The sequence below is a fragment of the Kitasatospora sp. NPDC101157 genome (assembly GCF_044768255.1).
GTDB lineage: Bacteria > Actinomycetota > Actinomycetes > Streptomycetales > Streptomycetaceae > Kitasatospora.
Map to the genome: position 1 here is coordinate 93,844 of NZ_JBIWPL010000007.1, position 55,050 is coordinate 148,893.

Consider the following 55,050-nt stretch of genomic DNA (forward strand, 5'->3'; position numbering starts at 1 on the left):
TGACGTCCAGCTCGGCACCTCCACCCAGCGCGCCGTCCCGGCGGGCGCGGTGAGCCCGAACACCACCGACCTGAAGCCGGGTGAGACCAAGACCCTCAAGGTCCAGCTCACCACCCCGGCGACCAGCGGCGACAGCAGCGAGGCCGTCGTGGTCTCCAGCTCGAACGGCAACACCACCAGCGTTCCGGTCGTGCTGCGCAGCCTCGTCCCGGTCAAGGACGGCAAGGGCACCTTCACCGGCACCATCACCGGTGGCAACGGCCGCGGCTCCTCGCCGACGCAGATGTTCGCCTACGGCTTCGACGTCCCGAAGGGCCAGAAGGACCTGCGGGTCGGCGTCACCGTCGCCAAGGACGCGAACCTGTTCATGCAGGGCGCGCTGATCAGCCCGAACGGCACCCCGATCGACATCGAGGGCAACACGCTGTTCGACGCCCAGGGCAACCTCACCGGCACCGCCAACGGCGTCTCGGCCACCACGGTCAACCCGGCCGAGGGCCACTGGCGCTTCGTCCTGAACGTGCTCGGCCCGGTCAGCGGCCAGGAGCTCTCGCAGGACTTCGCCGGCACCATCGCGTTCAACCAGAACCAGGCCACCGCGGCCGGACTGCCGAACGACGCGAAGACCAAGCTGGCGGCCGGCAAGCCGGTCACCGTCAACGTGAACTACACCAACAACACGGTCGCCCCCCAGTCGATCGCGGCCGACGGCCGCCTCGACAAGCGCGTCGACCTGCCGCTGGTGCCGCAGGGTGCCTCGGCCAGCGTCAACCTGCCGCTGAGCCTCACCTCCTCGGTGCCGAGCTTCCTGGTGCCCCCGGGCACCGACCAGCTCAAGGCCGTGGCGGCGTCCTCGACGCCGGCGCAGGTCGAGCTGAGCGCCACCACCGCCTCGCCGGACCTCTTCGGTGACCTGAAGAAGGCCCAGGACGGCTCGACCATCTCGGTCGCCACCTCCAAGGGCAGCGCCGAGCAGCCGGTCGTCCCGGGAGCCTGGGGCACCTTCGTCCAGCAGATCGGCCCGTTCGGCCCCGCCGGCGCGCCGAAGGGCACCTCCACCATCACCGCCACCGCGCACACCCTGGCGTTCGACCCGGCGCTGAGCTCCAGCACCGGTGACCCGTACGCCTCCGGTGTCAACGCCTCGGCCCCGGCCGCCGCCCCGGTGACCGTCGCCCCCGGCGCCACCGGCTCGCTGCAGGTGACCCTCACCCCGACCGGCCCGAAGGGCAGCACGGTCAAGGGTGTGCTCTACCTGGTGTCCGGCCCGACCTTCGTGCCGACCGCCAACAACAGCCTCGGCACCACCGGTTCGGTGCTCGCGGCGATCCCCTACAGCTACACGGTGAACTGACGCTCAATCAGTTCAGCGAAAGCTGAGGCCGAGGCCGTCCCGGAACTCCGGGGCGGCCTCGGCCGCTTCGTACCCCGGGGTTCCGGACCCGCCGCATTGGGCAGGTTCGGATCGAAGCGACCATGTGACGGACCGAACCGGGAGCGGGAGTTGAACGAGGCGATCAAGCACAGCCACGTCGAGGTGAACGGCGTACGGCTGCACCTCGCGGAACAGGGGGAGGGGCCGCTGGTCCTGCTGCTGCACGGCTTCCCGGAGAGCTGGTACTCCTGGCGGCACCAGTTCGCGCCGCTCGCCGCGGCCGGGTACCGGGTGGTCGCCCCCGACCAGCGCGGCTACGCCCGCAGCTCGCAGCCGGAGGACGTGGACAAGTACACCCTGCTGCACCTGGTCGGCGACGTGACCGCGCTGATCGGCGCGCTCGGCGCGGAGCGGGCCGTGGTCGTCGGGCACGACTGGGGTGCGCCGGTCGCCTGGGCCACCGCGGCGCTGCGGCCCGATTTGGTACGCGGCGTCGCCGGGCTGAGCGTGCCGCCGCTGCCGGTCGGCGGGCCGCCGCCGCTGCAGGCCGCCCGGGAGAACTTCGGGGACGGCTTCTACCAGATCTACTTCCAGGAACCGGGCCGCGCCGACGCCGAGTTGGCGGCCGACGTGAAGTCCAGCCTGCGGCGCATCCTGTGCGGAGTCCAGCCGGACGGCGTGCCGCGCCCGTGGATCGTGCCCGAGGGAAAGACCCTGCTGGACACCGTCCCCGAGCCCGAGAAGCTGCCGGACTGGCTCACCGACGAGGACCTCGACGCCTTCACCGCCGACTACGCGTCGCACGGCGGGCGGGCCTTCACCGGCGGTCTCAACTGGTACCGCAACCTGGACCGCAACGCCGAACTGCTGGCCGCCTTCGCCGGTGTGACGGTCGAGGTGCCGGCGCTGTACGTCGCGGGCGAGCAGGACCTGGTCAACGCGATGATCCCGGCGGAGGCCCTGGCGTACCTGCTGGACCGGCTGCCCAGGCTGCACCGGCACGTCCGGCTGCCGGACACCGGGCACTGGACCCAGCAGGAGCGCCCGGCAGAGGTGACCGGGGCACTGCTGGACTTCCTGAAGAGCCTGGACTAGCTACGTCCCCTGCCCGGCCTGGTCGCCGCCCGTGCGGGCGGTGACCAGGCCGGACTCGTAGGCCGCGATGACGGCCTGGGCGCGGTCCCGGACGTCGAGCTTGCCGAAGATGCTGGTGATGTAGTTCTTCACCGTGGACTGGCTGATGTCCAGGGCCAGTGAGATCGCGGCGTTGTCCAGGCCGGTGGCGATCAGCCGCCAGACCTCGACCTCGCGGGGCGTGAGCTCGGCGGTGGCGAGGACGGGCGGCGCCGGCACGGCGGCGGCGACGGGGGCCCGGACGTAGGTCGAGATCAGCCGGGTGAGCAGCCGCGGGGCGACCACCGCCTCCCCGGCGTGCACGGTCCGGATCGCCGCGGCCAGGTCCTCCGGGGAGACGTCCTTGGGCAGGAACCCGTGAGCCCCGGCGCGCAACGCGGCCACCACGTATTCGTCCATGTCGAAGGTGCTCAGGGCCAGCACCCGGCAACCGGGCAGGTCACGGGCCAGCCGCTGGGTCGCGCCGACGCCGTCCAGGACGGGCATCCGGATGTCCATCACCACGACGTCGGGGCGCAGCCGGAGGGCGGCGGCGACGGCCTGCTCCCCGTCCTCGGCCTCGCCGACCACGTCGAGGCCCGGGACGGGGGAGAGGATCAGCGACAGTCCGCGCCGGACCAGCGGCTGGTCGTCCACGATGAGCACCCTGATCGCGGGGCCGGCGCTGCCCGCCGGGCCGGTGCCGCCGGTCATCGGACCGCCTGCCCGTGCTGGACGGCGGCCTCCGCCGATTCGGCGTAGGACAGCGGGAGTTCGGCCCGCACCGCGAAGCCGCCGTCCGGCCGGGGGCCGGTCGTCAGGGTGCCGCCGTGCAGGGCGACGCGCTCGCGCATGCCGAGCAGGCCGTACCCGGCCGGGCCCGCGCCCGGTCCGCGTTCCGGCGGGGGCGCCCCGCCGCCGTCGTCCCGCACCTCGACGGTCACCCGGTCCGGGTGGTAGGCCAGGCGGACGGACGCCCGGGCCGGGCCGGCGTACTTGCGGGCGTTGGTCAGGCCCTCCTGGACGATCCGGAACACGGTCAGGCCGACGGTCGGCGGCAGCGGACGCGGGGGCCCCTCGACGGTGAGCTCGGTGGGCAGCCCGGCCAGGCAGGACTCGTCCACCAGCCCGCCCACCTCGTCCGCCCCGGGCTGGGGCAGCGGCGGGGCGGAGTCCGGTTCGTCGCCGGACCGCAGGACGTTCAGCAGCTGGCGCATCTCGCGCAGCGCCAGCCGTCCGGAGGACTCCAGGGTGACCAGGGCGTCCCGGACCACCTCCCGGTCGTCGAGGTTGGCCCGGGCGCCGCCGGCCATCAGCTGCATGGTGGTGATGTGGTGGGCCACGATGTCGTGCAGCTCCCGGGCGATCCGGCGGCGTTCCTCGGCCACCGCGCGGTCGGCCAGCAGCCGGCGGTTGGCCTCCACCTCGCGCTGCCAGCGGGCCACCGCCAGACCGGCCGTTCCCACCATGACGGCGGCCGCGGGGTCGGCGACGAGCTGCTCCAAGAGCGGGGCGTGGAGGCGGAACTGGCTCAGCGTGGTGCTCACCGCCGTCATCAGCACGGCGGTCGCGGTCACCGGGACGCTGCGGTTCAGCCCCACCGAGTACAGCGCGACGGCCAGCACCGCGCCGAAGTGCGAGCCCATCGGGGAGAGCAGGTCGGTCGCCGCCTGGAGCGCCAGGACGGCGGCCAGCGCCGGCACCGGGTGGCTGCGCCGGGCCAGCAGCGGCAGACCGGAGAGGACGGTCAGCGCGAAGGCCGCCACGGACATGCTGCGGACGTTGGTCAGCGGGCCGAGCAGCAGGTAGCCGAGCAGGTCCAGGGTGCCGGCGCCGATGGCCACCAGGGCGTCCGTACGGGTCCACGGCAGGCGGTCCGTCCAGTCCCCCTGCGGCCCGTCCGCACCCGTGTCCCTCCCGGGGCGCTGACGCCCGTCCATCTGATTCCTCCCGGCCGACCAGCGCTGACGCCCCCATTCTCGCACCGGCCGTCCGGCCCGGGCGTGGTCCCCCGGGCGGAGGAGCAGGGGCCCGGACCAGGAGCACGGTCCCGGTACCGCCGCAGGTGGGGGAGTGCGGGCCCTGCCCCGGATCGTCCGCTGCTCGGACGCTCGGACACCACTTCACCTGATGGTCTGGAGACAGGCGCCGGGAACTCCCGGCGCCGAAGCCGACGTTCGCGTCCATCAGCCGGAGGAATCGTGATCCGCGCACTGACCGGATTCGCCACCAGACACGCGTGGAAGGTCATCGCCCTGTGGGCGGTGCTGGGCATGGGGCTGGCGGTCCTCGGCCCGGCGCTGATGTCCCGGGTGACCCAGTCCCAGAGCGGGGACTTCCTGCCCCGGAGCTACGACTCGGCCGCCGCACTGCGGATCGCCGAGGAGCACTTCGGGGTGAAGCCGGACGCCACCACCGTCACGGTGCTGGTCGCCCGGACCGACGGCAAGGCGCTCGGCGCCGCCGACCAGCAGCGGATCGAGGCCGAGGCCGCGAAGCTCGCCACCCACCGGGTCACGATGCCCCGGCGGGAGGACGAGCCGGAGTTCCTCGTCCCCGACCACTCCCAGACGCCCCGGATCGCCCCCGCGACGGTGGCGCCCGACCGGACCTTCGAACTGCTGTCGGTCGAACTCACCGGCAACGCCTCCGAGGCGGGCGTGCAGGGCGTCTTCCGGGTCTTCCGGGACGACGCCCGAGCACGGTTCGCCGACCTCGGGATGCGCACCGGGTTCACCGGCAGCCTCGCCCAGGTGGCGGACAGCGCCGATGCCAACCGCACCGCCGCGACGATCGGCAGCGCCCTCGTCACGGGACTGATCGTCCTGCTCAACGTGCTGGTGTTCCGCAGCGTCCTCGCCGCGGTGCTGCCGCTGCTCGCGGTCGCCGTGATCGGCGGCGCGGCCACCGGCGCGGTGGCCGGCGCGGCCTCGCTCGCCGGCCTCAAGCTGGACGCCGGCACTCCGGGCCTGATCTCCGTGGTCCTGCTCGGCATCGGCGTCGACTACCTGCTGTTCCTGCTCTTCCGGTTCCGCGAGCAGCTGCGGGCGCGGCCCGAGCAGCCCGCCCGGGAGGCCGCCGCCGAGGTGTCCGGCCGGGTCGGCACCGCGATCACCTCCGCCGCGCTGACCATCGTGGCCGCCTTCGCCACCCTCGGCGTGGCGACCTTCGGCCAGTTCCGCTCGCTCGGCCCGGCGATCGCCGTCGCCGTGCTGGTCATGCTGCTGGGCAGTCTGACCCTGATGCCCGCCCTGCTGGCCGCCTGCGGACGCAAGATCTTCTGGCCGTCGCGCAGCCTGCGGCGCGTGCCGCGACCGGGCCTCGCCGCCCGCCTCGGCGACCTGGTCGCCCGCCGCCCGCTGGCGCTGCTGCTCGCCTCCGTCGCCCTGCTCGGTGCGCTGGCCGCCGGTACGGCCGGGCTCCGGATGAACTACAGCCAGGCCGACGACACCAGGACGCCGGCCACCGCCACCGCCGCGGAGATCTCCCGCGCCCTGCCGGCCGGGGTGTCCGACCCGACGACCGTCTACCTGGTGGCCAAGGACGGCGGCACCCTGGACGCCGGCCGGTTCGACGGCCTCGCCCACGCCCTGACCGGGGTCGAGGGTGTCGGCCAGGTGGGCCGGACCGTCCTCGCCGGCGACCACCGCGCCGCCCGGATCGACCTCTACCTGAACGCCGACCCGCAGAGCCAGCGGGCCCGCGACCTCGCCTCCGGCCCGGTCCGCGCCGCGGTCGCCGCGCACGCCCCGAACGGGACGACCGGCCACGTGGGCGGCACGGCGGCGATCTTCGCCGACGTCTCCACCGCCGTCGACCACGACCTGACCGTGGTCTTCCCGGTCGCCGCCGCCCTGATCGCCCTCATCCTGCTGCTGCTCCTGCGCAGCCTGCTCGCCCCGGTGGCCCTGATGCTCGCGGTCGGGCTCGGGTTCGCCGCCACCCTCGGCGCCGCGACCCTGCTGTTCCAGCACGGCCTGGGCGAGCCCGGCGTCGCCTTCACGCTGCCCCTGGTGCTGTTCCTGTTCGTCGTCGCCCTGGGCACCGACTACAACATCCTGATCACCGACCGCATCCGCGAGGAGATGCACCGGCCCGGTACGGCCCGCGCCGCGGTGGCCCGCGCCGTCCGCCACACCGCCCCGGCCGTCGCCACGGCGGGCCTGGTCCTGGCCGGCTCCTTCGCCAGCCTGGCCACCACGCCGGGCAGCGAGCAGATCGCCTTCTCGCTGACCCTCGGGATCCTGCTCTCCGCCGTGGTCCTCTCCCTCGTCACGGTCCCGGCCGCGGCGGCCCTGCTCGGCCGCTCCCTCTGGTGGCCCCTGCGGCCCGTCCCGGCCGAGGCGCCGTCCGCCGACCGCGCGCCGGTCGCCGCCCCGCGGCCGGCCCCGGACCACCTGGGCGTCGGGTGACGGCTTCCGGCCACGGGGGGACGGGAGGCTTCCCTGGCACGGGACGTCCCAGGGACGGCTCTCCCCTGGTGGGACGGGTGGCGCGCGGTCGAGCATGAGCCGTGTCCGGAAACGGGGACCGTCGCCCACCAGGTCCGGTCCCCCGCCACGGTGGCCCGGACGACCCGAAACTCCCCATGGGGGATCAATCCCCCACCACCCGCTGAGGCCGGTGGCCGCCTGACAGGCCGGGGCGGCGGAGTCGCCGGTCGACCAGAGCGCGGGCTGTTCGGGGTTGAGCCAGAAGACCCGCCGGGCCCGGGCGGCGATCCGGCGCAGGGCGTCCGGGTTGGGGTCGCGGTGGTTGGTGCGGGCGTCGCCGAGGACGAGGACGCAGGTGCGCGGGCCGACGGCGTCCAGGTGGCGGTCGGCGAACTCGCCTAGGGCGGAGCCGTAGTCGCTGTTGCCGTGGTGGCCCGTCACCTTGGCCTCGGCGAGGATCCGCGCGGCGAGGCGGGCCGGGTCGTCCTGGCCGCGCCGCAGCAGGTCGGTGACCTCGGCGGTGCGGTTGACGAACGCGAACACCCGGACCTTGCTGAACTGTTCGCCCATCGCCTGGACCAGCAGCATGGTGAAGTCGGCGAAACCCGACACCGAGCCGGACACGTCGCACAGCAGCACCAGCTCCGGCCGGGCCGGGCGGCGCAGCCGGTACGCCGGGCGCAGCGGGACCCCGCCGGTGGTGAGCGAGCGGCGCAGGGTGCGGCGCAGGTCGATCCGGCCGCGGGCGGCGCGGCGGCGCCGGGCGGCCAGCCGGGTGGCGAGCTTGCGGGCCAGCGGGTGGACGGTGCGGCGCAGTTCGGCGAGCTGCTCGCGGCCGGCGTGGAGGAAGTCGATCCGGTCGGCGGTGGGGGCGACGGCGCGCTCCGCGATCCGTTCGGGGCCGCGCAGTTCGGCGACCCGGCGGCGGGCCTCGCCGGTGACCTGGGCGCGGAAGTCGCGGATGCGGCGGCGGATCTCGTCGGCGAGGACGCGGTCGGAGAGGTCCTCCCCGGTGGGGTCCTCCCGGCCGGGGTTCTCGCGCAGCGCGGCGAGGATCCGGGCGAGCAGGGTCTCGGGGGAGAGGCGGTTCAGCGCCTGGTGGGCGGACCAGCCGTCGGAGCCGGGGGTGCTGCCGGCGCCGTACCGGCCGAAGGCCTCGACGACCTCGCCGGCCAGCCGGGCCTGGGCGGCGAGGTCGTCGGCGGCCAGGGCGGCGGCGAGGCGCTCACGCAGCCGGTCGCGCAGCGGGTCGGGGCGGCCGAAGCGCGGCGGCTCGGGGCCGTCCGGTACGGGCGGCGGCTCGACGCGCAGGGCTTCGGGGGTGCCGACGGCGAGCGGGAAGAACAGGTCGAAGGTGGCGTCGAAGACCGTCCGCTGGCCGTCCGAGCGCAGCAGGGCGGCGGCCAGGCCGGCCCGCATCTGCTCGCGGTCGGCGAGGCCGAGCACGTCGAGCACGGCGGCGGCGTCCACCGTCTCGGCCGGGCCGATCCGCAGGCCGTGCCCGCGCAGGGCGCGGACCAGGGCGGTCAGCCGGGCGGCGGTGTCGGCGGGCCCGGCCGCGGTCACGCGAGGGTGAGCTTCTGGGCGGCCTTGCGGACGTCGTCCTGGTGCTTGAGGATCACCCCGAGGGTGTCCCGGACGACGGTCTCGTCCAGGGAGTCGGCGCCGAGGGCGAGCAGGGTGCGGGCCCAGTCGATGGTCTCGGCGACGGACGGTGCCTTGCGCAGTTCCATGGCGCGCAGCGCGCCGACCACCCGGACCAGCGAGGCGGCCAGGGTGTCGTCCAGGCCGGGAACCTTGAGCCGGACGATCCGCCGCTCCAACTCGGCTTCCGGGTAGTCGAGGTGGAGGAAGAGACAGCGGCGGCGCAGCGCCTCGGAGAGCTCGCGGGTGGCGTTGGAGGTGAGCAGGACGAAGGGACGGCGGCCGGCGGTGATGGTGCCGAGTTCGGGGACGGTCACCTGGAAGTCGCTGAGCACCTCCAGCAGCAGGGCCTCGACCTCGACGTCGGCCTTGTCCATCTCGTCGATCAGCAGCACCGTGGGCTCCTCGCCGCGGATGGCGGTGAGCAGTGGGCGGGCGAGCAGGAACTCCTCGCCGAAGATGTCGCCGCGGGCCCGGTCCCAGCCCTCGTCGCGGCCGGCGGTGATCCGCAGCAGCTGCTTGGCGTGGTTCCACTCGTAGAGGGCGCGGGCCTCGTCGATGCCCTCGTAGCACTGCAGCCGCACCAGCCGGGCGGCGCCCAGTTCGGCGACGGCCTTGGCGAGTTCGGTTTTGCCGACCCCGGCGGGGCCCTCGACCAGCAGGGGCTTGCCGAGCCGGTCGGCGAGGAAGACGGTGGTGGCCACGGCGGTGGAGGCGAGGTAGCCGGTGGCGGCGAGCCGCTCGGCGGTGTCCGCCACCGAGGTGAAGAAGCCCGTCCCGTCGCCGTTCCCGCTGCTGCCGCTGGTCATCCGAAGCGCCCCGTTCCGGTTCGCCGGGCCCGTTCCGTCGGGCCCGCGCGGCGCCACCCTACCGGCCGGTCACGTGCGTGTCGCCGGGTCCGGGTTCCGCACGGTGGAGCGGCGTACGACGGGCTGCTGCCCGCCGTACGCCGCTCGGATGCGGAGCGGTGGTCCCGGGCGTCAGTTGACGTACAGGACCGGGCTGCCGGCGGCCGCGGTGTCGGTGACCGGGCCGTAGGTGGCGCTGAAGTAGCCGGTCGAGAAGCACAGGCCGGGACCGGAGACCAGGTTGGCGGGCTGGTTGGAGAAGCTGATGCTGCTGTCGGTGTTCGAGGTGGAGCCGGTGATGCCGCTGGGGCTCTGGTAGACGCAGTTCACGGTCCCCAGGAGGGTGTTGAGGACGACCGTGATGCCCACCGGGCCGGCGCTGGTGCCGTTGAGCGACACGTTGGAGCCGGAGCCGGAGGTGACCGTGTTGGTGTAGGGCAGGCTGGTGGCGGTGACGCTCTTCACGCTCCGGACGCCGAAGACGTTGGAGGTGCAGGAGCCGAAGGACTGGCTGTTGAGCTGCTCGGTCGCGCTGCCGGGGGCGGCCGGGTTGGACGTCACGGTCGCGGAGAACGAGGAGCTGGCACAGCTCACCCCGCTGGTGCTGCCGGGGCCGTTGGTGAAGGTGGCGGCGGTGCCGGGGGCCAGGTTGGCGACCAGGGTGTCACCGACGGCGATGGCCGGGCCGGACGCGCTGCCCTGGGTCAGGACGGCGGCGGCGGAGGCCTGGGCGGGTGCCACGGCGGCACCGGTGAGGGCGAAGGCGGCGAGGGATGCGGCTGCGAGCGTGCGACGGATGCGCATGAGGGTGCCTCTCTCCGTCCGGGGACGGGTGGGGGAGTCCCGCGTGCGGGTGTGGTGGTGTGCACGACGGGGGAGGTGCATGGCGTACCGGAGCTCCGGCGGACCGCGAGAAGGGGCGGGCCCGGCGCCACGGGCCCGCTCGTGCGGTTCGGCGGTGTTGCGTGCAGTGCAGCGGTGTCGGGTTCGGCCGGTGGTGGCCTGCGCACCAACCGGTTGGAAACCTGGCAGTGTTGTAAACCGGGTGTTGCGTCAATGTCAATACAGGCCAAAGGAGTTGGTGATGGATCCCAAGCCCCTCCGGAGTTCCGACGTGCTCCTCCTGCCGGGTGCCAGGGCCGGCCGTGATCCGGCCAGGTCGATCAAGCCGGGCCCGCGCCGGCAGCCCGCCGGAGTGGTCGCCGCGACCCAGCGCGAACGGCTGCTGGACGGGCTGGTCCGGACGGTGGCCGAACGCGGCTACCAGCACGCGACGGTGAGCGACATCTGCCGGGCGGCCGGGGTGACCAGGCCGGTCTTCTACGAGCTGTTCAGCGGCAAGGAGGACGCCTTCCTGGCCGCGCACCGGTTCGGCACCGGGGTGGTGATCCGGCGGATGGCGGCGGCCTTCGCGGCCGAGTCCGACTGGTGCGCCGGGATCCGGGAGGCGCTCGGAGCGATGCTCCAACTCCTTGCCGGGACACCGTCCTTCGCCACGATGGCGGTGATCGAGATCGAGGCGGTCGGGCCCGCCGGTCGGCGCGAGCGCGATCAACTCCTCACCCGCTTCCGGGCGTTCTTTGCCGAGGTGCCCCAACTCCCGGGCGAAGTAGATGTGCAGGAGATGGTGGACGCGGTGGTGGGCGGTGTGTACAGCGCGATCTACCGCCGGATCGCCTCCGGTCACACTGATCAACTTCCGGAACTGCTACCGGTGTTGAGCATGTTCTGCCTCGCTCCCTTTCTCGGGCCGACCGAGGCGGACCGGCGGCTCGCGTCGAGGATCGGTGAAGATCCTTCGTGCACCCGTATTGACCGGGCAACTACCGAGCAGTAGCTTCCAGTTACTCATCGCGCCCCGACCGGACCACCCCGCCGCCGAGCGGCGGACGGCCCGGCCGGGAAAGCGCGGAACGCTGTCCGCGCCAGGGCAACGTGCCGGTGCCTGCACACCCGTTTCATTCCACAGGGAGCACACATGGCCATGTCCGAGGACGCCGCCGTCGCGGCGGAGACCCCGACGCCGACCGGGACCAGAAGAGGCCGGGTACGGATCAAGCGCACCGCCCTGATGGCCGTACCGGCCGTCGCGGTCGGGGGCATCCTGATGACGCTCACCGCCCAGGGCGTGCTCGCCGCGCAGTTCTCCATCTCCGGCATGCCGTTCACCATCACGGCCGACAAGCTCGACGGCGACGGCTTCGCCCAGTTCGGCTCGCTGGACTCGATGATCCCCGACAGCCCGAACGCGGGGAACACCGGCGGGCAGGTGCTGGTGGCGGTGTCGGCGATCAAGACCGCCCAGATCACCAACCTGTGCCAGAGCGTCGACCTCGGTGGCGTCAACCTGGTCATCCACGCGGGCGACCAGGGCACCCCGGTCTCCGCCTCCGACCTCACCACCGACTCCGACCTGCTGTCCGGCGACGCGGAGTTCAAGAACATCGAGATCGGCGGTGACGCCAGCACCTACACCAAGGCCGGCCCGGTCGGGAAGGGCCAGCCCGGTGTCTTCGGCCAGCAGGCCGACCACGTCCAGCTGACCCACCTCAATCAGCACAACTACGCGAGCACCGCCGTCGGGTTCAAGCTGCCCAACCTGCGGCTGAGCTTCAGCTCCAAGGGCTGCTGAGCATGACGGAGTCCGTACCGGAGCCGGCCGCGACCGGCGAGGGCGCCGTGGCGCGGGCCGAGGCGGTGACGGCCCAGGGGACGGCCGCCACCCCCGCCGCGGCCACCGCCCCCGCCGCGGGCCCCGCCGCAGCTCCCGCTGCGTCCGAAGCGTCCGCTCCGACCGCCGCGCCCGCGAGCCCCGCGGGTCCGGTCAGGCGTGACTGGCGGGGCCGACGACCGTTCTGGGGCGGGCTGCTGGTGACGCTCGGCGGCGCCGAGATCCTGTTCACGCTGTGGGCCCCGCTGCCCGTCCTGCTGCACATCTCACTGGTGGGGCTGGCGGGGTACCTGGTGCCCTCGGTGATGCTGCTGTGCGGTCTGCTGATCCTGTTCAACCCGACGCAGCGGCTGTTCTACTCCATCCTCGCGGTGCTCGCCTCGCTGGCCAGCTGGGTGACGTCCAACCTCGGCGGCTTCCTGATCGGGATGCTGCTCGGGGTGGTCGGCGCCTGCCTGACCTTCGGGTGGCTGCCCGACCAGCCGCTGCGCCGTGGGCGGCAGCGGCGGGAGGACCGGCGCGCGCAGCGCCGGGCGGCGGGGGCCGGGGTCTGACGGCCGCCTGGAGTCATCGGCGACGCCCCGCACAACCGGTGGTGGGAGAGCACCGGTTGGGCGGGGCGTTCCCTTCCGTTCGTCCCTCCGGCCGGCCGGCCGTCCCTCGGGACGCTTCGGGGGCCGCCGGACCGGCGGTCAGATGGTCGAGGCGTCGATCACGAAGCGGTACCGGACATCGCCGTCCAGCACCCGCCGGTACGCCTCGTTGATCTGCTCGGCCCGGATCAGCTCGATCTGCGCGGTGATGCCGTGCTCGGCGCAGAAGTCCAGCATCTCCTGGGTCTCCGGCAGCCCGCCGATCGCCGACCCCGCCAGCGAACGGCGCCCGAGGGCCAGCGGGAACGGGTGCACCGAGACCGGCTTCTCCGGCATGCCGACCTGCACCATGGTGCCGTCGGTGCGCAGCAGGCCGATGTAGGCGGTCAGGTCGAGATCGGCGGAGACCGTGTTGACGATCAGGTCGAAGCTGCCCGCGAGCTCCTCGAAGGTCGCGGGGTCGGAGGTGGCCCGGTAGTGGTCCGCGCCGAGCCGCAGTCCGTCCTCGCGCTTGCGCAGCGACTGGCTGAGCACGGTGACCTCGGCGCCCATCGCGTGGGCGAGCTGCACGCCCATGTGGCCGAGGCCGCCCAGGCCCACGATCGCGACCTTCCGGCCCGGACCGGCGCCCCAGTGGGCCAGCGGCGAGTACAGCGTGATGCCCGCGCACAGCAGCGGCGCGGCGGCGTCCAGCGGCAGCGCGTCGGGGATGCGCAGCGCGTACGCCTCGTCCACCACCAGCTCGGCCGCGTAGCCGCCGTAGGTGGGCCGGCCGTCCTTACCGGTGGCGTTGTAGGTGAAGACCATCCCGCCCTCGCCGGTGCAGTACTGCTGCAGGCCGGCCCGGCAGTTGTCGCACTTCCGGCAGGAGTCGACGAAGCAGCCGACGCCGACCCGGTCGCCGACCTTCCAGCGGGTCACGCCCGGGCCGACCTCCGCGACCACACCGGCGATCTCGTGGCCCGGGACCATCGGGAAGATCCCCGGGCCCCAGTCCTCGCCGACCTGGTGGATGTCGGAGTGGCAGATACCGGAGTACTTGATGTCGATCACGATGTCGTGCTCGCCGACGGCCCGGGTGGTGACGGTGGTCTTCGCCAGCGGGGCCTTCGGCCGCTGGGCCGCGTAGGCGGCGACGGTGCGGGTGGCGGGGGTGGGGGTGGCAGCAGGGGTCGTGCTCTGGGTCGTCTCGTTCGTCATGCCCATCAGACTGCGGCGGGGCGCAGGGCCCAGCCAGATCATTGTTCATCGCACGAAAACGGAACGTACGACCGGGGAACCTACGCACGGCAGTATCACCCTCGCCCGTGCCCCGGCGCCCGCTCCGGCCCGCATACTGCACTCATGGACCAGCGCACCGAACTCAGCGAGTTCCTCCGATCCCGCCGCGCCCGGCTGCGGCCCGAGGACGTGGGCCTGCCGGCCGGCACCACCCGCCGGCGGGTGCCCGGGCTGCGGCGCGAGGAGCTGGCCCAGCTCGCCGGAGTCAGCACGGCCTACTACACCCGGCTCGAACAGGGCCACGGCGAGAACGTCTCCGCCGCCGTGCTGGACGCCATCGCCCGGGTGCTGCGCCTGGGCCCCGCCGAGCGCGACCACCTCGGCCGGCTCACCAAGCCCGCCCGCCGCCGCCCCGGTGGCACCGGTCCGAGCCGCCCCCAGCGGGTGCGGCCGGCGCTGCAGCAACTGCTCGACACCATGGAGAGCGTGCCCGCGTACGTGCTGGGACGGCGGCTGGACATCATCGCCTGGAACCGGCTGGGCGCCGCCCTGCTCGGGGACTTCGCCGCGATGCCGCCGGAGCAGCGCAACATGGCCTGGCACGTCTTCCTCGACCCGGCCGCCCGAGAGCTCTTCGAGGACTGGGAGACCAAGGCCTGCGACGTCGTCGGCCTGCTGCGCCTGGACGCCGGACTCTACCCGGACGACCGGGCCCTCGCCTCGCTGGTCGGCGAACTCTCCGTCAAGAGCGAGGAGTTCCGCAGCCTCTGGGCCACCTACCGGATCCAGGACAAGGGCCACGGCACCAAGCGCCTGCACCACCCGGTGGTCGGGCCGCTCAGCCTCCAGTACGAGACGCTGCGCCCGGCCGGGGACGCCGACCAGGTGCTGGTCGCCTACCATGCCGAGCCCGGTTCGGCGTCCGCCGAATCCCTGCGGCTGCTGGCGAGTTGGGATGCCACCGAACTCCGGGCGTCGGCGGCGAGCCGGGCGTCGACCGCCGACCGGGCCGAGGCCGGCGACCAGGCCGACCGGGTCGACCGGGTCGCCGAGCAGAACCGGTAGCCGGTCCGGTTCGCCGCTCCGGCGTTCCACCGAGGGCCGATGGTCCCGGGTCCCTCCGGGCCCATCGGCCCTTCTCGCCCCCGGCGGGCGGCAGTTGACTGGGCCGGTCATGGACAACAGCAGCAAGGCCGCCGCCGCCACCGCCGAGTACGACCGCCTGATCGCCCGCCACCACGCGATGCGACTGCGGCGCCAACTCCTCACCCCCGACTCGCCGTCGGAGGCCTCCTCCGGTGACGCCTCCCGCGGTCCCGGTTCCGCCGGCCACGAGGGCTACGACGGTGCCGGGGACCAGTACCTGATCCGGCGCGACCTCGACCTGGTCGCCCCGCTCCCGGAGCTGATCGACCACCTCTACACGGTCATGTTCCGCCGCCGCCCGTACCTGCGGGCGCTCTTCCCCGCCTCGATGGAGTTCCAGCAGGCCCATCTGGAACGCGTCTTCCAGCACCTGATCGACCACCTCCACCAGCCCGTCGAACTGGCCCGGATGCTCCGGCGGCTCGGCCGCGACCACCGGAAACTGGGCGTCCGCCCGGTCCACTACGAGGCCTTCGAAGGGGCCCTGTGCGCCGCGATCCGCCACCGGGCCGGCGAGCACTGGACCGGGGACCTGGAGGCCGCCTGGGTGCGGATGCTGCGCTTCGCCGTCGGCGCGATGGTCGCCGGCGCCGACTCCGCGCTCGCCGAACCCCCGTACTGGCACGCCCTGGTGACCGGCCACGAGCGCCGCCGCCCCGACCTCGCCGTTCTGCGGGTGCGCACCGGCGAGCCGTACCCGTACCGGGCCGGGCAGTACGGCACCGTCGAACACCCCGCGCTGCCGCACACCTGGCGGCAGTACTCGATGGGCTGTGCCCCGCGCGGCGACAACGAGGTGGAGTTCCACGTCCGCCGCACCGGTCCCGGCGGCGTCAGCGCGGCCCTGGTCGAGCACACCGCCGTCGGCGACCGGCTGCGCCTCGGCCCGCCGCGCGGCAGCCTGCTGCCGGAGGGCGAGGGCGACCGCGGCGGTGACGGCGGGGGTGGCGGTGTCGGCGACGGCTTCGGCCGCGACCCGGCCCGTGACCTGCTGCTGGTCGCGGGCGGCACCGGTCTCGCCCCGATGAAGGCGATCGTCGAACAGCAGGCCCTCCACCGCCCGCCGGGCCGCCGCGTCCACCTCTTCGTCGGCGCCCGCGACCGGGCCGACCTCTACGACTGGCGCGCGCTCTCCGAACTCGCCCTTCACAAACCCTGGTTGGCGCTCACCCCGGTGACGGCCGGCCGTCTCGCCGACACCGTCGCCGGCGCCGGGGACTGGCGCGAGCACCTGGCGTGCGTCAGCGGGCCGGCCGGGATGGTCGCCTCGGTGCGGACCGAACTGCTGGCGGCCGGGCTCCCGTTGGCGCGGGTGAGGTACGACCAGGTGCTCGCCCGGTAGCCTCCTGGCCCCTTCCTACCGGTAGCAGTAGGAGTCCGAGGAGGCGTCTCCGCCCGCCAGGTGGGTCTGGTGGACGCGCAGCCCCCGGAAGTCGGCGCCGTGCGGGAAGAAGCGCTCGTCGACGCTCAGCCCGCCGTTGACCGGGTCGGCGTCCAGCTTGACCAGCCAGGGGTCGATGCCGTCCGGGTAGAACTGGTCGTCCCAGGCGCCGTAGAGGGAGTTGGTGAGGTAGAGCCGCTTCCCGTCCCGGCTGATCTCCACCATCTGGGGTGCCCCGTTCAGCGGCCGCCCCGGCTCGGCCGGGTGCGGCGTCCGGGCGACGACCCCGCCCAGGCGCACCGAGGAGGCGAGCCGGGGGTGGAACGGGTCCGAGACGTCGTACTGGAGCAACTCGCCGGTGCCCCAGGCCGACACGTACAGCCAACCGTCGTCCACCGACAGGTTGATGTCCGTCACCAGCGGCGGCACCGCCCCGAACGGCCGCAGGGCGGGCGGCAGTTCGTCCGCGGAGGCGGGCTCGGCCGGGATCTCGATCACCTTGCGTGCGGTGAAGGCCGGGCCCTCCCGGTACCAGAGCCACACCGAGGAGGAGAGGTCCTCGACGTTCACCACCACCCCGGCGAAGCCCCACTCCGCCTGCGGGTCGTGTGCCGGGCGCAGCTCCAGCACCATCTGGTACTGGTCCCCGAGGTCGACCCGCTGGAGGTGCCGCCCGGAGTCCAGCTCCCAGAAGTGCAGCGCGTGCCCGTACTTGCGGCCGAGCAGCTGCTCGGGCAGCACGCCGTCCTCGACCATCCACGGGGTGCCCCACTCGCTGGTCACCCCGACGTTCGTCCCGAGGTGCCACCAGACGTCGTAGGCGAAGTGCTGCGGCCCGCGCTCGGTCTCCCAGGGGCGCAGCACATCGAAGGTGGTGTGGTCGAGCAGCGCCACCCCGCCGGGCCCGTCGCCGCCGTCCCCCGCCCCGAGGCAGGACAGGAAGACGCCGTCCGGGCCGCAGTGCAGGGTGTGCGGGCGCGAGTAGCCCGCCCTCGCCGCGAGCTCCTTGGCCTCCACCGTCTTGACCAGCCGGGGCCGGACCGGGTCCGGACGGGTGTCCATCACGTGCAGCCGCGACGACCGCAGCCCGGGCAGCAGCAGGTACCGCCGCTCCGGGTTCTCGTGGCAGGCGTGCGCCAGCGCGCTGGAGCAGGCGTTCCAGCCGAAGTGGTGCAACTCGTCACCGAGGGTGGAGAGTTCGGCGAAGTTGAGCACCTTTCCGTAGCTCACCGACTCCGGGTCGGTGTCGACGGTGAGCAGGGCGTCCGGCCGTTGCGCCGACCGGTCGAACCCGGCCACGTAGGCCAAGGTCTCCGGCGGGGCCGCGATCGCCTCGGAGGCCGACCGGTAGAGCGACGAATCCATCTGTTCTCCCAACTCGCCGTGTCCGTCCGGGCAGCGTTCCACACGACCACCGGCGCACAGCAGGCGCACGGGAAGCGGCCGGCAGGCGCGCGGCTACCCTGGTCAGGGGCACGACAGGCGACGGCGAGCGGCCCCGCGCGGACGTCGCCGCGCAGCCCGTAGCTACCGGCCGGTATGGTCGGGGCGGAACGGGTGGTCACCCGCCGTGGCGGCGGGCGGAGCAGAGGAACGGGTGCGGCGGCAGATGGAGTTTCGGGAAGACATCCTGGGAGCCCCTTACGAGGCGGCGGAGCTGGAGCTGCGGTCGGACGACGAGGGGGCGGTCTGCGCGACCCTCGTGCGGCGGCTGGTGCCGGGCGCCGAGCGGGCCGTGTTGTACATCCACGGGTACAACGACTACTTCTTCCAGACCAATCTGGCCGACCACTACGCCGCGCTCGGCTTCTCCTTCTACGCCCTGGACCTGCGCAAGTACGGGCGCTCGCTGCGGCCGCACCAGTCGCCGAACTTCGTCCGGAGCCTCGCCGAGTACGACGAGGAGATCGACGAGGCGGTGCGGATCATCCGGGAGGTCGACGGCCACCGGCAGCTGCTGCTGAACGGGCACTCCACCGGCGGCCTGGTCGGCGCCCTGTGGGCGGGTCGTCGGGCCGGGCGGGGCGTGGTGGACGGGCTGTTCCTGAACAGCCCGTTCCTGTCGATGCCCGCCGGAGCGGCCGTGCGCACCGCCGGCGGCCCGGTGGTGACGGCGATCGGGCGGCTGAAGCCGACCCGGATCCTGCCCTCCTCGCTCAACCCGCACTACACCCACAGCCTGCACCGGGACCACAAGGGCGAGTGGGACTTCGACCTCCGGCTCAAGCCCGCCGAGGGCTTCCCGCTGTACGCGGGCTGGCTGGCCGCGATCCACCAGGGTCACCGGCAGCTGCGGCTCGGGCTGGGCATCGACGTGCCGGTGCTGCTGATGGCCTCGACCAGGTCGATCTCCACCACCACCTGGCACAAGGGCCTGCACCACGCCGACGCCGTGCTGCGGGCCGACGACATCGCCGCGCAGGGCCCGAAGCTCGGCCGCCACGTCACGGTGGTCCGGATCGAGGGCGGCATGCACGACCTGGTGCTCTCCGGCGAGGCGGCCCGCACCAAGGTGTTCGCCGAGCTGGACCGCTGGCTCGCCGCCTACCTGGACGTCCAGCCGGTCGGGGAGAACGCGTGACGGACGAGCCGGTGCCGGTCGGGCGGACCACCGACCTCGGCTTCGCCAAGCTGATGCCGGACATCGACCGCGACGGCGGCTGGCTGCTCACCCTCGACGGCACCCCGCAGTCCTACGTCGACCTGGCCGACCCGACCCACCTCGAATTCGAGTACACCCGGCGGATCGGCCACCTCGCCGACGCCCTCGCTCCCGCCGGCCGTCCGCTGGACGTGCTGCACCTGGGCGGCGGCGCCTTCACGATGCCGCGCTACCTGGCCGCCACCCGCCCCGGCTCCCGCCAGCGGGTGGTGGACGTGGACGGGCCGCTGCTCGACCTGGTCGCCGAACACCTGCCCTGGCAGGGCCCCGGCGCGGACATCACCGCCACGGTCGGCGACGCCCGGGCCGCACTGGCCGCCACCCCGGCCGACTCGCAGGACCTGGTGATCGCGGACGTCTTCCACGGCTCCCGCACCCCCGCCCACCTCACCTCGGTGGAGTTCCTGCGGCTGGCCGCGGCCGCCCTGCGCCCCGGCGGCTGCTACGCCGCCAACCTGGCGGACGGCCCGCCACTGGCCTTCGCCAAGGCCCAGGCGGCAACGGTGCGGGCGGTGTTCCCGTACGTCCTCCTGGTCGCGGAGGCCCCGGTGCTGCGCGGCCGCCGGTACGGCAACATCCTGCTGGCCGGATCGACGGCGCCGCTCCCGACGGCGGAACTGACCCGCCTGCTGGCGGGCGACATCTTCCCGGCCCGGCTCACCGAGGGCGAGGAGCTGGCCGCCCTGGTCGGCCGGACCGCCCCGGTCACCGACGCCGACGCCACCGACTCCCCGCCCCCGCCGGACGGCGCCTTCAGCGTCGGCTGAGGCGGGCGGCGGCCACCGCTCACCCAGGCCGCGCCGGTTGGGGCCCCGGTTCTACCCGGGAAGCGCTCGTCGAACTCGTCGACGCCCGGCCTGTTTCACCAATTCCTCCCCAGGCGGCCCCTGTTGGGGGACGCACTGTATCGACTTCGGCTGGGGACGGAGGGGCGGGCGCGGGCCGGGGCTCGGGCAGGGGTGGCCGCATGCCGCGCAGCGGGTGGGGTGGGCGGCATGCGGCCGGGAGGGTGGTGCGGGGGTCAGGGGATGATGACCCGGCGTCCGCGGGTGTGGCCCGCCTGGCTGTCGATGTGGGCCGCGGCGGCCTCTGTGAGGGGGTAGGACTTCTCGACCGGGATGTGGAGCTTCCCCCGCGAGATGAGGTCGGCGGCCACGGACAGGGCCGCCGGTACGCTCCCGGCCACGCCGGAGAAGCGGACGCCGAGATCGGGTGCGCCGAGGTCGGCGATGGTGATCACCTTCTGCGGGTCCCCGGTCAGTTCGACGAGTTCGCGGATCACGCCCGAGCCGGCCAGGTCGAGGGCGGCGTCGACCGGGCCGAGGCGCCGCACCCGGTCGACCCAGCCCTCGCCGTACGTCGTGGGGATGGCGCCCAGGCTGCGCAGGTAGTCCTGGTTGGCGGCCCCGGCCGTGCCGATCACCGTGATGCCGCGGTCGCGGGCGATCTGCAGCACCGCTGAACCGACACCGCCGGACGCGCCGCTGACCAGCAGCGTCTGCCCGGGCTGCACGCCGACCTCGCGGATGATGCGCAGGGCGGTCTCCACCACGGAGGGGTACCCGGCGGCCTCTTCGAAGGTCAGGCCCTCGGGCATGCGGGCCCAGGCCGACAGCACGGCGAACTCGGCGTAGGTGTCGGAGCCTTCGCCGAAGACGCGGTCGCCGATCTCGACCCCTTCGACGCCCTCGCCGACCTCGTCCACCACCCCCGCGGCGTCCAGTCCGACCCCGGAGGGCAGGACGGTCGGATGGGCTCCCAGCTTCTGGCCTTCGCGGATCCGCCAGTCGACGGGGTTCACGCCCGCCGCCCGTACGGCGATGCGTATGCGGCCGGGGCCCGCGTGGGGCTTGTCGGCGTCGATGAGGTGCAGAACGTCAGGACCGCCGAACTCGGCGATGTTCACTTTCTTCATGCGACGGACCGTAACACTAACGGTTAGCCTTTTGGAACTGTTTTTGTTCCGTACCTGCTAGGGTCACCCCATGACCGAGCCGCCCGGCCGCCGCGAGCGCAAGAAAGCCGCGACCCGCCAGAAGATCGCCGACACCGCCCTCCGGCTCTTCCTGGACCGCGGGTACGAGGCGGTGGGTATCCGTGACGTGGCCGCCGAGGCCGACGTGGCCGTCACCACCCTCTTCTCCCACTTCGCCTCGAAAGAGGCCCTGGTGTTCGAGCGGGACGACGACTTCGAGCAGCGCCTCACCCGGGCGGTCACCGACCGGGCACCGCACCAGCCGCTGATCCCCGCGCTGCGCCGCGAGATCCAGGCCCTCGTCCGGCACTGCTCCGCGGACGGCGCCGCCCCGATCTGGCGCATGATCGACGAATCGCCCGCCCTGCGGGAGTACGAGGAGTCGATGCGGCTGCGCCACGCGGAGTCGCTGGCGGCGGCCATCGCCGCCGATCCCGAACTGTCGCGGGGCGCGACGGCGAGCCGGGCGATCGCCAGGTTCGTGATCGATGCCTACTCGGTGGCCCGCGAGGCGCCCGATCCGGACGCGGCGGTGGACGAGATCTTCGGGATGATCGAGGCGGCCTGGGCCGCCACCCGCCTCCCCTCCGCAGACGCCACCGGCCCGGCCCGGCCGTAGCGGGGACCCGATCCCCGTGGCTCGGGTCCTGACGGCGCGTCGCGGGGAAGGGGGCCGTGGGACGGGTGTCAGAATCGGCGGGTTCGGGCGGCCGGGTTGTCCACAGAGGAGTCGGTATGAGCGGCGGCGGGGAACGGCCGGAGTTGGAGCAGGTGCCCGAGACGGCGCTGTGGACGCTGTGGTACCGGGCGCTGGAGGCGCGCCGGCCCGACGCGGTGCTCGACGACCCCAAGGCCGTCGAGCTGGTCGACCGGCTCGACTACCCCTTCGCGGAGCGGTTCGGGGCCAGCGGCACCCAGGCCCAGCTCCAGGCCCTGCGGGTGGCCTGCTTCGACCGCGAGGTGTCGGACTTCCTGGCCCGGGAGCCGCGCGGCACGGTGGTCTGCCTCGGGGACGGCCTGGAGACCCAGTACTGGCGGGTCGACAACGGGCGGGCCCACTGGCTGAGCGTGGACCTGCCGGAGATGGTGGCGCTGCGCGAGAAGCTGCTGCCGCCCGGCCCGCGTCAGCGCTACCTGGCCGCCGACGCCACCGACCTGGGGTGGGCCGACGAGGTGGACCATGACCGCGAGGTGCTGCTCTGCGCCCAGGGACTCCTGCTGTACCTGCCGCCGGCCCGGGTGAGGGCCCTGATCGCGGACTGCGCGGAGCGCTTCCCGGGCGGCTCGCTCGTGCTGGACGCCGTGCCGCGCTGGTTCGGCCGGCTCACCGTGACGGGGAGGCTGCGACTCCACGGGTACCGGGTGCCGCCGATGCCGTGGGCGATGGACGCGGACGAGCGGGACAAGCTCCGCACCGCCAGTCCGGCCGTGGTGGGCGTGCGGGACGTCCGGCCGACCGGCGGGCGGGGACCGCTCGGTGTCCTGCTGCCGCTGGCCATGACCGTCCCGCCGCTGGCCACCCGCCGTCTCTCCGTCACCGTCCTGGACTTCGCCGAGCCATCACCACAGCCGTAGAAGTCGTAGAAGCCGTAAAGACGGCATGGGCCGGGGTCGCAAGCGGTTTTGCCCAATCTTGAAGGATCACCGGTCAGGCTGGAACTATTGACGGCGGGGCGCACGTCGTAACCAGCAGTGATCGGCCAGGGGGACGGGCCGCCCGGCACGTTAGGCTGCGCCCTGGGGGAGCGGCCTGGTGCCGCCATCGGACAACCACCGGGACGGGTGTTCGGCTCCAGCGGGAGCCGGGGCCGTCCCGACCTGCCACGGAGGTGCTGGCCTTGCACATCGACGCCTGGATCGAGAGCGTCCCACCGACTGCGGTGTACGCGCTGATCGGCCTGATCATCGGGGTCGAGTCGCTGGGCATCCCGCTGCCCGGTGAGATCGCCCTGGTCACGGCGTCCCTGATGGCCGTCAAGGGCGTGGTGAGCCCGTGGGGGATCGCGGCCTGCGCGATCGCGGGCGCGATCATCGGCGACTCGATCGGGTACTCGATCGGTCGCAAGGGGGGCAAGCCGCTCTTCGAGAAGCTGGGACGGAAGTTCCCCAAGCACTTCGGGCCCTCGCACCTGGCCACCGCCGAGCGCTCGTTCCAGAAGTGGGGCATGTGGGCGGTCTTCTTCGGCCGCTTCATCGCGCTGCTGCGCATCTTCGCCGGTCCGCTGGCGGGCGCGCTCAAGATGCCGTACTGGAAGTTCCTGATCGCCAACGTGCTGGGCGGCGTGATCTGGGCCGGTGGTACGACGCTGCTGGTCTTCAAGGTGGGCAAGGCGATCGAGCCGTGGCTGTCCCGGTTCTCCTGGGCGGGCCTGGCGGCCGCCGTCGTGGTGGGCGCCACCTCGGCCTGGCTGATGAAGCGCCGGGCGGCGAAGACCCACGCCAAGATCGAGGCGGAGGAGGCGGCGAAGGCCGCCGAGGCGCTCAAGGCTCCCGTCGCCGAGTGACGGAACGTCACGGATAGCCGTCCCGGCGTCGTCGGGCCCCCGGAGTAGCATCGGCTGGAACCTGCCGATCTTGCACCACTGGAGGGCCCGATGACGCCGCAGACGACGTGGAACGCCGTGGACGCGTACATCTCCGAGCAGCTGGTCGGGCACGACCCGGCGCTGGAGGCGGCCACGGCCGCCGCCGACGCGGCCGGGCTCCCGCGGATCGCGGTGGCGCCCAACCAGGGCAAGCTGCTGCACCTGCTGGCGCTGACCCAGGGGGCGCGCCGGATCCTGGAGGTCGGCACGCTCGGCGGCTACAGCACGATCTGGCTGGCCCGGGCGCTGCCCGCCGACGGCACGCTGATCTCGCTGGAACTCGACCCCCGGCACGCCGAGGTGGCGCGCGGCAATCTGGCCCGCGCCGGGCTGGGGGAGGTCGCCGAGGTGCGGGTCGGCCGGGCCGCCGACTCGCTGGCGGCGCTGGTCGAGCAGGACGAGCAGCCCTTCGACCTGGTGTTCATCGACGCGGACAAGCCGAGCAACCCCGAGTACTTCCGCCGGGCCCTCCAGCTGACCGGGCCGGGCTCGCTGATCATCATCGACAACGTGGTGCGCGGCGGCGCGATCGCCGATGCCACCAGCACCGACCCGGCGGTCGTCGGCACCCGCACCCTGCACGAGCTGATCGCCGCCGAGCCGAGGGTCACCGGGACGTCCGTCCAGACGGTGGGCAGCAAGGGCTACGACGGGTTCACCCTGGTCCGCGTGCAGGACTGACCCACACAGGAGCGGCATAGCTCAGCCACGGGAAGCGCGCAGGGCTGAGCCACGGGAAGCGCGCAGGGCTGAGCCGCAGAGGCGCGCGGGGCGACAGAAGGAGCGGAGACATCGTGCGGATCGGACTGCTGGGCACCGGCACCTGGGCCGAGCGGGTGCACGCGCCCGTGCTGGCGGAGCACCCCGGGCTGGAGTTCACCGGCGTCTGGGGCCGCCGCCCGGAGGCGGCCGAGGCGCTGGGCGCGGCGCACGGTGTGCCCGGCTACGGCGACCTCGACCGGCTGCTGGCCGAGGTGGACGCGGTCTCCGTCGCGCTGCCGCCGTCCGTCCAGGCGGGGCTCGCGGTGCGGGCCGCCGAGGCGGGCTGTCACCTGCTGCTGGACAAGCCGGTCGCGTTCGCCGTGCCGGACGCCCGGGCGGTGGCCGAGGCGGTGCGCGCGCACGCGGTGGCCTCGGTGGTGTTCTTCACCGTCCGCTTCGGCGGCGACCAGATCCCGTGGATCGAGCGGCAGGCGGAGCTCGGCGGCTGGTTCACCGGCCGCTCGGACTGGCTGGGCTCGGTGTTCGCGCCGGGCAGTACCAGCCCGTACGCGGCCTCGCCGTGGCGCCGCGAGAAGGGCGCGCTGTGGGACGTCGGCCCGCACGCGCTGTCCGTGCTGCTGCCGGTGCTCGGCGACGCGACGCAGATCACCGCGGTGGCCGGGCCGCTGGACACCGTGCACCTGGTGGTCCGGCACGCCGGCGGCGCCTCCAGCACGATGGCGCTCAGCCTGACCGCGCCGCGGGCGGGCGGCGGCGTCGCGATGGAGCTGCGCGGCGAGCACGGGGTGGCGCAGCTGCCCGAGCGGGGCGAGGCCCCGACCGTCGCTCTGCACCGCGCGGTGGACGCCCTGCTGGCCTCGGTCGCCTCGGGCGAACCGCACCCCTGTGGGGCGGACTTCGGTCTGCGGGTGGTGGAGATCCTGGCGGCGGCCGAGCGCTCGCTGGCCGACGGCGGTCCGGTGTCGGTCTGAGACTCCGCACCAAGGATCCGACGGTAGGAGTTGTCCCGGAGTCGTCCAAGAGCCGTCCAACCAGCGGAAATGCGTGACCGAGTGGCGTCGCCTCCGGTTCCGACCGGAACTTGTTGCGTACCTGATCGTCCGTGGATTACTGTGTTCCCCATGAAGATCAGACGCTGATCCACCGCAAGGTCAAATCGGGTTGTTCCACTCGTAAATGCATGCGTAATGGGTGGCGTTGATGTCACTTTGTTCCAGTCGACGGGATGGCGACTTTCCGTCGGTTTTTTGCGCGGTCGAGGGCGTCGACATCAGTTGACCGCCTGAGCCAGGCCTGCGCTTCACAGCACTCCGACCGGACGTGCTGATCAATGACGCCTTGAGCCGTTCTGCCACGGCTCGGGAGTTTCTGCTGCGCGGATTCGATGACGGTTCTCTATTGATCGTCGAATTGCGAGCATTCACCGGGACATACGGTCACGGCCGTCGATGACGAGCCGTTCCGTCAATTCCCGGCGCCCGGTGCTGGGCTTTTCCCTGCAGTGATGAGAAAACACGCACGTACCGGAGGATTCCCATGTCCCTGCTGTCCTTGACGCCCCCGATCGACGTCGTTTCCCGGCCCTTCTGGCACCGGCCCGAACCCCGGGTCGCCATGAAGGAGATCGATCCGGGTTTCGAACTGCTGCGGAAGTCCTTCCCACGGACCTGGGAGGGCCTGCTCACCGTGAAGTCCCTGCTGGACGGGATGGCCGTCCTGGAGACCTTCCCGTTCTCCCGGGAGGGCACCGAAGCGCAGGAGCACCTGGCCCGGCAGGCCGCCCTCGTGCTCGCCGGGGTCGCGGACCAGGAGGAGGACGCCCGGCCGGAGCTGGCGAGCTGTGCCCGCGAGGGCGCGCAGACCCTGGGCGCGTACGCCCGGACCGGCCGGTGGCCGACCTCGCCCATCCGCAGGCCGTCCCCGAGCGAGCCCTGGCTGTACTGCGGGCCGCTCGGCACCTGGGGCCGGCGGGCGACCCGGGTGCCGGTCAGCCTGTTGGTCACGCTGCCGGACCCGGCCCGCCAGGCCTACGTGGACACCGTGGACGCGAACCTGGACACCGTCCGCCGCGTCGTGGCCGACGCCCTGGAGGGGGAGGTCCGGATGGACTGTGCCGCGCTGCCCGCGATGAACGCGGCCCGCCTGGTGCTGGCCGGGGGCGAGACCTCGTTCGGGCACAAGAACTTCGCCCACTTCTTCCCGCTGGAGGTCCCGGACGGAGAGGTCCACGGGGAGGACTTCACCGTCGTCTTCACCAACGTGCACCAGGCCCGGTTCGAGGCCTGCTCCCTCCCGCTGTTCAGCCGTCTCGCCGACCGCCGGCCGGAGAACACGGTGGAACGCCTGCTGGAGGCGTCGCTGGTGTGGTTCCGCTGCCACGACCTGGGGCACTTCTGGCGGCTCGTCGAGTCCTCCGAGCCCGTCGGCCGGACGGGCGACTCACCGCCCTTCGAGAAGATGGCTCTGGAGGAGTCCTACGCCGACAGCCTCGGCCTGCTGTCCGCCGCAGCGCTGCTGCCGGATCCGCTGCCGCTGGAGGAGGCCTACTCCGCCGAGCTGTTGCGCTACCTCTCGCGGGACCCGCAGTCCTTCGGTGACACGGTGGCCGCCGTGATCGAGCTGGGCCGGCTCACCGAGGAGGGCCTCGACGGGGTCACGACCGGCGGCCCCTGGCTGGCCAAGAGCGCCGACGTCCTGGCGGACCACGCCCGGCTGATCCACGACACCCTGTGGGGAGCCGGCCTCCGCGACCCGGGATGCCTGGCGCAGTCCTACGCCGTCGGCCGGGAGGCGGTCGAGCGGTTCGCCCCGGTCTTCGAGCTGGTCCCGACGGACATCGACTACGTGTGGGGGTGAACCCCCGGCCAGTCCGCTGGCCACTTTCGCTCGATCCCTGGCAAACGAATCGGTCGGTGATCTAGCATGTCACCTACGCATCGTTTGCCAGGGCGGGAGACATTGAACGAAGACACGTTTCGGCAGCTCGACGAGGTCGACCTCCAGATCCTCGCCCTCCTCCAGGAGGACGGCCGGGCGACCCAGGCCGCCATCGCCAAGACCGTCGGGCTGACCGGGCCCTCGGTGTACTCCCGGATCCGGCGGATGGAGCGCGACGGAGTCATCCGCGGCTACACCGCGCTCGTCGACCCCCGCGCGCTCCGGCAGGACCTGGTCGCCTACATGCGCGTGGGGACGTACGCCGACGAGGGTGAGCAGGAGCCCTTCGAGACCTTCGTCCGGGACGAGCCCCAGATCCTGGAGTGCCACGACGTCGACGGCGAGGACAGCTACGTCCTGAAGATCCGCACCGCCTCGCCCCAGTCACTGCGTAGCCTGCTGGCCCGCGTCCGGGCCATCCCCGGCGTCAGCCGGACGGTGACCTCCATCGCGCTGGAGACCATCAAGGAACCGACCGCCAGCGCGCACCTCGCCGCCCCCAAGCCGCCCGGGAACAAGGAGGAGGACCCGTCGTGATCCAGGTGCTCTGGCTCGGCCTGATGCTCGGCGCCGGTGCGGCGCTGTCCGTCGGCCCGATCTTCGTGACCATCCTCCAGACCGCCGCGACCCGGGGGTTCGCCCCCGCGCTGCGCGTCATCCTCGGCTCCGCCACCGCCGACCTGATCCTGCTGATACCCGCCCTGGCGTTCGCCTGGATCATCACGGCGGTCGCCCGGGCGTCCTTCTGGGTCGGCATCGCCGGGGCGGTCTGCTTCCTCTGGCTCGCCGCGCTCGCCGCCCGCGACGCACGACGGCTCTGGCGCGGCGAGGCCGTTCCCGCCGTGAGCGAGTCCTGGGCGTTCTGGAAGGGCGTCACCGCCAACCTGGCCAACCCGCTCACCTGGACGTTCTGGCTGGCCACCGGCACGCCCACGATGATGCGGGCCCGGCACCTGGCCGGCTGGCCGGGGCTGCTCCTGTTCACCGTCACCTGGTTCGTCGTCGCCTCGGGGCTGGAGGCCGTCTTCGCCTACGCCGTCGCGCGCTCCGGCCGCCGGCTGGGCGTCCGCAGCCAGAGCCTGGTCACCGGCGTGTCCGCCGCGCTGTTCGTCGGGATCGCGGCGTTCCTGGTCGCCTCCTCCTGACGTCCTTGCGTAGAACGCCTGGTCAGAGCGGCGGCGGCGAGGGCCGGGAGTTCTCCGGCCGGCGGTCGGTGGGCCGGGCCGGCGGGATGACCGGGGCGCGGAAATCGCGCGGACCGGTCCACAGCGCGGGTACGGAGTCGCTGCGCCGGGCGAGCTCGTAGGCCAGCGCCTCGTAGTTGACGCGCCAGCCGTGGAAGTGCCGCCAGGCGTCCTCGACCGGGCGTTCGCGCGGGAAGCCGGCGGCGGTGATCATGGCGACGGCGCCCAGGTACTCGCCGTAGGTGAGGCGGATCGGGGTCTCCGGGTCCGGGTCGGCGTCGAAGTCGACGCGCAGTGAGCGGCCGATGTCGCGCATCGCGGTGAATCCGGCCCGGATCACCAGCCTGGCCTCGGGCGGGGCCGAGCGCGGGCAGAGGGCGAGGTGCAGGGCGGCGGCGTCCATCACCGCTGTCAGGCCGACCACCCAGCTGCGGTTGGGCTGCGGGGAGCGGAAGGACAGCAGCACCGGGTAGTTGGAGTGGCTCTCGCCGATGTCGGCGGCCAGGCGCTCCCAGTCGCGGTAGAGCTGGGGGAGCGCGGTCTCGGTGTCGACGAGGGACTGCCGGGCGAGCAGCTCCGGCCCCCAGGCAGGCTCGCCCGCCCGGGACTGGAGCAGGGTCACCTCGGTCTCGCGCCGCTGGTAGGCGGCGTACAGGGTGGGCAGGTAGGCGATCTGCAGGGCGATCACCAGCGGGCCGCTGGCGGCGGCCATGAAGTCGATCGCGGACAGTTGCAGCCGCTCGCCGCTGGCGTAGCCGAGGGTGAAGAGGCTGGACCCGGCCTCCCGGATGGACACCGACCAGCTGAGCTCGGAGGTGCCGTGGAGCAGCAGGGTGTAGGCGAGCAGCATCCCGCTGAGCCACACCCCGAGCATGCCGAGCAGCACGAGCGGGGCGAGCCAGGTCAGCGCGCGGTCCTGCGCCCGGTAGCTGCCGAACGGCGTGGCCCACAGCCGCAGCACCGTGCGCAGCACCCCCCAGAGCCGGTGCACCAGAGCCGAGTAGAGGCCGCGGGGGACGACCAGGGTGCGCAGGATGCTGCCCACGACGAGCAGGAGCAGCAGCACGCCGAGCAGCGTGTGGATCAACCTCATGGCGCCATTGTGTCGGTTGGTCGCGGCGGGTGGGTTCCCCAGGGTTCCGTACGGGCGGTGTCGGGCTCGTACGGGCCCGGCAGGCGTTCCGAAGGGTCCCGAAGCGTCCCGAAGGCCTTCCAAGGGCGGCCCGAAGGGGTTCCGTTGGGGGTTCCGCATTCCGCTATGAACATGATCACACCGGTTGGGGCCGTCCAATCCACCCGCCTGTCGGCGTCTTGATCAGTGGAGGAGTCCGTCCGACGAGCGAAGCGGAGAGCGGCCTGTGAGTGCACACCAGGACGGGGATGTCGAGGAGCGGAAGGCCGGGCGCCGCCGGTGGCGGGCGCCGCGGTGGATCGACTACCCGCGCGGCGGGCGGCGCGGGGTCCGACGCTGGCTCCCGTCCTGGCGGCAGCTGCTCGTGGTGGTGGGAATCCCGGCGATGGCGCTGACGGGGCTGGCGGCCTGGTTCTTCGCGACCACCGAGGTCCCGGACGACCTGAACGCCTTCGCCACCCAGCAGAACAACGTCTACTACTGGGCGGACGGCACCGAGATGGCCCGGATCGGCGAGACCAACCGGCAGGAGGTGCCGCTCGACCAGGTGCCGGAGCCGGTGCAGTGGGCCGTGCTGTCCGCCGAGAACGAGACCTTCTACTCGGACCCGGGGATCTCCCTCAAGGGCATCAGCCGAGCGGTCTACGAGATGGTCTCGGGCGGCGACACCCAGGGCGGCTCGACCATCACCCAGCAGTACGTCAAGAACATCTACCTGAACCAGCGCCAGGACGTCTCCCGCAAGCTCAGCGAGATGGTCATCGCGATCAAGCTGGACCAGCGGATGAGCAAGCGCGACATCCTGGCCGGCTACCTGAACACCAGCTGGTTCGGGCGCGGCAGTTACGGCATCGAGCGGGCCGCCGCGGCGTACTACGGCAAGGACGTCTCGCAGTTGAACCCGAGCGAGGGCGCCTTCCTGGCCGCCCTGTTGAAGGGCGCCGGGCAGTACGATCCGGCGCTGAGCCGGGCCAACCGCGAGCGGGCCGAGGAGCGGTGGTCCTGGATCCTGGACCGGATGGTGGAGGCGGGAAAGCTGTCCGCCGCCGAGCGAGCCACGTACACGGTCTTCCCGGAGCCCCGGCCGCAGCCGAAGGCCGCCGGGCTGAGCGGGCAGGTCGGGTACCTGGTGGACATGGCCCGGAGCTATGTGGAGAGCCACAGCGACATCACGCCCGCCCAGTTCGACCTGGGCGGCCACCAGATCTTCACCACCTTCGAGAAGCCTAAGGTCAACGCGCTGGCCGCGGCCGTGCAGGAGGCCACCAAGGGGATCGACCCGGGCAGCCGGGAGGCCGACAAACTGCTGAAGGTCGGCGCAGCCTCGGTGGCCCTCGACGGGCGGCTCGTCGCGCTGTACGGCGGCCCCGACTACCTGAAACAGGGCTTCGACAACGCCAACGCCTCGACGGTGCCGATGGGTTCGGCCTTCACCCCGCTGGTGTACGCCGCCGGGCTCAGCCAGGGCGTGCAGCGCCGGCGCGGCGACAACCGGACCCCGGTGACGCCCGGCACCACCTACGACGGCGACAACGGCGTGAACGTGATGACCCCGGAGGGCCCGTACTGGGGACGCGACGGGAAGATCGTGAAGACCGCCAACGACGGCAAGCGGAACTGGGGCCAGGTGAGCCTGCGCAGCGCCGTCGAGCAGTCCGTCAACGGGCCGATGATGCAGCTCGCCATGGACGTCGGCCTGGACCGGGTGCAGCAGACCGCGGCCGCTCTGGGCCTGCTGCCGGACAGCATGGGCGAGTTGGTGCCCGCCTTCGGCGTCGGCAACTCCAAGCCGAGCGCGATCCGGGCCGCCGACGCCTACGCCGCCTTCGCGGCCGGCGGCCGCCACACCGACCCGTACTCGGTCCTCCGGATCACCCGCAACGGCAAGCAGCTCGACCTGCGGCTGCCGACCGCCGCCCAGGCGCTGCCCCCGTCGGTGGCGGCGGAGGTGGACATGGCGCTCAAGGGGGCGGTGCGCGGCGGCAGCGCCCAGGCGCTGGCGGAGGCGGGCCCCGGCCTGGCCGCCAAGCCCGGCACCACCCCGGACCGTACGGCCGGCTGGACCGTCGGTTACAACGGCCAGGTGTCGACGGCGGTCACCGTCTTCCGGGCGGACCTCAAGGACATGAAGCTGCTCTCCCTGGAGGGCCTCGGCGGGGCCGCCCCGGACACCCCGGACTCCGAACTGCCCGGCCGGATCTGGACCTCGTACATGAAGGATGCCGTCCGGTAGGCGAGTTCCGGTAGAACAGGGGGGTGAAGATCAAGGGCACCACCGATGACACCGGCACCCCGACCGTGGACGGCTCCACCACCCGGCCGGACCACGGTCGGCTACGGCCTGGTCCGCTCCTGGCCGGACGGGCGTACCACGCCCAAGGCGGCCTTCGAGGCCGTGGCCCGGGCGTACGCGCCCGGTAGGGGCTGAGCCCTTCGCCGGATCAGCCCTCCCGCGCCCAGGGGCGGAGCTTCTCCGGGTTGCGGACCACCCAGATCCGGGCCACCCGGCCGTCGTCGGCGATGTCGAAGGAGGCCACCGTCAGGACGACGCCGTCGCGCCGGGCGACCAGGCCCGGGGCGCCGTTGACCGGGCGTTCCAGGAGTTCGAGGCCCGGGGCCCGGTCGGCGATGGCGAGCATGTACTCGGCGATGCGGGCGCCGCCCTCGACCGGGCGCAGGGCGGCGCCGACCAGGCCGCCGCCGTCGGCGGTCATCACGGCGGCCGGGTCGAGGACGGCGACCAGGCCGGCGATGTCCTTGCTCTGCCAGGCCTCCCTGACCCGCCGGACGGTCTCGGCCCGCGCCGTCGCCGGTACCGGGGCGGGCGCCGCGCCCGCCCGGCGCCGGGCGGAGGAGGCCAGTTGCTTGCAGGCCGCCGGGGTGCGGCCGAGGACGGCGGCGATCTCGGCGAAGGGGTAGTGGAAGACGTCGTGCAGGACGAGGGCCACCCGTTCGGCGGGTGTCATCGACTCCAGCACGACCAGGAAGGCCATCGCCACCGACTCGTCCAGGACCACCTGGTCGGCGAGGTCCTCCGTGCGGGAACCGCCGGGCAGCTGTTCGGGCAGCGGCTCCGGCAGCCAGGCGCCGACGTAGCGTTCCCGGCGGGCCCGGGCCGAGCCGAGCAGGTCCAGGCAGATGCGGCCGGTGACGGTGGTCAGCCAGGCGCCGGGGGCCAGGACCTCCCGCCGCTTGCCCGGCGGCAGGGCGTACCACCGGGCGTAGGCCTCCTGGACGGCGTCCTCGGCCTCGGTCAGCGAGCCGAGCAACCGGTAGGCCACGTTGACCAGTCGGCGCCGCTCGCCGACTTCGCCGTCGGTCTCCGCCCCAGCCGTGGTCATGCCCGGACCGCCTTTCCCCTGGCCTCGCGCCTGACCTTTTGCGGGCCTGCGTCGTCGGCTTGGTGAGACCCTATCGATCCACTGCCCCCGGGCGGAAAGAGGACCGTGACATGGCGACGACCCAGGCGACGACGGCACGGCGCGGCTTCCCGCTCCTGCGGACCGCGATCGCCCTCCAGACGCTGACCATCCTTCTCCAGGCGGTCTCCGCCGGACTGCTGCTGACCACGTCCTACGGCGAGACGCTGCACAGCGCCGGAGCGCGCGTGATGTACGGGGCGTCGATGCTCCACGTGCTCGCGGCGGTGCTGGCGTGGAAGCCGGGCGGCGGCCCGCTGCGGCCGGTGTGGCAGGCCTCCGGGTTCCTGGTGCTGGCCTCGGTGCAGGTGGTGCTCGGCATCGCGCACGTCCCGGCGGTCCACCTCCCGCTGGGGGTGCTGATGTTCGGGCTCAGCGTGCTGGCCCTGGCGCGGCGCACCGGTTGAGGGGGAGCGCGCCGCCGGGCCGTACCGCCGTCACTTCACGAGGCGGGACCAGTCGGCCGGCTGGCCGGGGTCGAGCTGGCGCAGCTTGTCGAGGACCTTCGGGTCCTGGGCGTCCAGCCAGTCGGCGACCTGGCGGAAGGTGACGCAGCGCACGCCGTCCCGGTGGCAGACGTCCTTCACCACGTCCTCGACGGCCTGCATGTAGATGCCGCCGTTCCAGTCCTCGAAGTGGTTCCCGATGAACAACGGGGCCCGGCTGCCGTTGTAGACCCGCTCGAAGCCGGCGAGGTAGCTCTCCTTGGTCTCCTTCTCCCACTCGGCGTACTTCTTCGGATCGCCCTTGGAGGTGTTGCCGGACTGGCCGGCGAGGAAGTTGAAGTCCATCGAGAGGCCCTGGGAGCCCTTCGCGGGGAAGGGCAGCATCTGGAGCGGGAAGTTCCAGATGCCCTCCTTCCGGCTGGGCCAGACCTGGAACTCGCCGGGGGAGCTGGCGTCGTAGCGGAAGCCCGCCGCCTTCTCGGCCGGGAGGAGGTTCTTCTGCCCCTCCAGGCAGGGCGCGCGGCCGCCGACCAGCTCCTTGGTGTAGTCGAAAGGGAGCGGCGGAAGGTCCTTGTCACCGGTGTTGGTCTTCCAGTTGGTGACGAAGGAGACGGCCTGGTCGAGTTCGCTCTTCCATTCGTCGGTGCTCCAGTCGCCACCCCCCTTCTTCCCGCAGAAGTGCCCGTTGAAGTGGGTGCCGATCTCGTTGCCGTCCAGCCAGGCCAGGCGCAACTGTTCCAGGGTGTCCTTGATGTGGGCGTCGGTGGCGTAGTCGATCGAGGCGGCGCCCGGGTCGTGCTGGGGCGGGTGGTAGAGGCCGCGCCTGGACTTGGGGAGGGTGTAGATGCCGCTCAGGAAGTACGTCATCTGCGCGTTGTTCTCCGCGCCCAGCTTGCGGAAGCGGGAGAACAGGTGGTCGTCGCCCTCCAGGCCGCCGTCCCAGGAGAAGACGACGAACTGCGGTGGCTGCTCGCCGGGTTTGAGCTTCTCGGGCTTGGGCTGCTTGGGCTGCGGGCCGGTGTAGGAGGTGGAGCCGTCGCCGATGACGTGGACCTTGCCGTCCCAGCTCGGCGTCGGGGCGGGGGCGGGGGCGGCCGTGCCGGCGGGTTCCGGGTCCGCTTCCGGGGCGGTGGGATCGGGGGCGGCGGCGTTGGGTCTGCCCTCGGAGAAGGAGTCCCCCACGGTGAGCGTGAGGGACGCGACGACCCCCACGGCCAACAGCACGACCGCACCGCGAGCAGCCCGCACGGATTCCCCTTCTCCTGGCCTACCGTTCGATCAAACAGAACGCTCGTCTGATCGATGTCCCGGGAGGCGGGAAAGGTTGCACGGTTCGCGAAGAAAGTCCCCCGGGGTGCGCGGAGGCTGCCCGCTCGCGGCGGGCAGCCTCCCCTGCGGCACTACTGGGTGAAGTTCACGTCGATCACCTGGTAGAAGGCGTGCCCGGTGTCGGCCACCTCCCACACGCCGAGGATCACGTGGTAGCCGGAGCGGTTCGGCAGCTTGACCGGGTGCGGCTTGTCGAGGTGCGGGTCGTCGTGCGCCTCCGGCATCTTGTCGTACGGCATGTCGCCGTACGGCTTGTAGGTCGCGAAGGGCTCACGCTCGAACTGGGCGCGGCTCAGCGGGGCGCTCGGGTCCCAATCCTCCTTGGTCACGAAGTAGTTGTAGCGACGCGTCCGGTGCTTCGCCGAGAAGCCCCACTGGAAGGGCACCTCGACGCCCGCCCGGAGGTCGACCTTCTGCCAGTCCCGCACCTCGTCGAGCACCGCACCGGTCGGCTCGCTGCCGCCGCTGGCGATCTTCCCGTCCGGCGGCACCGGCTTGGGGCCGCTCACGACGTCCGTCGGCACGTCCGGGTCCGACAGCCCCACCTGGGTCGCCGGGAAGAACTTCCCGGCTTCCAGCCCGTTGGACGGCCAGCCGCCCTTGAAGTGGATGTCGGCGCGAGAGCGAGGGTTGGTCAGCCGCCCGTGCCGGGGGGCCGCCTCACCGTTCTTCGCAGTCATGTCCATCTCCTCTCGGAGTCGGTTCGCTGGGCAGGGGCATGACAGCTCATTGGGCAGGAAGTACCAGCACGGGAGCAAACGTGCCACGCTCAGCGGAGGATTGATGCTTCGTAGGCTACCTGTCGCTTCGGGTCGGGCATCCTCACGCCACTCGGACGAGCCGGAAGCGTTGCGAACCGCCCGATCGGGCTCTTTCTGATCATCGGATCGCCGGCGGAGGGGGCCTGGCACCGGAGCGCCGAGGGTGGAGGTCAGGTCGTGGGGCCGTGCCGGCGGCGGTAGTCGACGATCGTGTGGAAGCGGGTCCGGACGTCCTGCCATTCGACCTCCTCGCGTCGGTAGGCGCGCAGGCCGGGCAGGACGATCGGACGGCCTGCGGCGCGGTGTGCCAGAACGTGCCTGCGCGGCCCGCCCTTGCCGTCGCTCTCGCGCAGCGTGACGTCGGTGACCTCGGACCAGGGCAGGACGCGGCGGCGCCAGGGGGTGCGGAGGCACATCCCGTGCGGGGTCAGCTCGGTCGAGCCGTAGAGGTCCTGCGGCACGCTGCACAGGAGCGCGGGCAGCCAGATCGCGGAGAGGAACGCGCCGAGCCGCCAGTCGGCCAGCCAGGGCAGGACGCAGAGTAGGACGGTCAGGATCGCGGCGGGTATCTCGGTGCGGCGGCGCTGGGCGCGGCTGAGCGCGAATCTGAGGGGTTCCATTGGGGGGATGGTAGGGGACTTCGGGGTGCAACGTCCTTCTCGGAAGGCATCGTTGCGGTGCCAGGGGGCCCTGGACACCGGCCTCCGTGGTCAGGGCGCCTGACCGCCGAGGGTTCGTCGGAAGTCCTCGGCGGCGGCGCGGGTGTAGAAACGCCTGATGCGGGAGGGGGAGCCGGGGGCGCGGAGGTAGCTGTGGTTCGCCGAGTCCCAGAGGCCCCAGCTGTCCAGTTGGAGGAAGTGAGGGCTGTTGGAGGGGATCAGGCGGATCTCGTAGGGGCTGGGAGAGGTGCGGGAGTTGGCGCGGGTCCAGGCGTGGGCCTGGGCGTAGGAGTAGAAGCGGAGCGGTTCGCCGGCCGGGGGGAGGGCCTTGACGAGGTGGGTCGTCGTGCGGTCGCGGACGACCCAGACCTGGTAGGAGGCGCCGGACGGGGGGTTGGCGGGGACGATGGCGTAGCGGTCGCTCATCGCCGGGTCGCGATCTGGATGAAGCCGGATGCCTTCTCGACGCGTTCGGCGAACTCGTTGAACTCGCCGTCGATGGGGGAGATGGTCGCCTTGGTGGGGACCAGGATCGCGCCGGCCCGACGGTCGAGGAGGCGCTGAAGGGCGGCCTGGAGCATGGGGCGGTGCTCGGGTCCCTTCGCGTCGGTCTCGTCGTCGACGACGATGAGGGAGATGTCCCAGTTGAAGGTGGCGGCGTAGGACTCGCACATGCGCAACTCGCGCTCGGGGAAGGCGGAGTTGCGCTTGGCAAGGTAGACCACGACCTCGACTCGGCTGGTCTGCGGGAGCTGGGGGCAGGACATGACTGCTTCTCTCCGTAGTTGTTGGACTACCGGGAGTGCTTACTGTCCGCTAGGCTCGGCAATCGTTCAACTTGCCTGCGTCTCAAGTGGAATCGGGGGTGAGCGGTGAACCGCAGAGAGCTTGACCCAACGGCATCCCCGCGCGAGTCCTTCGGCGCGCTGCTTCGCAGCTCGCGCGAGGTGCTGGGCTGGACTCAGCAGGACCTGGCCGCGGCTAGCGGGTACTCGGACAGCTACATCTCGGCGGTGGAAACCGGCCGCAAATCCACCAGCCGAGACTTCGTCAGGGCGGTCGACAAGGCGCTTGGGACGGGTCAGACGCTGGAGTTGATGTGGGTCGGCATGCGGAGGAAGGGCTTTCTGGAGGGCTTCCCCGAGCATGCTGCGCAGGAGGCCCGTGCGGCCGAGATCAGGATCTTCGAGCCAAACCTCATTCCCGGGCTGTTCCAGACCAAGGCCTATGCCTCAGCGATCGAGGCTGGCGCGGTGCAGCGAGGAAGCAGTACGCGCGACCAAGCCGAGGAGCGAGTGAGGTTCCTCGTGACGCGACAGCGACTCCTCAAGCGCGCTCAACCGCCCGTGGTGCATGCGGTGATAGACGAGAGTGCCCTCCGGAGGCCGGTGGGTGGGAATGCGATCATGCGCGCGCAGCTTGACCACTTGGCCGAGATGGCGACCAGGCCCCATGTGATCTTCCAGGTGGCCCCCTTCAGCCTGGCTGAACACGCCCCATTCCGCTCCTTCGTCACGTTGTTGACGTTTGCCGACCGCTCTGTGGTCGGCTACACCGAAACGGCGGACCACGGCTTTGTCGTGCGGGAAGACAGGACTGTCAGGGTGTGGGAAAAGGCCTACGATCGGTTGCAGGTGGAAGCGCTGACCCGAGCCGCATCCCTTGACCTGATTCGCAAGGCCCGAGAGGAACTTTGACCCATGATCCGCCTAGACCTGTCCCGCGCTTCCTGGTTCAAGTCGTCGTACTCCGGCAACGGCGGTTCCTGCGTGGAGGTCGCGGCCGACTTCCCTGGCGTCGTTCCCGTCCGCGACTCGAAGGACCCTGAGGGCCCGGCACTGGTCTTCCCGGTCGAGGCGTGGAAGTCCTTCGTCGTCGCGACCGTCTCTGGCGAGTTCGGCGAAATCTAGCCTCACGTGCCCATCCCGCGAGCCCCCGGACTGGCCGGTCCGGGGGCTCGCGGCATTGACAGGGGGCCTCCTCCGGCTGAATGCTAAGCAAGCGCTTAGTCATCGACCGACCCGCCACCGCCCAGGAGCCGCCCGATGTCCGAGACTTCCGCCGACCCGCCCGGCCTGGATCTGGCCCGCCTCCGCTCCCATCTGGACCGGGAGCTGCCCGGGGCCGTCCAGGGGCCGCTTCGGGCCTCGCTCATCGAGGGGGGCCGGTCCAACCTCACCTACGTCCTCAGCGACGACTCCCGCCGCTGGGTCCTGCGCCGGCCGCCGCTCGGGCACGTCCTCGCGACCGCGCACGACATGGGCCGCGAGTACCGCGTGATGTCCGCCCTCCGGGACACCGACGTCCCCGTCCCGAACACGCTGCTGATCGACCACGGGACCGAGGTGCTCGGCGCCCCCTGGTACCTCATGGAGCACGTCCCGGGCGTCGCGCACCGCTCCCGGAAGACCCTGGCCGCCCTCGGCGAACAGCGGGTCGCCGCTCTCGGCCGCCGCCTGGTCGAGACCCTCGCCGCCCTGCACAGGATCGACCCGGCCACCGTGGGCCTCGCCGACTTCGGTCACCCGGACGGCTACCTGGAACGCCAGCTGAGCCGCTGGGCCAAGCAGCTCGCCGCCTCCCGCAGCCGCGACCTCCCCGACCTCGACCGGCTGCACGCCCTCCTCGCCGACCGCCTCCCGACCTCCCCCGCCCCGGCCCTGGTCCACGGCGACTACCGCCTCGACAACGTCCTGGTCGACGACTCCGACACGATCACCGCCGTCCTCGACTGGGAGATGTCCACGCTCGGCGACCCGCTCACCGACATCGGCCTCCTCGTGATGTACACCGAGCTGGCCGGCGTCGGCGGCGGCATCATCCCCTCCGCCATGACCGCCCCCGGCTTCCCCAAGCCCGACGAGATCGTCTCGTACTACGCCGAGCTGACCGGCCGCCAGGCCGCCGACCTCGACTGGTACGTGGCCTTCGCCTCCTTCAAGCTCGCCGCTGTCGCCGAGGGCATCCACTACCGCTTCCAGCAGGGCCGCACCCTGGGTACCGGTTTCGAGCGCGCCGGCGAGATGGCCCCGATCCTCGCCCGGCACGGCCTCGGCACCCTCAAGGAGAACTGATGGACTTCGCCTACGACGCCCGCACCGAAGAGCTCCGCGAGCAGCTGCTCGCGTTCATGGACCAGCACGTCCACCCCGCCGAGCCGGTCCTGGCCGCCCAGCTGGCCGACCCCGCCCGCGAGCCCTGGGCCGTCCCGCCCGTGGTCGCCGACCTCCAGGCGGAGGCCCGCAAGCAGGGCCTGTGGAACCTCTTCATCCCGGGCGAGCACGGCGCCGGCCTCACCAACCTCCAGTACGCCCCGCTCGCCGAGATCACCGGCCGCAGCATCCAGCTGGCCCCGCCCGCGCTCAACTGCGCCGCCCCCGACACCGGCAACATGGAGCTGCTCGCCCAGTTCGGCAGCGCCGAGCAGAAGGAACGCTGGCTGCGACCCCTCCTCGACGCCGAGATCCGCTCCGCGTTCGCGATGACCGAGCCCGAGGTCGCCTCCTCCGACGCCACCAACATCGCCACCCGGATCGAGCGCGACGGCGCCGAGTACGTGATCAACGGCCGCAAGTGGTACATCACCGGCGCGATGAACCCGGACTGCAAGCTGTTCATCGTGATGGGCAAGACCGACCCGGACGCCGACCCGCACCGCCAGCAGAGCATGGTGATCGTCCCGCGCGACACCCCGGGCGTCACCGTCAAGCGCGGCATGACCGTCTTCGGCTACGACGACGCCGACCACGGCGGCCACGCCGAGGTGCTGTTCGACGACGTGCGCGTCCCTGCCGAGAACCTGATCGGCGAGGAGGGCACCGGCTTCGCCATCGCCCAGGCCCGGCTCGGGCCCGGCCGGATCCACCACTGCATGCGGGCCATCGGCCTCGCCGAACGCGCCCTGGAGCTGATGTGCCGCCGGGCGAACGAGCGCGTGGCCTTCGGCCGTCCGCTGGCCGAGCAGGGCGTGGTCCAGGACTGGATCGCCGAATCCCGGGTCCGCATCGAGCAGTTGCGACTGCTCGTGCTCAAGACCGCCTGGCTCATGGACACCGTCGGCAACCGCGGCGCCCACACCGAGATCCAGGCCATCAAGATCGCCACCCCGCGCACCGTCGAGTGGATCCTCGACAAGGCCGTCCAGGCCCACGGCGCCGCGGGCGTCAGCCAGGACACCCCGCTGGCCCAGCTCTGGGCAGGCAACCGCACCCTGCGCCTCGCCGACGGGCCGGACGAGGTCCACAAGCGCTCGCTGGCCCGCCGGGAGCTCAAGCGCTACCGCTGATCGCGACCGGTTCGGGGTGGACGTCTCCCGGCGGTAGCCTGACGGGATGACCGAGACCCTGCTGAACCGTTACCGCCAGGCCCTCCAACCGCTGTTGGAACCGGGCGAGCAACTCATGGACGTCGCGAAGGTCGTCCCGGCGGCCGGGGCCGAGGGGATCGGGGACGGCGCCGGGGCGGCGATCGGCAACGCCCTGGCGCGGATGGGCGCCGTGACGGGGGAGCCGGGCAGCCTCGCGCGCAGCTTCCCGCGCGTGGAGGGCGTGGCGGTGACCAAGCTGCTGGTGGTCACCGACCGCCGGACCGCCTTCGTCACCGTCGGGCCGGACATCCGCAAGGGCGGCCGGCTGCTGTGGCACGTCCCGCGGCAACTGGTGGCGCGGGTGGAGCGGCGCCCGCGGCTCCAGGCCATGGCGAGGTTCCGGCTGTGCTTCGCGGACGGCTCCGCGGTCTCGATGTACACCATGCGCCGCCGCACCGTCGAGGCCCTCGCCGACCACCTCGGACGCCACTGAACCCGGCCGGGAGCGCCTTCGGGCGCGACGGCGCGCGGCCCGGGCCGAACGACCGGGGGGAGGCCACGGACGGACGAGGACTTCCCCGGGCCGTGACCGGTACCGCGCCGGGAAGTGAGCCGAGGGCCCCGTACGGTGTCATACCGAAGTACTCAGGGGGACTTGGCTCCCCGGTATGACGGATCCGGGCCGCCCCGCCCGTAGCGTCTCCTTCGTCAACGGAACACGACCAGGAGGCGGCGAGATGGGCAGGCGGGGACGGGCCGTGGCGGCGGTACTGCTGGTGGCGTCGGCGGCGCTCGGGGTGGCGGGTGCGCCCGGGGCGGTGGCGGCGCCGGCGGACGGCGGCGGGCGGCAGGCCACGGCGTGGCTGCCGCGGCCGACCGGGCCGTACCCGATCGGGACCACCTCGCTGCACCTGACCGACACCGGGCGGGAGGACCCCTGGCAGCCCGGGCGCAAGCGCGAGCTGATGATCAGCTTCTGGTACCCGACCGCCCGCCCGGCCAGCGGGCAGGAGCGGGCCCGCTACATGGCGCCCGCCGCCGGAGAGCACTTCGGCAGCGACACCGGCGCCGCGAAGTTCAACTACGGTGTGCAGCCCGGCAGCACGGACTGGTCGGGCATCCTCACCCACGCCCGGCAGGACGCCCCGGCCCGCCCCGGCGGACCCCGCCCGGTGGTGCTCTACTCGCCCGGGCTCGGCGACCCGCGCAGCTGGGGCACGGCCCTGGTGGAGGACCTCGCCTCGCGCGGCTACGTCGTCGTCACCGTCGACCACACCTACGAGGCCTCCGAAGTCGCCTTCCCCGGCGGGGACCTGGCCACCTCGGTGTTCCCCGCCATGCTGGGACGGCCCGGCCTGGACATCGGCGCCGTGCTGCGCAAGTCCATGTCCACCCGGGTGGACGACACCCGATTCGTGCTGGACGAACTCGCCGTGCTGCGCCGCGTTCAGGGCCTGCCGGCCGGCCTCGCCGCCTCGCTGGACCTGGACCGGGTCGGCATGGTCGGCCACTCGGCGGGCGGCTTCACCGCCCTGCAGGCCATGCACGACGACCCGCGGATCGCGGCCGGGATCAACATGGACGGCCAGCTGCACTTCCCCGGCCCGGACGGGCGGACCGGCGTCTTCCTGCCGAGCGTCGCCCAGGACGGCCTGGACCGCCCGTTCCTGCTCATGGGCACCGGGAGCCCGGACTCCGGCAGCTACCACCGGCAGCCCGGCTGGGACGCCCTGTGGCAGCACAGCACCGGCTGGCACGCCGACGTCACCCTGGACGGCTCCCGGCACGGCTCCTACACCGACGCGCAGTCCCTGCTGCCCCAACTCGCCCGCCAGGGTGCGATCGGCCCGGACGGGCCGGCCCCGGAGGTCGGCACCGTCCGCCCCGACCGCGCCGAACTCGCCACCCGCTCCTACGTGGCGTCCTTCTTCGACCGCTGGCTGCGCGGCCACGACGACCACTTGCTGGACGGCCCCTCGGCGCGCTTCCCGGAGATGACGTACGAGCGTTGACCTCCGCTCCCCGGCCTAAAGGCCGGGGAGTCCTACCACGGTCGGTTGAGGCACTTCTCGGCCCGGCGCAGGAAGCGCGGACTGTCGATCTTCCGGCCGTCGGACAGGATCGCGAAGTGCGTCAGCCCGAGGTCGATCCCCACCTGGGAGTCCTCGACAGCGCGGGAGGGTGCCCACTGCACAGGTCAGAGCAGGGCTCGGAATCGCTTCACCACCGGGCTGAAGCCCGGTTGCACTGCGATTAGTCCCGGTAGCCCTTCGCGCACGACAGCGCCGTGCCCGGGGCCGCTCGCTGCTGCGGGCCCCGGGCACGGCGGAGATGGGCCGCACCCTGCAATGCCGTCCGGGACTTCCCGCCCGGGCGATCCCACGTTCGGCGGGCGGCGAGTGAATCCGGCCTGCGCCTGTCGGCTGTCTCAGGAGTGCAGGTGGGCCGCGACGTAGGGGACGGCGATCTGGTCCACCCCCAGCGGGCGGCCGAAGGCCGGGTGGACGTTGACCTCGAAGACCACGCCGCCGTTCTCGGCGGCGAGGTCGACGCCGGCCAGCGGGAGGCCCAGGGACTTGGTCGCGAGGATCGCCAACTCCGCCAGTCCCGGCGGGAGTTCGTCGATCTCCAGGACGGTCGAGGAGGCGCCCTGGCACTCGTTGCAGGGCGCGTCCGGGTCCGGCTGGACGTGCTCCACCGCGCGGACGGCCCGGCCGCCGAGGACGACCACCCGGTACTGGTGGCGCCGCCCGTCGGCGGTGAAGTTCCGGGCGTCCCGGGCGATCAGCCAGTCGGCATCGAGCGCCGCGTAGTGCCGTGCGGCGGCGGCCAGTTGGGCGTGAGTGGTGACGTGGAAGACGTCGTCGCCGCCCATGCCGACGCACGGCCGGGCCCAGACGTCGCCGCCGAGTCGTTCGAAGGCCTCGGCGGCGGCCTCCGGTGTCGGCCGGGAGAGCGTGATCGTCGGCATGTGCGGCACGCCGTCACGGGTGAAGCGCTCGACCGTGCGGTCCTTCTCGGTCGCCGCGCGCCAGGCCTCGACGTCGGTGCCGAGCGAACGGACGCCGGACGCGCGCAGCAGCCGCTGGCAGTGGGCGAAGGCGGGGCGCCGGTGCGGCGGGATCTCGTAGACGACCACCGCGTCCGTGGTCACGACGCACCCCTCGGCCCCCAGCCGGACGCTCCCGTCGCCCACCGCCTCGATCCGGCCGGTGGGGCCGGCGTCGGGAACGCCGTCCGTCATGAAGTGCCGGGCGTCCAGCATGACGGGATCGCGGCCGGTCAGCCGCCGGGCGGCGGTCGCCATCGCCTCCCGGGTGCCTTCGGTCGAGCTGTGGTCGGTCAGCAGAACGAGGTCTCGTCGGCCCATGGGGCCATGGAAGCGGCGCGCGCCCGTGCGCGGCAAGGAGGCCCCGTGAGCCATCCGGGTGAGGCCGTGGCCTGAACCGGCCGGGCCGGGCGGGCCCGGCGACCTCGCGGCCCCGGCCCGGCCGCCCCGCCCGGTGCCGGACGTCGTCGCCGAACCGGCGTCAGTCCCCCAGCACCGCGATCCGGCCGGTGCTGCGCCCGTCGGCGACCAGTTGGACGGCCTCGGCGGCCCCGGCGAGCGGCACCCGGGCGCTCACCAGGGGCCGGACCACGCCCTGCTCGGCGAGCTTGCTCAGCTCGTCGTGGGCGGTCCGGACGGCGCGCGGGTCATGGGTGTTGTAGAGGCCCCAGTGCAGGCCGAGGATCGCGTAGTTCTTCACCAGGGCGTGGTTGAGCGCCGGCGCCGGGATCTGCCCGGCGGCGAAGCCCACCACCACGATCCGGCCCTCGAAGGCGACGCACTTGGTGGAGCCGGTGTAGGCGTCACCGCCGACCGGGTCGAAGACCACGTCCGCGCCGCGCCCGCCGGTGAACTCCTTGACGGCGGCGACGAAGTCCCCGGCCGTCCGGTCGACCACCAGGTCGGCGCCGAGCGCCCGGGCCGCCTCCGCCTTGGCCGTGCCGCCGACCACGGCGACCACCCGGGCCCCGGCGGCCCGGCCGAGCTGGACGGCCGCGCTGCCGACCCCGCCGGCCGCCGCGTGCACCAGCAGGGTCTCCCCGGCCCGCAGCCGGGCCCGGCGGTGCAGGGCGAACCAGGCGGTCTGGTAGCCGATGTGCAGCGCCGCCGCCTCGGCGTCGTCCAGCGCCCCGGGCGCCGGGAACGCGGCCGCGGCGTCCAGCAGCGCGTACTCGGCGAAGGCGCCGTGCGGCAGCACCGGGTTGCCGATCAGCCGCTCGCCCCGCCGGGCGCCGTCGGCGACCTCGCCGCACAGCTCCACGCCGGGGGTGAACGGGAGCGGCGGACGGACCTGGTACTGCCCGCGCACCATCAGCGCGTCCGGGAAGTTCACCGCCGCGGCCCTGACCCGGACCAGCAGCTGCCCCGGGCCGGGCACCGGCCGCGCCACGTCGTCGGCCAGCCGCATCACCGCCGCCGGCTCGCCGAGCTCACCCACCTGCCAGGCCCTCACAGCGCCTCGCTCCTCTCCAGTTCCTGCTGGAGCCGGTTCATCCCGGCGATCCAGCGGTCCGGGTCGGTGGCCCGGACTCGGTAGTACTCGGCGGTCTCGGGGTGCGGCAGGATCAGGAAGCGCTCCTCGCGCAGCCCGTCCAGCGCCGCCCCGGCGACGTCCTCCGGCTCCAGCGCGGTCGGCGCGAGCAGCGCCTCGCCGACCGCGCCGGTGGCGGCCAGCATGTCGGTGCGCACGCCCTGCGGGCAGAGCGCGTGCACCTTGACGCCCCGGTGGCGGTAGGTGGCGGAGAGCCACTCGGCGAAGGCGAGCGCGCCGTGCTTGCTGACGGCGTACGGCGCCGAGCCCAGCATGGTGAGCAGTCCGGCCGCGGAGACGGTGGCCAGGAAGCGGCCGTTGCCGCGTTCCAGCCAGCCGGGCAGCAGCAGTTCGGCGGCCCGGACGTGGGCCATCACATTGACCTCCCAGGCGCTCGCCCAGGCCGTGGCGGGCGCGTCGGCGCCGCCGACCGGGGCGACGCCCGCGTTGGCGCACCACACGTCGATCTCGCCGAGCTCCGCACGGGCCCGGCCGACCAGGGTGGCCAGACCGGCGGCGGAGGCGGCGTCCCCGGGCAGGGCGGCGCCGCCGCAGTCCTTCGCGACGGCGTGGGCGGCCTCGGCATCCAGGTCGTTGACCACCACCCGGGCGCCGGCCGCGGCGAAGGCCCGGGCCAGCGCGGCGCCGATGCCCCGGCCGGCGCCGGTCACCACCACGCCCTGGCCGTCGAAGTCGGGCACGGCCTCCGTCACAGCCCACCGCCGAGGGTGACCCCGCCGTCCACCACCAGGGTCTGGCCGGTGATCCAGCCCGCCTCGGGGGAGAGCAGGAAGGCGACCGCGCCGGCGATGTCCTCGGGGACGCCGAGCCGGCCCAGCGGGTAGGACTTGGCGACCTTCTCCTCGCGGCCCTCGTACAGCGCCTCGGCGAACTTGGTCTTCACCACCGCGGGGGCGACGGCGTTGACCCGGATGCCCTGAGGGCCCAGCTCGGCGCCGAGTTCGGTGGTGAGCCGGATCAGCGCGGCCTTGCTGACGCCGTACATGCCGATCCCGAGCGAGGCGCGGATGCCGGCGATCGAGGCGACGTTGACGACCGAGCCGCCGTGCTCGCCCATCCAGGCGGCGTGCGCCCGGCGGGTCCAGGCCAGCGGGCCGAGCACGTTGACGGCCAGGATCTTGGCGGCAGCGGCCTCGTCGGTGTCCAGCACCGGCCCGTACACCGGGTTGATGCCGGTGTTGTTGACCAGGTGGTCGAGCCGGCCGAAGGCCTCCAGGGTGCGGGCGACGGCCTCCTCCTGGTGGGCCGGGTCGTCGGCCTTGCCCGCGACCGCGATCGCGTTCTCCGGGCCGCCGAGGTCGCGGACGGCCTCGGCGAGCGGCTCGGGGTTGCGGGCGGTGAGGCAGACCTTGGCGCCGCGCTCGACCAGTTCGCGCGCGATGCCGAGGCCGATGCCGCGGCTGGAACCGGTCACGACGGCCACCCGGCCCTTGAAGGAGTGCACCACGGAGGATCCTGCCTTTCCCGCGAGGGTTGTGGTTCGAATCGCTGACTAAGCGCTTGCTCAGCATGGTGTCGGTGCGGCAGCCTGTCAACAGTCCGCCGGACCGCGACGGACGCCCGACGGGAAAGCCCGTACGGATCCTCTGGGAGGATGGCGCCATGACCAGCACGCCGATCGCCGACCTCTGGCCGACCCTGCCCGGCGCCGACACCCGCCCGGAGGCGGCGTACCGGCTGCTCCAGGCGGCCGTCGAGTCGTTCGCGGAGCGCGGCTTCCACGCCACCACCACCCGGGACATCGCCACCGCGGCCGGGATGAGCCCCGCCGCGCTGTACATCCACTACCAGTCCAAGGCCGCCCTGCTCGCCGAGATCAGCCAGGCCGGGCACACCGCCACCCTGGCCCTGGTGCGGGAGGCGGCGGCCGGGGACGGCGGCCCGGCGGAGCGGATGCGGCGGCTGGTCGAGCAGTTCACCGCCTGGCACGCCCGGGCCCGCACCGTCGGCCGGGTGGTCAACTACGAGCTGCACGCGCTGCCCGAGGACGCCTACGCCGTCGTCGCCGCGCTGCGCCTGGACATCGAGCGCGAGGTCAGCGCGCTGATCGAGGCCGGCGTGGCGGCCGGGGAGTTCGAGGTCGCCGAGGTGCGCACGGCGGCCCGCGCGGTCACCTCGCTGGGCATCGACGTCTCCCGCTGGTACACCGAGCGCTCCTCCGGGACGCCGGAGGAACTCGGCCGCCGCTACGGCGAGTTGGTGCTGCGGATGCTGGGCGCCGGGGCCTGACGTCCGGCCCTTTCGCCACACCCTTGACCAGCCCCCCGCGGCGTGGGCAGACGCGTATACGAAGTACGTGTGCCTCGGAGGCGTACAGCGCCGAAAGGCCTGTTTTCTGTAGCTGATCGGCGGGCCGGTACCGGGTCGGCGGCGGTGGACGGCGGTCCGGTTCAGCCGAGCAGCAGCCGGACGGACAGCCATCCCACCAGGGCGGCCGAGCCGAGGGCGGTCAGCAGCCGGCCGCGCGCGCCGGTCAGGGCCCGGCCCAGCAGGGCGCCGCCGGAGGCGAGCAGCAGCTGCCAACTGGCGGAGGCGGCGAAGACGGCGGCGGTGAACACGGTCCGGGCGAGGGGGCCCGGGGCGTCGCCACCCTGGCCGCGGCCGGCCATCACGAGCGCGGCGAAGTAGAGCACGGTGAGCGGGTTGAGCAGGGTGATCCCGAGCAGGGTGAGGAAGGCCCGGGCCGGTCCGGGCGGGGCCGCGGGAGCCGCGACGGCGGTGGACCGGCGGCCGCGCAGGGCGGTGGCGGCGGTGCGGACGGCCAGGGCGAGCAGCACCAGTGCCGAGCCGGTCCGCAGCGGGCCGGCGAACGGCTGCAGCAGCGGCGCGAGGCCGGTGCCGCCGAGGACCGCGAGCAGCGCGTACAGGCCGTCCGCGGTGGCCACCCCGAGGGCGGCGCAGGCCCCGGTGCGCAGCGAGGTCCGGGCGGTGAGGGCCACCAGGTAGGCGCCGACGGCTCCCACGGGTACGGCGACGCCGTATCCGGCGAGCAGCCCGGCGACCAGTGCGGCCGTCACGCGCGTGCGTGGTCGGGCCTCCGGGTGCGGCCGGGCTGCTGCTGGACGGAGGCCGGGCGGGCGGCGGTCACGGGCAGCGGGCGGGCGGGGATGCTGGTCATGGGCCGATGGTGGCGACCGCGGCCACGGGGGCGCAAGTGGTTTTGTCGGTGAGGGCGGGTAGCGTGGGGCGTTCCGGTGAGCAATGGTTCGAGGAGGTCCCGATGAACAGTCAGAACGAGCGCGTCAGCGAGCTGTTGGCCGATGCCTGGGCGTCCTGGGCGGAGCGCGGCGCGGCCCTGGGGCCGGAGGACTGGGACCGGCCCACCCGGCTGTCCGAGTGGACCGTCCGGGACCTCTACGCCCATGTGGCGCCGGCGCCGGAGCAGTTCGCAGGGCTGCGCGAGGCGGTGGTCGATGGTCCGGCGGGGCTGACCGGCGGGGCGGAGATCCTGCGGACGTTCAACCAGCCGGGCGGGCTCGCCCACACCGCCGCCGGGCAGATCGCCGAGATGGCCAAGGAGGCCGCCAGGGAGACCGAACCGGCCGCGCTGGTCGCCCGGTTCGGCAGCGAGGGCCCGGCCGCCCTGGCCGGGATCGCGGACCTCCCGCCCGACACCGTGGTGGCGCACCCGCTGCTCGGGAAGGTGACGGTGGGGGCGCTCGGCGAGGTGGCGCTGATGGAGGCCACCGTCCACCTGCTCGACCTGATCGACGCCGTCGGCGGACCGGCACCGGCCGAGGAGGCCCTGCACTTCACCCGCGGACTGCTGGCCGAGGCGGCGGACCCGGTGGCCTTCATCGAGGCCGCGGCGGGGCGCAGTTCGGAACCGGTGCTGCCGGTCATCCGGTGAGCCGCCGGGGGCCGGGCGTTCCCGGTCCACCGTCTTCGCTGGTCGGTCGTATGATCTGCACCAGGGACAACGGGATGGGTGGGGGTCGTCGGTGGACTCGTTGTGGAACATGTGGTGGCTGGTGCCCGCCGCGCTCTACGGAGGCGGGGCGATCGCCAACCGGGTGCGCCGGGACGTGAAGGAGCGGCACGAGCGCAGGCTCGAACTGCTCAACGCCCAGCACCAGCAGCGCCTGGCCCTGGACGCGGCCAACCGGCCGCCCGAGCCGGTCTGCGGCTGCACCCACCACCTGGCCAAGCACGACAAGCAGGGCCGCTGCCACGAGGTGGTCGAGACGCCCACCGCCTGGGACGCCGACCGCCGCCCGGTGCGCTACGAGGCCGGGCGGTGCAACTGCCAGCAGTACGTGGGCCCGGAGCCGCTGGGCACGGTGTACGCGCCGGAGCTGATCGACCCGCGCTGAGCCGTGCTCCGGGTCGAGGAGCGGCCGCCGCGTCCTGTCGGGGGTGCGGCGGCCGCTCCGTCGGGTCAGCCCAGGGCGAGCGCGCTCAGCCGGTCGGCGGCGCCGTTGAACAGGTCCTGGTCACCGGGGAAGGTGCCGGCGTCGGAGTACTGCCAGAAGGTCTGGTAGCTCCAGCCGTTCGGCAGGGTGCCGACGGTGGAGGAGTAACGGGCGATCCACAGCGGGTTGGTGGCGCCGAATCCGCCGTAGTTGCCGGTGCAGGTGGACCACCAGTTGGTCGTGGTGTAGATCGTCGGGTAGCGGCCGGTGCGGCTGCGGACGGTGTTGCTGAAGGCGCTGATCCAGCTGACCATGGCGCTCTGGCTGAGGCCGTAGCAGCTGGCGCCGTACGGGTTGTACTCGATGTCGAGCGCGGGCGGCAGGGTCGCGCCGTCGGCGGACCAGCCGCCGCCGTGGTCGACGAACCAGTTGGCCTGGGCGGAGCCGGAGGAGTTGTTCGGCAGCGCGAAGTGGTAGGCGCCGCGGATCAGGCCGGCGTGGTAGGAGCCGTTGTACTGCTGGGCGAAGTACGGGTTGGTGTAGCTGGTGCCCTCGGTGGCCTTGACGTAGGCGAACCGGGCGCCGTTGGCCGCCGCGGTGGACCAGGCGACGTTGCCCTGGTAGCTGGCGACGTCCATTCCGGCGGTCTGGGTGACGGCGAGGGAGGCGGCGGGCGTCCCGCCGGGGCGGCCCTCGTGGGCGACGACGGTGGATCCGGCGAAGTCGCGGTCGGGGTGGAAGGCCGGACGGCCCTCGACGACCGGGGCGGCGGAGGCGGCGGTGGAGGGGACGAGAGGTGCGGGGCCGGCCGCGTAGGCGGGCGCGGTGACGCCGGCGACCAGGGCGGTCGCGGCGGCCAGCGCTGCCAGGACGGGCAGTCGGCGGCCGGCTCCTGGTCTGGTGGTACCGGTGGGGCGGGCGGAGCGGGAAGAGCGAAGCACGGACACTCCTCTGGTTCCGGTGCGAATGGCCCAACTTGACTGCAGCGACCGGTAGTTGATCCGGCCGGAGGAGAAGGTTAGCCATGTACCCGCCAGTTGCGCCAGGTGTCTGCCGCCACACCGTGAACTCGGCGACCTGTGGCACCATGCCGGGAAGTCGACATTTTTCGAGGAGAGGACCAGCAGCATGTCCGACACCGCCACGGGGGCCGGCGCCGTACCCGCCGGGGAGCCCGCCTTCCGGACCGCGACCCTCGCCGACGTCCCGGCGCTGGTCGAACTGGTCGAGTCCGCCTACCGGGGCGAGGCCAGCAAGGCCGGCTGGACCACCGAGGCGGACCTGCTGGACGGGCAGCGCGCCGACGCGACGAGCGTCGCCGAGGCCGTCGAGGATCCGGACGGGGTGGTGCTGCTGGTCGAGCGCGACGGCGAGCTGGTCGCCTGCTGCCAGTTGGAACGGCGCCCGGACCGCGCCTACTTCGGCATGTTCTCGGTGCGCCCGACGCTGCAGGGCGGCGGGATCGGCCGGGTGGTGCTGGCCGAGGCGGAGCGGGTGGCCCGGGAGGAGTGGGGCGTCGGGCTGCTGGAGATGAAGGTGGTCGAGCAGCGCGGCGACCTGATCGCCTGGTACGAGCGGCGCGGGTTCCGCCGCACCGGCGAGTACAGCCCCTTCCCGTACGGGGACGAGCGCTTCGGCATCCCGCGCCGGCCGGACCTCCGGTTCGAGCTGTTGACCAAGGAGCTGAAGGGGGCCTGAGAGGCGCCCGAAGGAGGCGTGAAGGAGGCCCGAAGGAGGCGTGAAGGAGGCCTGAGGGGGCCCGTCCGGTGCGCTGATGCACCGTCAAGTCGCTGAGCTGGGGCGATGCGGAGATGTCACACCTCGTTCATGATTGGTCCAGACCAATGTGAGAGGCTGGGGTCGAACGGCAAGGTTCCGTCCGATGCCCAGGGGGGCCATTTCCGCATGCCCGTACTCCATGGCACCGCCGTGCCCGCACCCGGCACCGGTCCGCGCCGGACACCCGCGGACCCCGACCTCCGTCTGCCGAGGCCGCCCGACGACGAGGAGCTCTACTGGTACTTCGGCCCGCAGCGCCGCTGGGTGCTGCTGTGCGCCACCCTCTCCTACGCCGGAGCCACCGCCACCCTCGGCCTGTTCGCGCTGAGCAAGCCGCTGCTGTGGCCGTTCCTGCTGCTCACCCTGCTCAACGCCGCCACCTGGCTGCTCTCGCTCACCGACGGCCAGCGCGCCCGCCGCTACACCCGCGACTCGCACGACCTGCTGCTGCGCGCCTGGAACCCCGACCGCCACCCGAGCGTGGACCTGCTACTGCCCACCGCGGGCGAGCCGCTGGCCGTCCTCGACAACGCCTACCGGCACACCGCCGCCGTCCACTGGCCCGGCGAGCTCACCGTCCTGGTCCTCGACGACGCCGACCGCCCCGAGGTGCGCCGACTCGCCGAGTCCTACGGCTTCCGGTACCGCGCCCGCCCCGACCGCGGCCGGTTCAAGAAGGCCGGCAACCTCAACCACGGCCTGGCCGAGGGCGACGGCGAGATCGTCGCCGTGCTCGACGCCGACTTCTGCCCGCGCCCCGACTTCCTGCACCACCTGGTGCCCTACCTCGACAACCCCGGGGTCGGCATCGTGCAGAGCCCGCAGTGCTTCGACACCGACGCCGACATGTCCTGGCTCGAACGCGCCGCGGGAGCGACCCAGGAGATCTTCTACCGCTGGATCCAGCCCTCCCGGGACGCCCAGGACGGCACCGTCTGCTGCGGCACCAACGCGCTCTACCGGCGCGCCGCCCTGCAGCGGGTCGGCGGCTTCGCCGAGATCGACCACAGCGAGGACCTCTACACCGGCCTCGCCCTCGCCCGCGCCGGATGGAGCACCCGGTACGTTCCCGCGCTGGTCGCCAAGGGCATGTCGCCCACCGGCCTGCCCGCCTTCATCAGCCAGCAGTACCGGTGGTGCCTCGGCTCGCTCGCCCTCGTCCGCGACCCGGGCTTCCGCCGCGGACCGCTGCCGCGCTCGGCCCGGCTGTGCTTCTGGAACGGCATCCTCGGCTACCTGACCAGCGCGGTGAACGTGTTCGCCGTCCCGCTGCCCGCGCTGATCATGCTGTTCTTCGCCCCCGAGGAGATCCAGCCCTGGCAGGTGCTCCCCTTCCTGCCGCCGATCTGGGTCGCCCTCGTGCTGCTGCCCGCGATGTCCCGCACCCGCTGGCGCTTCGAGGTCACCCGGGTCCAACTCCTCGGCGGACTCTGCCACGTGGTCGCCATCGCGCACGCGCTGCGCCGGCGCTCCGCCGACTGGGTGCCCACCGGCGCCGTCACCGGCGGGACGTCACTGGCCCGGACCGTCGCCCGGCTCGGCGTCGGCTGGCTCGGCCTCGTCGTCCTCGCGGGCGGCGCGGGCCTGGTGCGCGCCGCGCTGGAGTACGGCTGGCGGCCCTTCTGGGCGCTCGCCGCGCTGCTCGGGCTCACCGCGTACACCATGGTCCCGCTGATCCGGGCGCTGTGGCCGCTGCTCGGCGGGCGCCGGGGAGCCGACGGGGAGGTCGCCCCACCGGCGCGGCGCCGCTCGGGCCCGGGCTCGCATCCCGGCACCGATCGCGGCACCGCCCTCGGCTCGGATCGCGGCACCGATCGCGGCACCGCCCTCGGCTCGGCTCGTGGCACCGCCCTGGGCTCGCATCCCGGCACCGATCGCGGCACCGCCCTCGGCTCCGACCCCGCCTTCGGGCGGGCGGAGGCCACCGCCGTCACCGCCGTACTGCTGCTGTGCGGGGTGCTGGCCTCCGGCTGGGCCGACCCGTTGATCTTCTGAACGGTCCGCGCTTCCGCCCCTCCCGTACCGCCTCCTTTCCTTGCGCGTCGCCCCACCGGCGCGGATCCCGCCGCCCGGCCGCCCCATCGGCCCGGCGGGCCCGACCACCGCTGCCAGCCCAGCAAGGAGCACCGCCGTGTCAACGGCCGTACCACCGACGTCGTCCACGTCCTCCGAAGAACTGCTGCCGGGAGTCGTCCGGGTGGACCGGCAGACCGCCCCGGCCCCGGAACCCGCCTCCGGCGAGGTGTTGCCGACGGGTGAGCCCCGCCGCCGCACCGCCTTCCGCCCCGACATCGAGGGGCTGCGCGGCATCGCCGTGCTCTCCGTCCTCGCCTTCCACGCCGCGGTCCCCGGCCCGACCGGGGGCTACGTCGGCGTCGACGTCTTCTTCGTCATCTCCGGTTTCCTGATCACCGGCCTGCTCACCGGCCGTCCGCTCGGCCCGTGGGACTTCGCCGCCCGCCGCGCCCGGCGCATCCTGCCCGCCGCCGCCGTCGTGCTGGTCGCCACCGCGGCCGCCGGCGGTGCCCTGCTCGACCCGCTGCGCGGCACCGACCTCGCCCGCGACCTGATCGCCGCAGCCGGCCAGTACGCCAACTGGCGCTTCGTCGGCCGGCAGACCGACTACCTGGCCGCCGAACGCGACCCCAGCCCGCTCCAGCACTTCTGGTCCCTCGGCGTGGAGAACCAGTTCTACCTGCTCTGGGGCGTCCTGCTGCTCGGCCTCGCCCGCTACCTGCACGGGCGCCGCCGCACCGTGGCGATCAGCCTCGCCACCCTCGCCGTCGGCGGCGCCTCGCTGGCCCTCTGCCTGCGCTGGACGGCGACCTCGGCGCCGCTCGCCTACTTCTCCACCGGCAGCCGACTCTGGGAGTTCGCGGCCGGGGCGTGCGCGGCCCTGCTGAGCAGCGCCCTCGCCGCCCGCACGCCGGGGCGCGGCCCGACCCGGGCGCTGCGGCCGCTCGGCCGGGCGGGACTGGCGGCCGTCCTCGGGTCGATCCTCCTCTACGACCGCACCACCCCGTTCCCGGGCGCGGCCGCGCTGCTGCCCGTCCTCGGAACCGCCGCCGTACTGCTGGCGGCCCCCTCCGACCGCCTCGTCGGCGGCCTGCTCGCCGCCCGCCCGCTGCGCGCCGCCGGGCGCCTCTCGTACGCCTGGTACCTGTGGCACTGGCCGGTGCTGACCATCGCCCAGGCCCGGTACGGCCAGCTGCCCTGGACGGTGCTCCTCGCCCTGACCGCGGCCAGCGCGCTGCCCGCCTGGCTCACCCTGCGCCTCGTCGAACAGCCGCTGCGGTACGGCAGCAGCCCGGCGCCCCGGCGCGGCCTCGCGGTCGGCGCCAGCGCCCTGGTCATCCCGCTGATCGCCGCCCTCACCCTCGGCGGCGGCACCGTCCGCGCGCTCGGCGGCGCCACGAACGCCCCGGTCGCCGCACCCGCCGGGGCCGCCGACGGGCCCACCCTGCTCGCCCCCGGCGTCCCGGTGCTCAGTCTCACCCCGTCGCTCGCCCGCGCCCGGGAGGACTTCCCGCCCGGCAAGGGCTGCGAGATCCCGCTCAACGCCGACCGCAGCCCGCGCTGCCTCTTCGGCAACGAGGACAGCCCCGACCGGATCGTGCTGCTCGGCGACTCGCACGCCGGACAGTGGATCTCGGCCGCGCTGAAGATGGCCGAACAGCGGCACTGGGCGCTGGAGGTCCTGGTCAAGCCCGGCTGCCCGCTGGCCACCCTGACCGTGCGCAACGACGTCCTCGGCCGCACCTACGACGAATGCGAC

General features: G+C 73.2%; 53 protein-coding genes and 2 pseudogenes (2 of these 55 cut by a window edge). 33 read left to right on the forward strand and 22 right to left on the reverse strand.

What is annotated here, in order from left to right:
• Positions 1–1,354, forward strand: the final stretch of a protein-coding gene (locus tag ACIRVF_RS17380) for a S8 family serine peptidase (protein ID WP_402817759.1). Its footprint begins 2,138 nt before the window's first position; the window shows 1,354 of its 3,492 coding nt (coding positions 2,139–3,492); the start codon falls outside the window, past its left edge; its stop codon occupies positions 1,352–1,354.
• Between the two features lie 150 nt (positions 1,355–1,504).
• Positions 1,505–2,470 carry an alpha/beta fold hydrolase gene (locus ACIRVF_RS17385; protein WP_402817762.1) on the forward strand — a complete coding sequence of 322 codons (966 nt, stop codon included), beginning with the start codon at positions 1,505–1,507 and terminating at the stop codon, positions 2,468–2,470.
• Here the strand turns inward: ACIRVF_RS17385 and ACIRVF_RS17390 are convergent, their stop codons facing one another.
• Both ACIRVF_RS17390 and ACIRVF_RS17395 read right to left on the reverse strand, forming a co-directional pair.
• A complete protein-coding gene (locus ACIRVF_RS17390; protein ID WP_402817765.1) occupies positions 2,471–3,202 on the reverse strand; it encodes a response regulator in 732 nt (243 codons plus the stop codon). It lies immediately after the preceding gene.
• Positions 3,199–4,428, reverse strand: a complete 1,230-nt coding sequence (locus tag ACIRVF_RS17395; protein ID WP_402817768.1) for a sensor histidine kinase — start codon at positions 4,426–4,428, stop codon at positions 3,199–3,201. The genes ACIRVF_RS17390 and ACIRVF_RS17395 overlap by 4 nt, the downstream gene beginning before the upstream one ends.
• Positions 4,429–4,689: 261 nt before the next feature.
• Between ACIRVF_RS17395 and ACIRVF_RS17400 the strand changes: the two genes are divergently transcribed.
• Positions 4,690–6,900 carry an MMPL family transporter gene (locus ACIRVF_RS17400; RefSeq protein WP_402817771.1) on the forward strand — a complete coding sequence of 737 codons (2,211 nt, stop codon included), beginning with the start codon at positions 4,690–4,692 and terminating at the stop codon, positions 6,898–6,900.
• Between the two features lie 225 nt (positions 6,901–7,125).
• Here ACIRVF_RS17400 and ACIRVF_RS17405 read toward each other — a convergent pair.
• From ACIRVF_RS17405 to ACIRVF_RS17415, 3 genes and pseudogenes are all read right to left on the reverse strand, one after another.
• A pseudogene (locus tag ACIRVF_RS17405) lies at positions 7,126–8,487 on the reverse strand (VWA domain-containing protein); the annotation flags it as partial.
• Positions 8,484–9,374, reverse strand: coding sequence for an AAA family ATPase (locus tag ACIRVF_RS17410; protein WP_402817774.1), 891 nt, complete (start codon positions 9,372–9,374; stop codon positions 8,484–8,486). The gene ACIRVF_RS17410 and the pseudogene ACIRVF_RS17405, both read right to left, overlap by 4 nt.
• A 171-nt stretch (positions 9,375–9,545) precedes the next feature.
• Entirely contained in the window at positions 9,546–10,217 is a 672-nt protein-coding gene (locus ACIRVF_RS17415; protein WP_402817777.1) for a Tat pathway signal sequence domain protein, read from the reverse strand.
• Between the two features lie 280 nt (positions 10,218–10,497).
• Between ACIRVF_RS17415 and ACIRVF_RS17420 the strand changes: the two genes are divergently transcribed.
• The 3 genes from ACIRVF_RS17420 (at position 10,498) to ACIRVF_RS17430 (ending at position 12,638) form a co-directional block, all read left to right on the forward strand.
• On the forward strand, positions 10,498–11,250 hold the full coding sequence (locus ACIRVF_RS17420; RefSeq protein WP_402817780.1) for a TetR/AcrR family transcriptional regulator: 753 nt from the start codon (positions 10,498–10,500) through the stop codon (positions 11,248–11,250).
• Positions 11,251–11,391: 141 nt separating this feature from the next.
• A complete protein-coding gene (locus ACIRVF_RS17425) occupies positions 11,392–12,045 on the forward strand; it encodes a DUF6230 family protein (RefSeq protein ID WP_402817783.1) in 654 nt (217 codons plus the stop codon).
• A gap of 65 nt (positions 12,046–12,110) precedes the next feature.
• Positions 12,111–12,638 (forward strand): DUF6114 domain-containing protein, encoded by a 528-nt coding sequence (locus ACIRVF_RS17430; RefSeq protein WP_402818508.1) that lies wholly within the window; start codon positions 12,111–12,113, stop codon positions 12,636–12,638.
• Between the two features lie 138 nt (positions 12,639–12,776).
• On the opposite strand, the gene ACIRVF_RS17435 is transcribed toward ACIRVF_RS17430, so the two are convergent.
• Positions 12,777–13,877 (reverse strand): NAD(P)-dependent alcohol dehydrogenase, encoded by a 1,101-nt coding sequence (locus ACIRVF_RS17435; RefSeq protein WP_402817785.1) that lies wholly within the window; start codon positions 13,875–13,877, stop codon positions 12,777–12,779.
• Between the two features lie 144 nt (positions 13,878–14,021).
• Here ACIRVF_RS17435 and ACIRVF_RS17440 point away from each other — a divergent pair, with 144 nt between their 5' ends.
• Together ACIRVF_RS17440 and ACIRVF_RS17445 are read left to right on the forward strand one after the other, a co-directional pair.
• Positions 14,022–14,963 carry a helix-turn-helix domain-containing protein gene (locus ACIRVF_RS17440; RefSeq protein WP_402817788.1) on the forward strand — a complete coding sequence of 314 codons (942 nt, stop codon included), beginning with the start codon at positions 14,022–14,024 and terminating at the stop codon, positions 14,961–14,963.
• Positions 14,964–15,072: 109 nt separating this feature from the next.
• Entirely contained in the window at positions 15,073–16,386 is a 1,314-nt protein-coding gene (locus ACIRVF_RS17445; RefSeq protein WP_402817791.1) for a globin domain-containing protein, read from the forward strand.
• A gap of 15 nt (positions 16,387–16,401) precedes the next feature.
• Here ACIRVF_RS17445 and ACIRVF_RS17450 read toward each other — a convergent pair whose 3' ends face one another.
• A complete protein-coding gene (locus ACIRVF_RS17450; RefSeq protein WP_402817794.1) occupies positions 16,402–17,790 on the reverse strand; it encodes a selenium-binding protein SBP56-related protein in 1,389 nt (462 codons plus the stop codon).
• A 244-nt stretch (positions 17,791–18,034) separates the two neighbouring features.
• Here ACIRVF_RS17450 and ACIRVF_RS17455 point away from each other — a divergent pair, with 244 nt between their 5' ends.
• Positions 18,035–19,006 carry an alpha/beta hydrolase gene (locus tag ACIRVF_RS17455; RefSeq protein ID WP_402817797.1) on the forward strand — a complete coding sequence of 324 codons (972 nt, stop codon included), beginning with the start codon at positions 18,035–18,037 and terminating at the stop codon, positions 19,004–19,006.
• A 53-nt stretch (positions 19,007–19,059) separates the two neighbouring features.
• On the forward strand, positions 19,060–19,854 hold the full coding sequence (locus ACIRVF_RS17460) for a spermidine synthase (protein WP_402818511.1): 795 nt from the start codon (positions 19,060–19,062) through the stop codon (positions 19,852–19,854).
• A 254-nt stretch (positions 19,855–20,108) separates the two neighbouring features.
• Here the strand turns inward: ACIRVF_RS17460 and ACIRVF_RS17465 are convergent, their stop codons facing one another.
• The gene (locus ACIRVF_RS17465; protein ID WP_402817800.1) at positions 20,109–21,002 is read right to left on the reverse strand and encodes an NADP-dependent oxidoreductase; all 894 of its coding nucleotides are present in this window, start codon (positions 21,000–21,002) and stop codon (positions 20,109–20,111) included.
• Positions 21,003–21,072: 70 nt separating this feature from the next.
• On the opposite strand from ACIRVF_RS17465, the gene ACIRVF_RS17470 reads away from it, so the two are divergent.
• The 8 genes from ACIRVF_RS17470 (at position 21,073) to ACIRVF_RS17505 (ending at position 28,452) form a co-directional block, all read left to right on the forward strand.
• A complete protein-coding gene (locus ACIRVF_RS17470; RefSeq protein ID WP_402817803.1) occupies positions 21,073–21,681 on the forward strand; it encodes a TetR/AcrR family transcriptional regulator in 609 nt (202 codons plus the stop codon).
• Positions 21,682–21,797: 116 nt separating this feature from the next.
• On the forward strand, positions 21,798–22,637 hold the full coding sequence (locus ACIRVF_RS17475; protein ID WP_402817806.1) for a class I SAM-dependent methyltransferase: 840 nt from the start codon (positions 21,798–21,800) through the stop codon (positions 22,635–22,637).
• A 263-nt stretch (positions 22,638–22,900) separates the two neighbouring features.
• Positions 22,901–23,566 carry a DedA family protein gene (locus ACIRVF_RS17480; protein WP_402817809.1) on the forward strand — a complete coding sequence of 222 codons (666 nt, stop codon included), beginning with the start codon at positions 22,901–22,903 and terminating at the stop codon, positions 23,564–23,566.
• A 90-nt stretch (positions 23,567–23,656) separates the two neighbouring features.
• On the forward strand, positions 23,657–24,328 hold the full coding sequence (locus ACIRVF_RS17485) for an O-methyltransferase (protein ID WP_402817812.1): 672 nt from the start codon (positions 23,657–23,659) through the stop codon (positions 24,326–24,328).
• A 113-nt stretch (positions 24,329–24,441) separates the two neighbouring features.
• Positions 24,442–25,341 (forward strand): Gfo/Idh/MocA family protein, encoded by a 900-nt coding sequence (locus tag ACIRVF_RS17490; protein WP_402817816.1) that lies wholly within the window; start codon positions 24,442–24,444, stop codon positions 25,339–25,341.
• A gap of 565 nt (positions 25,342–25,906) precedes the next feature.
• Positions 25,907–27,226 carry a hypothetical protein gene (locus tag ACIRVF_RS17495; RefSeq protein ID WP_402817819.1) on the forward strand — a complete coding sequence of 440 codons (1,320 nt, stop codon included), beginning with the start codon at positions 25,907–25,909 and terminating at the stop codon, positions 27,224–27,226.
• A 102-nt stretch (positions 27,227–27,328) separates the two neighbouring features.
• Positions 27,329–27,844 carry an Lrp/AsnC family transcriptional regulator gene (locus ACIRVF_RS17500; protein WP_402817822.1) on the forward strand — a complete coding sequence of 172 codons (516 nt, stop codon included), beginning with the start codon at positions 27,329–27,331 and terminating at the stop codon, positions 27,842–27,844.
• On the forward strand, positions 27,841–28,452 hold the full coding sequence (locus ACIRVF_RS17505; RefSeq protein WP_402817825.1) for a LysE family translocator: 612 nt from the start codon (positions 27,841–27,843) through the stop codon (positions 28,450–28,452). Before ACIRVF_RS17500 ends, ACIRVF_RS17505 begins: the two co-directional genes overlap by 4 nt.
• Positions 28,453–28,474: 22 nt before the next feature.
• Here ACIRVF_RS17505 and ACIRVF_RS17510 read toward each other — a convergent pair whose 3' ends face one another.
• A complete protein-coding gene (locus ACIRVF_RS17510) occupies positions 28,475–29,584 on the reverse strand; it encodes a hypothetical protein (protein WP_402817828.1) in 1,110 nt (369 codons plus the stop codon).
• 265 nt (positions 29,585–29,849) lie between these two features.
• Between ACIRVF_RS17510 and ACIRVF_RS17515 the strand changes: the two genes are divergently transcribed.
• Both ACIRVF_RS17515 and ACIRVF_RS17520 read left to right on the forward strand, forming a co-directional pair.
• The gene (locus ACIRVF_RS17515) at positions 29,850–31,856 is read left to right on the forward strand and encodes a transglycosylase domain-containing protein (protein WP_402817831.1); all 2,007 of its coding nucleotides are present in this window, start codon (positions 29,850–29,852) and stop codon (positions 31,854–31,856) included.
• Positions 31,857–31,901: 45 nt separating this feature from the next.
• On the forward strand, positions 31,902–32,051 hold the full coding sequence (locus ACIRVF_RS17520; protein WP_402817834.1) for a hypothetical protein: 150 nt from the start codon (positions 31,902–31,904) through the stop codon (positions 32,049–32,051).
• 13 nt (positions 32,052–32,064) lie between these two features.
• Here the strand turns inward: ACIRVF_RS17520 and sigJ are convergent, their stop codons facing one another.
• On the reverse strand, positions 32,065–32,964 hold the full coding sequence (gene sigJ, locus ACIRVF_RS17525; RefSeq protein WP_402817837.1) for an RNA polymerase sigma factor SigJ: 900 nt from the start codon (positions 32,962–32,964) through the stop codon (positions 32,065–32,067).
• Between the two features lie 110 nt (positions 32,965–33,074).
• On the opposite strand from sigJ, the gene ACIRVF_RS17530 reads away from it, so the two are divergent.
• Positions 33,075–33,449, forward strand: a complete 375-nt coding sequence (locus tag ACIRVF_RS17530; RefSeq protein WP_402817840.1) for a hypothetical protein — start codon at positions 33,075–33,077, stop codon at positions 33,447–33,449.
• A gap of 30 nt (positions 33,450–33,479) precedes the next feature.
• Here ACIRVF_RS17530 and ACIRVF_RS17535 read toward each other — a convergent pair whose 3' ends face one another.
• The 5 genes from ACIRVF_RS17535 to ACIRVF_RS17555 form a co-directional block, all read right to left on the reverse strand.
• Entirely contained in the window at positions 33,480–34,736 is a 1,257-nt protein-coding gene (locus tag ACIRVF_RS17535; protein WP_402817843.1) for a hypothetical protein, read from the reverse strand.
• 152 nt (positions 34,737–34,888) lie between these two features.
• Entirely contained in the window at positions 34,889–35,497 is a 609-nt protein-coding gene (locus ACIRVF_RS17540; protein WP_402817846.1) for a lytic polysaccharide monooxygenase auxiliary activity family 9 protein, read from the reverse strand.
• Positions 35,498–35,748: 251 nt separating this feature from the next.
• On the reverse strand, positions 35,749–36,198 hold the full coding sequence (locus tag ACIRVF_RS17545; RefSeq protein WP_402817849.1) for a hypothetical protein: 450 nt from the start codon (positions 36,196–36,198) through the stop codon (positions 35,749–35,751).
• Positions 36,199–36,288: 90 nt separating this feature from the next.
• On the reverse strand, positions 36,289–36,663 hold the full coding sequence (locus ACIRVF_RS17550; RefSeq protein ID WP_402817852.1) for a hypothetical protein: 375 nt from the start codon (positions 36,661–36,663) through the stop codon (positions 36,289–36,291).
• The gene (locus ACIRVF_RS17555) at positions 36,660–37,004 is read right to left on the reverse strand and encodes a hypothetical protein (protein WP_402817854.1); all 345 of its coding nucleotides are present in this window, start codon (positions 37,002–37,004) and stop codon (positions 36,660–36,662) included. The genes ACIRVF_RS17550 and ACIRVF_RS17555 overlap by 4 nt, the downstream gene beginning before the upstream one ends.
• Positions 37,005–37,109: 105 nt before the next feature.
• Here ACIRVF_RS17555 and ACIRVF_RS17560 point away from each other — a divergent pair, with 105 nt between their 5' ends.
• The 6 genes from ACIRVF_RS17560 to ACIRVF_RS17585 all read left to right on the forward strand — a co-directional run bounded on the left by ACIRVF_RS17560 (position 37,110) and on the right by ACIRVF_RS17585 (position 42,555).
• A complete protein-coding gene (locus ACIRVF_RS17560) occupies positions 37,110–37,934 on the forward strand; it encodes a Scr1 family TA system antitoxin-like transcriptional regulator (protein WP_402817857.1) in 825 nt (274 codons plus the stop codon).
• A 3-nt stretch (positions 37,935–37,937) separates the two neighbouring features.
• Complete coding sequence (locus ACIRVF_RS17565) at positions 37,938–38,147, forward strand: DUF397 domain-containing protein (protein ID WP_402817860.1); 210 nt, start codon at positions 37,938–37,940, stop codon at positions 38,145–38,147.
• Between the two features lie 135 nt (positions 38,148–38,282).
• A complete protein-coding gene (locus ACIRVF_RS17570; protein WP_402817863.1) occupies positions 38,283–39,311 on the forward strand; it encodes a phosphotransferase family protein in 1,029 nt (342 codons plus the stop codon).
• Positions 39,311–40,522, forward strand: coding sequence for an acyl-CoA dehydrogenase family protein (locus ACIRVF_RS17575; protein ID WP_402817866.1), 1,212 nt, complete (start codon positions 39,311–39,313; stop codon positions 40,520–40,522). Before ACIRVF_RS17570 ends, ACIRVF_RS17575 begins: the two co-directional genes overlap by 1 nt.
• A 46-nt stretch (positions 40,523–40,568) precedes the next feature.
• On the forward strand, positions 40,569–41,036 hold the full coding sequence (locus ACIRVF_RS17580) for a hypothetical protein (protein WP_402817869.1): 468 nt from the start codon (positions 40,569–40,571) through the stop codon (positions 41,034–41,036).
• A 244-nt stretch (positions 41,037–41,280) separates the two neighbouring features.
• On the forward strand, positions 41,281–42,555 hold the full coding sequence (locus ACIRVF_RS17585) for an alpha/beta hydrolase family protein (RefSeq protein WP_402817872.1): 1,275 nt from the start codon (positions 41,281–41,283) through the stop codon (positions 42,553–42,555).
• Between the two features lie 41 nt (positions 42,556–42,596).
• On the opposite strand, the pseudogene ACIRVF_RS17590 reads toward ACIRVF_RS17585, so the two are convergent.
• The 5 genes and pseudogenes from ACIRVF_RS17590 to ACIRVF_RS17610 form a co-directional block, all read right to left on the reverse strand.
• A pseudogene (locus ACIRVF_RS17590) lies at positions 42,597–42,707 on the reverse strand (RNA-guided endonuclease TnpB family protein); the annotation flags it as partial.
• Positions 42,708–42,971: 264 nt separating this feature from the next.
• Positions 42,972–43,913 carry a RimK family alpha-L-glutamate ligase gene (locus ACIRVF_RS17595; protein WP_402817875.1) on the reverse strand — a complete coding sequence of 314 codons (942 nt, stop codon included), beginning with the start codon at positions 43,911–43,913 and terminating at the stop codon, positions 42,972–42,974.
• Between the two features lie 160 nt (positions 43,914–44,073).
• Positions 44,074–45,045, reverse strand: a complete 972-nt coding sequence (locus ACIRVF_RS17600) for an NADPH:quinone oxidoreductase family protein (RefSeq protein WP_402817878.1) — start codon at positions 45,043–45,045, stop codon at positions 44,074–44,076.
• Positions 45,042–45,836 (reverse strand): SDR family NAD(P)-dependent oxidoreductase, encoded by a 795-nt coding sequence (locus ACIRVF_RS17605; RefSeq protein ID WP_402817881.1) that lies wholly within the window; start codon positions 45,834–45,836, stop codon positions 45,042–45,044. The genes ACIRVF_RS17600 and ACIRVF_RS17605 overlap by 4 nt, the downstream gene beginning before the upstream one ends.
• Positions 45,833–46,591, reverse strand: a complete 759-nt coding sequence (locus tag ACIRVF_RS17610; RefSeq protein WP_402817884.1) for an SDR family oxidoreductase — start codon at positions 46,589–46,591, stop codon at positions 45,833–45,835. The genes ACIRVF_RS17605 and ACIRVF_RS17610 overlap by 4 nt, the downstream gene beginning before the upstream one ends.
• A 155-nt stretch (positions 46,592–46,746) precedes the next feature.
• Here ACIRVF_RS17610 and ACIRVF_RS17615 point away from each other — a divergent pair, with 155 nt between their 5' ends.
• Positions 46,747–47,373 (forward strand): TetR/AcrR family transcriptional regulator, encoded by a 627-nt coding sequence (locus ACIRVF_RS17615; RefSeq protein ID WP_402817887.1) that lies wholly within the window; start codon positions 46,747–46,749, stop codon positions 47,371–47,373.
• Between the two features lie 161 nt (positions 47,374–47,534).
• Here ACIRVF_RS17615 and ACIRVF_RS17620 read toward each other — a convergent pair whose 3' ends face one another.
• Entirely contained in the window at positions 47,535–48,161 is a 627-nt protein-coding gene (locus ACIRVF_RS17620) for a LysE family transporter (protein ID WP_402817890.1), read from the reverse strand.
• A gap of 203 nt (positions 48,162–48,364) precedes the next feature.
• Between ACIRVF_RS17620 and ACIRVF_RS17625 the strand changes: the two genes are divergently transcribed.
• Together ACIRVF_RS17625 and ACIRVF_RS17630 are read left to right on the forward strand one after the other, a co-directional pair.
• On the forward strand, positions 48,365–48,994 hold the full coding sequence (locus tag ACIRVF_RS17625) for a maleylpyruvate isomerase N-terminal domain-containing protein (RefSeq protein WP_402817893.1): 630 nt from the start codon (positions 48,365–48,367) through the stop codon (positions 48,992–48,994).
• A 109-nt stretch (positions 48,995–49,103) separates the two neighbouring features.
• Positions 49,104–49,457, forward strand: coding sequence for a hypothetical protein (locus ACIRVF_RS17630; RefSeq protein ID WP_402818514.1), 354 nt, complete (start codon positions 49,104–49,106; stop codon positions 49,455–49,457).
• Positions 49,458–49,522: 65 nt separating this feature from the next.
• Here ACIRVF_RS17630 and ACIRVF_RS17635 read toward each other — a convergent pair whose 3' ends face one another.
• Positions 49,523–50,443, reverse strand: coding sequence for a lysozyme (locus ACIRVF_RS17635; RefSeq protein WP_402817896.1), 921 nt, complete (start codon positions 50,441–50,443; stop codon positions 49,523–49,525).
• A gap of 181 nt (positions 50,444–50,624) precedes the next feature.
• Here ACIRVF_RS17635 and ACIRVF_RS17640 point away from each other — a divergent pair, with 181 nt between their 5' ends.
• The 3 genes from ACIRVF_RS17640 to ACIRVF_RS17650 all read left to right on the forward strand — a co-directional run.
• Positions 50,625–51,194: a GNAT family N-acetyltransferase gene (locus tag ACIRVF_RS17640; protein ID WP_402817899.1), complete on the forward strand. Its 570-nt coding sequence runs from the start codon at positions 50,625–50,627 to the stop codon at positions 51,192–51,194.
• A 207-nt stretch (positions 51,195–51,401) separates the two neighbouring features.
• Positions 51,402–53,270, forward strand: coding sequence for a glycosyltransferase family 2 protein (locus tag ACIRVF_RS17645; RefSeq protein WP_402817902.1), 1,869 nt, complete (start codon positions 51,402–51,404; stop codon positions 53,268–53,270).
• Between the two features lie 136 nt (positions 53,271–53,406).
• Positions 53,407–55,050: the 5' portion of an acyltransferase family protein gene (locus tag ACIRVF_RS17650; RefSeq protein ID WP_402817905.1), read on the forward strand. Its footprint extends 468 nt past the window's final position; only the first 1,644 of its 2,112 coding nucleotides appear in the window; its start codon is at positions 53,407–53,409; its stop codon lies off the right edge, out of view.

What these genes read in the sequence shown, in the direction of transcription:
- ACIRVF_RS17390 (WP_402817765.1), bottom strand. Translation starts at nt 3,202, where the DNA reads ATGACCGGCGGCACCGGCCCGGCGGGCAGCGCCGGCCCCGCGATCAGG.
- ACIRVF_RS17395 (WP_402817768.1), bottom strand. Translation starts at nt 4,428, where the DNA reads ATGGACGGGCGTCAGCGCCCCGGGAGGGACACGGGTGCGGACGGGCCG.
- ACIRVF_RS17410 (WP_402817774.1), bottom strand. Translation starts at nt 9,374, where the DNA reads ATGACCAGCGGCAGCAGCGGGAACGGCGACGGGACGGGCTTCTTCACC.
- ACIRVF_RS17415 (WP_402817777.1), bottom strand. Translation starts at nt 10,217, where the DNA reads ATGCGCATCCGTCGCACGCTCGCAGCCGCATCCCTCGCCGCCTTCGCC.
- ACIRVF_RS17420 (WP_402817780.1), top strand. Translation starts at nt 10,498, where the DNA reads ATGGATCCCAAGCCCCTCCGGAGTTCCGACGTGCTCCTCCTGCCGGGT.
- ACIRVF_RS17425 (WP_402817783.1), top strand. Translation starts at nt 11,392, where the DNA reads ATGGCCATGTCCGAGGACGCCGCCGTCGCGGCGGAGACCCCGACGCCG.
- ACIRVF_RS17435 (WP_402817785.1), bottom strand. Translation starts at nt 13,877, where the DNA reads ATGACGAACGAGACGACCCAGAGCACGACCCCTGCTGCCACCCCCACC.
- ACIRVF_RS17440 (WP_402817788.1), top strand. Translation starts at nt 14,022, where the DNA reads ATGGACCAGCGCACCGAACTCAGCGAGTTCCTCCGATCCCGCCGCGCC.
- ACIRVF_RS17445 (WP_402817791.1), top strand. Translation starts at nt 15,073, where the DNA reads ATGGACAACAGCAGCAAGGCCGCCGCCGCCACCGCCGAGTACGACCGC.
- ACIRVF_RS17450 (WP_402817794.1), bottom strand. Translation starts at nt 17,790, where the DNA reads ATGGATTCGTCGCTCTACCGGTCGGCCTCCGAGGCGATCGCGGCCCCG.
- ACIRVF_RS17455 (WP_402817797.1), top strand. Translation starts at nt 18,035, where the DNA reads ATGGAGTTTCGGGAAGACATCCTGGGAGCCCCTTACGAGGCGGCGGAG.
- ACIRVF_RS17460 (WP_402818511.1), top strand. Translation starts at nt 19,060, where the DNA reads ATGCCGGACATCGACCGCGACGGCGGCTGGCTGCTCACCCTCGACGGC.
- ACIRVF_RS17465 (WP_402817800.1), bottom strand. Translation starts at nt 21,002, where the DNA reads ATGAAGAAAGTGAACATCGCCGAGTTCGGCGGTCCTGACGTTCTGCAC.
- ACIRVF_RS17470 (WP_402817803.1), top strand. Translation starts at nt 21,073, where the DNA reads ATGACCGAGCCGCCCGGCCGCCGCGAGCGCAAGAAAGCCGCGACCCGC.
- ACIRVF_RS17475 (WP_402817806.1), top strand. Translation starts at nt 21,798, where the DNA reads ATGAGCGGCGGCGGGGAACGGCCGGAGTTGGAGCAGGTGCCCGAGACG.
- ACIRVF_RS17485 (WP_402817812.1), top strand. Translation starts at nt 23,657, where the DNA reads ATGACGCCGCAGACGACGTGGAACGCCGTGGACGCGTACATCTCCGAG.
- ACIRVF_RS17495 (WP_402817819.1), top strand. Translation starts at nt 25,907, where the DNA reads ATGTCCCTGCTGTCCTTGACGCCCCCGATCGACGTCGTTTCCCGGCCC.
- ACIRVF_RS17510 (WP_402817828.1), bottom strand. Translation starts at nt 29,584, where the DNA reads ATGAGGTTGATCCACACGCTGCTCGGCGTGCTGCTGCTCCTGCTCGTC.
- ACIRVF_RS17520 (WP_402817834.1), top strand. Translation starts at nt 31,902, where the DNA reads ATGACACCGGCACCCCGACCGTGGACGGCTCCACCACCCGGCCGGACC.
- sigJ (WP_402817837.1), bottom strand. Translation starts at nt 32,964, where the DNA reads ATGACCACGGCTGGGGCGGAGACCGACGGCGAAGTCGGCGAGCGGCGC.
- ACIRVF_RS17530 (WP_402817840.1), top strand. Translation starts at nt 33,075, where the DNA reads ATGGCGACGACCCAGGCGACGACGGCACGGCGCGGCTTCCCGCTCCTG.
- ACIRVF_RS17540 (WP_402817846.1), bottom strand. Translation starts at nt 35,497, where the DNA reads ATGACTGCGAAGAACGGTGAGGCGGCCCCCCGGCACGGGCGGCTGACC.
- ACIRVF_RS17545 (WP_402817849.1), bottom strand. Translation starts at nt 36,198, where the DNA reads ATGGAACCCCTCAGATTCGCGCTCAGCCGCGCCCAGCGCCGCCGCACC.
- ACIRVF_RS17550 (WP_402817852.1), bottom strand. Translation starts at nt 36,663, where the DNA reads ATGAGCGACCGCTACGCCATCGTCCCCGCCAACCCCCCGTCCGGCGCC.
- ACIRVF_RS17555 (WP_402817854.1), bottom strand. Translation starts at nt 37,004, where the DNA reads ATGTCCTGCCCCCAGCTCCCGCAGACCAGCCGAGTCGAGGTCGTGGTC.
- ACIRVF_RS17565 (WP_402817860.1), top strand. Translation starts at nt 37,938, where the DNA reads ATGATCCGCCTAGACCTGTCCCGCGCTTCCTGGTTCAAGTCGTCGTAC.
- ACIRVF_RS17570 (WP_402817863.1), top strand. Translation starts at nt 38,283, where the DNA reads ATGTCCGAGACTTCCGCCGACCCGCCCGGCCTGGATCTGGCCCGCCTC.
- ACIRVF_RS17575 (WP_402817866.1), top strand. Translation starts at nt 39,311, where the DNA reads ATGGACTTCGCCTACGACGCCCGCACCGAAGAGCTCCGCGAGCAGCTG.
- ACIRVF_RS17580 (WP_402817869.1), top strand. Translation starts at nt 40,569, where the DNA reads ATGACCGAGACCCTGCTGAACCGTTACCGCCAGGCCCTCCAACCGCTG.
- ACIRVF_RS17585 (WP_402817872.1), top strand. Translation starts at nt 41,281, where the DNA reads ATGGGCAGGCGGGGACGGGCCGTGGCGGCGGTACTGCTGGTGGCGTCG.
- ACIRVF_RS17595 (WP_402817875.1), bottom strand. Translation starts at nt 43,913, where the DNA reads ATGGGCCGACGAGACCTCGTTCTGCTGACCGACCACAGCTCGACCGAA.
- ACIRVF_RS17615 (WP_402817887.1), top strand. Translation starts at nt 46,747, where the DNA reads ATGACCAGCACGCCGATCGCCGACCTCTGGCCGACCCTGCCCGGCGCC.
- ACIRVF_RS17625 (WP_402817893.1), top strand. Translation starts at nt 48,365, where the DNA reads ATGAACAGTCAGAACGAGCGCGTCAGCGAGCTGTTGGCCGATGCCTGG.
- ACIRVF_RS17630 (WP_402818514.1), top strand. Translation starts at nt 49,104, where the DNA reads ATGTGGTGGCTGGTGCCCGCCGCGCTCTACGGAGGCGGGGCGATCGCC.
- ACIRVF_RS17640 (WP_402817899.1), top strand. Translation starts at nt 50,625, where the DNA reads ATGTCCGACACCGCCACGGGGGCCGGCGCCGTACCCGCCGGGGAGCCC.
- ACIRVF_RS17645 (WP_402817902.1), top strand. Translation starts at nt 51,402, where the DNA reads ATGCCCGTACTCCATGGCACCGCCGTGCCCGCACCCGGCACCGGTCCG.